This is a genomic window from Halopseudomonas xinjiangensis, from assembly GCF_900104945.1.
GTDB lineage: Bacteria > Pseudomonadota > Gammaproteobacteria > Pseudomonadales > Pseudomonadaceae > Halopseudomonas > Halopseudomonas xinjiangensis.
On record NZ_LT629736.1, the window covers coordinates 2,004,699 to 2,061,352 of the forward strand.

At 61.6% G+C, this 56,654-nt stretch carries 52 protein-coding genes and 2 pseudogenes (2 of these 54 cut by a window edge); 28 read left to right on the plus strand and 26 right to left on the minus strand.

Annotated elements, in window-relative coordinates; all coding sequences use genetic code 11:
• Positions 1-837, minus strand: partial view of an S-methyl-5-thioribose-1-phosphate isomerase gene (mtnA, locus tag BLT85_RS09165; RefSeq protein ID WP_093393584.1) — the 5' portion only. It extends 243 nt beyond the left edge of the window; only the first 837 of its 1,080 coding nucleotides appear in the window; its start codon is at positions 835-837; its stop codon lies beyond the left edge, outside the window.
• Positions 838-957: 120 nt separating this feature from the next.
• Here mtnA and BLT85_RS09170 point away from each other — a divergent pair, with 120 nt between their 5' ends.
• The 5 genes from BLT85_RS09170 to BLT85_RS09190 all read left to right on the plus strand — a co-directional run bounded on the left by BLT85_RS09170 (position 958) and on the right by BLT85_RS09190 (position 5,526).
• On the plus strand, positions 958-2,298 hold the full coding sequence (locus BLT85_RS09170) for a TRZ/ATZ family hydrolase (RefSeq protein WP_093393586.1): 1,341 nt from the start codon (positions 958-960) through the stop codon (positions 2,296-2,298).
• Complete coding sequence (ubiG, locus tag BLT85_RS09175; protein WP_093393588.1) at positions 2,288-2,989, plus strand: bifunctional 2-polyprenyl-6-hydroxyphenol methylase/3-demethylubiquinol 3-O-methyltransferase UbiG; 702 nt, start codon at positions 2,288-2,290, stop codon at positions 2,987-2,989. Before BLT85_RS09170 ends, ubiG begins: the two co-directional genes overlap by 11 nt.
• 2 nt (positions 2,990-2,991) lie before the next feature.
• Entirely contained in the window at positions 2,992-3,660 is a 669-nt protein-coding gene (locus BLT85_RS09180) for an HAD-IA family hydrolase (protein ID WP_093393590.1), read from the plus strand.
• A gap of 3 nt (positions 3,661-3,663) precedes the next feature.
• Positions 3,664-4,416, plus strand: a complete 753-nt coding sequence (locus tag BLT85_RS09185) for a YciK family oxidoreductase (RefSeq protein ID WP_093393592.1) — start codon at positions 3,664-3,666, stop codon at positions 4,414-4,416.
• 180 nt (positions 4,417-4,596) lie between these two features.
• Entirely contained in the window at positions 4,597-5,526 is a 930-nt protein-coding gene (locus tag BLT85_RS09190; protein ID WP_093393594.1) for a GGDEF domain-containing protein, read from the plus strand.
• Between the two features lie 79 nt (positions 5,527-5,605).
• Here the strand turns inward: BLT85_RS09190 and rluB are convergent.
• From rluB to BLT85_RS09220, 6 genes and pseudogenes are all read right to left on the minus strand, one after another.
• Positions 5,606-6,478 (minus strand): annotated as a pseudogene (rluB, locus tag BLT85_RS09195) (23S rRNA pseudouridine(2605) synthase RluB); the annotation flags it as partial.
• Between the two features lie 79 nt (positions 6,479-6,557).
• On the minus strand, positions 6,558-7,343 hold the full coding sequence (scpB, locus tag BLT85_RS09200; protein WP_093393600.1) for an SMC-Scp complex subunit ScpB: 786 nt from the start codon (positions 7,341-7,343) through the stop codon (positions 6,558-6,560).
• Entirely contained in the window at positions 7,318-8,094 is a 777-nt protein-coding gene (locus BLT85_RS09205) for a segregation and condensation protein A (RefSeq protein ID WP_231701591.1), read from the minus strand. Before BLT85_RS09205 ends, scpB begins: the two co-directional genes overlap by 26 nt.
• A 124-nt stretch (positions 8,095-8,218) precedes the next feature.
• On the minus strand, positions 8,219-9,397 hold the full coding sequence (locus BLT85_RS09210) for a tryptophan--tRNA ligase (RefSeq protein WP_231701592.1): 1,179 nt from the start codon (positions 9,395-9,397) through the stop codon (positions 8,219-8,221).
• A gap of 138 nt (positions 9,398-9,535) precedes the next feature.
• Positions 9,536-10,180 carry an L-threonylcarbamoyladenylate synthase gene (locus BLT85_RS09215; RefSeq protein ID WP_093393607.1) on the minus strand — a complete coding sequence of 215 codons (645 nt, stop codon included), beginning with the start codon at positions 10,178-10,180 and terminating at the stop codon, positions 9,536-9,538.
• Positions 10,181-10,198: 18 nt separating this feature from the next.
• A complete protein-coding gene (locus BLT85_RS09220) occupies positions 10,199-11,062 on the minus strand; it encodes a PHP domain-containing protein (protein WP_093397587.1) in 864 nt (287 codons plus the stop codon).
• A 119-nt stretch (positions 11,063-11,181) separates the two neighbouring features.
• Between BLT85_RS09220 and BLT85_RS09225 the strand changes: the two genes are divergently transcribed.
• The 5 genes from BLT85_RS09225 (at position 11,182) to BLT85_RS09245 (ending at position 14,401) form a co-directional block, all read left to right on the plus strand.
• Positions 11,182-11,484, plus strand: a complete 303-nt coding sequence (locus BLT85_RS09225) for a YciI family protein (RefSeq protein ID WP_093393610.1) — start codon at positions 11,182-11,184, stop codon at positions 11,482-11,484.
• 15 nt (positions 11,485-11,499) lie between these two features.
• Positions 11,500-11,937, plus strand: coding sequence for a hypothetical protein (locus tag BLT85_RS09230; RefSeq protein WP_093393613.1), 438 nt, complete (start codon positions 11,500-11,502; stop codon positions 11,935-11,937).
• Complete coding sequence (locus tag BLT85_RS09235; RefSeq protein WP_093393616.1) at positions 11,934-12,614, plus strand: response regulator transcription factor; 681 nt, start codon at positions 11,934-11,936, stop codon at positions 12,612-12,614. Before BLT85_RS09230 ends, BLT85_RS09235 begins: the two co-directional genes overlap by 4 nt.
• A gap of 111 nt (positions 12,615-12,725) precedes the next feature.
• Positions 12,726-13,061, plus strand: a complete 336-nt coding sequence (locus tag BLT85_RS09240) for a Spy/CpxP family protein refolding chaperone (RefSeq protein WP_093393619.1) — start codon at positions 12,726-12,728, stop codon at positions 13,059-13,061.
• A gap of 5 nt (positions 13,062-13,066) precedes the next feature.
• Positions 13,067-14,401 carry a HAMP domain-containing sensor histidine kinase gene (locus BLT85_RS09245; RefSeq protein ID WP_093393622.1) on the plus strand — a complete coding sequence of 445 codons (1,335 nt, stop codon included), beginning with the start codon at positions 13,067-13,069 and terminating at the stop codon, positions 14,399-14,401.
• Here BLT85_RS09245 and BLT85_RS09250 read toward each other — a convergent pair.
• Both BLT85_RS09250 and BLT85_RS09255 read right to left on the minus strand, forming a co-directional pair.
• Positions 14,347-14,934: a nitroreductase family protein gene (locus BLT85_RS09250; protein ID WP_093397590.1), complete on the minus strand. Its 588-nt coding sequence runs from the start codon at positions 14,932-14,934 to the stop codon at positions 14,347-14,349. The genes BLT85_RS09245 and BLT85_RS09250 overlap by 55 nt on opposite strands.
• Entirely contained in the window at positions 14,934-15,977 is a 1,044-nt protein-coding gene (locus BLT85_RS09255) for an AraC family transcriptional regulator (RefSeq protein ID WP_093393630.1), read from the minus strand. Before BLT85_RS09255 ends, BLT85_RS09250 begins: the two co-directional genes overlap by 1 nt.
• 186 nt (positions 15,978-16,163) lie before the next feature.
• Between BLT85_RS09255 and BLT85_RS09260 the strand changes: the two genes are divergently transcribed.
• The 4 genes from BLT85_RS09260 (at position 16,164) to BLT85_RS09275 (ending at position 21,008) form a co-directional block, all read left to right on the plus strand.
• Positions 16,164-16,499 (plus strand): Mpo1-like protein, encoded by a 336-nt coding sequence (locus BLT85_RS09260; RefSeq protein WP_407920143.1) that lies wholly within the window; start codon positions 16,164-16,166, stop codon positions 16,497-16,499.
• Between the two features lie 82 nt (positions 16,500-16,581).
• Positions 16,582-17,181: an HD domain-containing protein gene (locus tag BLT85_RS09265; protein ID WP_093393637.1), complete on the plus strand. Its 600-nt coding sequence runs from the start codon at positions 16,582-16,584 to the stop codon at positions 17,179-17,181.
• 152 nt (positions 17,182-17,333) lie between these two features.
• Positions 17,334-18,713: an adenylate/guanylate cyclase domain-containing protein gene (locus tag BLT85_RS09270; RefSeq protein WP_093393640.1), complete on the plus strand. Its 1,380-nt coding sequence runs from the start codon at positions 17,334-17,336 to the stop codon at positions 18,711-18,713.
• Positions 18,714-18,830: 117 nt separating this feature from the next.
• A complete protein-coding gene (locus tag BLT85_RS09275; protein WP_093397593.1) occupies positions 18,831-21,008 on the plus strand; it encodes a patatin-like phospholipase family protein in 2,178 nt (725 codons plus the stop codon).
• Here BLT85_RS09275 and recQ read toward each other — a convergent pair.
• Entirely contained in the window at positions 21,005-23,131 is a 2,127-nt protein-coding gene (recQ, locus tag BLT85_RS09280; RefSeq protein WP_093393644.1) for a DNA helicase RecQ, read from the minus strand. The two genes, BLT85_RS09275 and recQ, sit on opposite strands and share 4 nt — an antisense overlap.
• A gap of 160 nt (positions 23,132-23,291) precedes the next feature.
• On the opposite strand from recQ, the gene BLT85_RS09285 reads away from it, so the two are divergent.
• From BLT85_RS09285 to BLT85_RS09295, 3 genes are all read left to right on the plus strand, one after another.
• Positions 23,292-23,882, plus strand: coding sequence for a UPF0149 family protein (locus BLT85_RS09285; protein ID WP_093393647.1), 591 nt, complete (start codon positions 23,292-23,294; stop codon positions 23,880-23,882).
• A gap of 138 nt (positions 23,883-24,020) precedes the next feature.
• The gene (locus tag BLT85_RS09290; protein ID WP_231701456.1) at positions 24,021-24,653 is read left to right on the plus strand and encodes a transglutaminase-like cysteine peptidase; all 633 of its coding nucleotides are present in this window, start codon (positions 24,021-24,023) and stop codon (positions 24,651-24,653) included.
• 17 nt (positions 24,654-24,670) lie between these two features.
• Positions 24,671-26,620: an EAL domain-containing protein gene (locus BLT85_RS09295; protein WP_093393650.1), complete on the plus strand. Its 1,950-nt coding sequence runs from the start codon at positions 24,671-24,673 to the stop codon at positions 26,618-26,620.
• 7 nt (positions 26,621-26,627) lie between these two features.
• Here BLT85_RS09295 and BLT85_RS09300 read toward each other — a convergent pair whose 3' ends face one another.
• The 4 genes from BLT85_RS09300 to BLT85_RS09315 form a co-directional block, all read right to left on the minus strand.
• Positions 26,628-26,960: a DUF6122 family protein gene (locus BLT85_RS09300; RefSeq protein ID WP_231701457.1), complete on the minus strand. Its 333-nt coding sequence runs from the start codon at positions 26,958-26,960 to the stop codon at positions 26,628-26,630.
• Entirely contained in the window at positions 26,957-27,595 is a 639-nt protein-coding gene (locus tag BLT85_RS09305) for a DsbA family protein (protein ID WP_093393653.1), read from the minus strand. The genes BLT85_RS09300 and BLT85_RS09305 overlap by 4 nt, the downstream gene beginning before the upstream one ends.
• 11 nt (positions 27,596-27,606) lie before the next feature.
• Positions 27,607-28,551, minus strand: coding sequence for an oxygen-dependent tRNA uridine(34) hydroxylase TrhO (trhO, locus tag BLT85_RS09310; protein ID WP_093393656.1), 945 nt, complete (start codon positions 28,549-28,551; stop codon positions 27,607-27,609).
• Positions 28,552-28,637: 86 nt separating this feature from the next.
• The gene (locus BLT85_RS09315; RefSeq protein WP_093393658.1) at positions 28,638-28,955 is read right to left on the minus strand and encodes a BolA family protein; all 318 of its coding nucleotides are present in this window, start codon (positions 28,953-28,955) and stop codon (positions 28,638-28,640) included.
• Between the two features lie 209 nt (positions 28,956-29,164).
• Here BLT85_RS09315 and fumC point away from each other — a divergent pair, with 209 nt between their 5' ends.
• The gene (gene fumC / locus BLT85_RS09320) at positions 29,165-30,544 is read left to right on the plus strand and encodes a class II fumarate hydratase (RefSeq protein WP_093393660.1); all 1,380 of its coding nucleotides are present in this window, start codon (positions 29,165-29,167) and stop codon (positions 30,542-30,544) included.
• A gap of 86 nt (positions 30,545-30,630) precedes the next feature.
• On the opposite strand, the gene BLT85_RS09325 is transcribed toward fumC, so the two are convergent.
• Both BLT85_RS09325 and BLT85_RS09330 read right to left on the minus strand, forming a co-directional pair.
• Positions 30,631-31,044, minus strand: a complete 414-nt coding sequence (locus BLT85_RS09325; protein WP_093393663.1) for a hypothetical protein — start codon at positions 31,042-31,044, stop codon at positions 30,631-30,633.
• Positions 31,045-31,114: 70 nt separating this feature from the next.
• Positions 31,115-31,510: a GFA family protein gene (locus BLT85_RS09330; RefSeq protein ID WP_093393666.1), complete on the minus strand. Its 396-nt coding sequence runs from the start codon at positions 31,508-31,510 to the stop codon at positions 31,115-31,117.
• 276 nt (positions 31,511-31,786) lie between these two features.
• Between BLT85_RS09330 and BLT85_RS09335 the strand changes: the two genes are divergently transcribed.
• Positions 31,787-33,241 (plus strand): catalase, encoded by a 1,455-nt coding sequence (locus BLT85_RS09335; protein WP_093393668.1) that lies wholly within the window; start codon positions 31,787-31,789, stop codon positions 33,239-33,241.
• 85 nt (positions 33,242-33,326) lie between these two features.
• On the opposite strand, the gene BLT85_RS09340 is transcribed toward BLT85_RS09335, so the two are convergent.
• The 3 genes from BLT85_RS09340 to BLT85_RS09355 all read right to left on the minus strand — a co-directional run bounded on the left by BLT85_RS09340 (position 33,327) and on the right by BLT85_RS09355 (position 36,923).
• A complete protein-coding gene (locus BLT85_RS09340; protein ID WP_093393671.1) occupies positions 33,327-33,953 on the minus strand; it encodes a LysE family translocator in 627 nt (208 codons plus the stop codon).
• Between the two features lie 807 nt (positions 33,954-34,760).
• Positions 34,761-35,741, minus strand: a complete 981-nt coding sequence (locus BLT85_RS09350) for a DMT family transporter (protein WP_093393673.1) — start codon at positions 35,739-35,741, stop codon at positions 34,761-34,763.
• Between the two features lie 219 nt (positions 35,742-35,960).
• Positions 35,961-36,923: an HPP family protein gene (locus BLT85_RS09355; protein ID WP_157718159.1), complete on the minus strand. Its 963-nt coding sequence runs from the start codon at positions 36,921-36,923 to the stop codon at positions 35,961-35,963.
• A gap of 109 nt (positions 36,924-37,032) precedes the next feature.
• Between BLT85_RS09355 and BLT85_RS09360 the strand changes: the two genes are divergently transcribed.
• Positions 37,033-37,374, plus strand: a complete 342-nt coding sequence (locus tag BLT85_RS09360) for a 4a-hydroxytetrahydrobiopterin dehydratase (protein ID WP_093393679.1) — start codon at positions 37,033-37,035, stop codon at positions 37,372-37,374.
• A 496-nt stretch (positions 37,375-37,870) separates the two neighbouring features.
• Positions 37,871-39,862, plus strand: a complete 1,992-nt coding sequence (gene mnmC / locus BLT85_RS09365; protein ID WP_093393682.1) for a bifunctional tRNA (5-methylaminomethyl-2-thiouridine)(34)-methyltransferase MnmD/FAD-dependent 5-carboxymethylaminomethyl-2-thiouridine(34) oxidoreductase MnmC — start codon at positions 37,871-37,873, stop codon at positions 39,860-39,862.
• On the opposite strand, the gene BLT85_RS09370 is transcribed toward mnmC, so the two are convergent.
• A complete protein-coding gene (locus tag BLT85_RS09370) occupies positions 39,863-40,621 on the minus strand; it encodes a sulfite exporter TauE/SafE family protein (RefSeq protein WP_093393685.1) in 759 nt (252 codons plus the stop codon).
• Positions 40,622-40,705: 84 nt separating this feature from the next.
• Here BLT85_RS09370 and BLT85_RS09375 point away from each other — a divergent pair, with 84 nt between their 5' ends.
• A complete protein-coding gene (locus BLT85_RS09375) occupies positions 40,706-40,960 on the plus strand; it encodes a YheU family protein (protein ID WP_093393688.1) in 255 nt (84 codons plus the stop codon).
• A gap of 4 nt (positions 40,961-40,964) precedes the next feature.
• Here BLT85_RS09375 and BLT85_RS09380 read toward each other — a convergent pair whose 3' ends face one another.
• The gene (locus BLT85_RS09380) at positions 40,965-42,236 is read right to left on the minus strand and encodes a serine hydrolase domain-containing protein (RefSeq protein WP_093393691.1); all 1,272 of its coding nucleotides are present in this window, start codon (positions 42,234-42,236) and stop codon (positions 40,965-40,967) included.
• A gap of 189 nt (positions 42,237-42,425) precedes the next feature.
• Here BLT85_RS09380 and BLT85_RS16880 point away from each other — a divergent pair.
• Together BLT85_RS16880 and BLT85_RS09390 are read left to right on the plus strand one after the other, a co-directional pair.
• Positions 42,426-42,755, plus strand: a pseudogene (locus BLT85_RS16880) (response regulator); the annotation flags it as partial.
• Positions 42,756-42,769: 14 nt separating this feature from the next.
• Positions 42,770-43,477: an ROK family protein gene (locus tag BLT85_RS09390; RefSeq protein ID WP_093393694.1), complete on the plus strand. Its 708-nt coding sequence runs from the start codon at positions 42,770-42,772 to the stop codon at positions 43,475-43,477.
• 8 nt (positions 43,478-43,485) lie between these two features.
• Here the strand turns inward: BLT85_RS09390 and BLT85_RS09395 are convergent, their stop codons facing one another.
• The 4 genes from BLT85_RS09395 to BLT85_RS09410 form a co-directional block, all read right to left on the minus strand.
• Entirely contained in the window at positions 43,486-45,027 is a 1,542-nt protein-coding gene (locus tag BLT85_RS09395; protein ID WP_093393697.1) for a catalase, read from the minus strand.
• A gap of 76 nt (positions 45,028-45,103) precedes the next feature.
• Positions 45,104-46,690 carry a sensor domain-containing diguanylate cyclase gene (locus BLT85_RS09400; protein ID WP_093393700.1) on the minus strand — a complete coding sequence of 529 codons (1,587 nt, stop codon included), beginning with the start codon at positions 46,688-46,690 and terminating at the stop codon, positions 45,104-45,106.
• Positions 46,687-47,121, minus strand: coding sequence for a hypothetical protein (locus tag BLT85_RS09405; RefSeq protein ID WP_093393703.1), 435 nt, complete (start codon positions 47,119-47,121; stop codon positions 46,687-46,689). The genes BLT85_RS09400 and BLT85_RS09405 overlap by 4 nt, the downstream gene beginning before the upstream one ends.
• An 8-nt stretch (positions 47,122-47,129) precedes the next feature.
• Complete coding sequence (locus tag BLT85_RS09410) at positions 47,130-48,317, minus strand: porin (RefSeq protein ID WP_093393706.1); 1,188 nt, start codon at positions 48,315-48,317, stop codon at positions 47,130-47,132.
• 340 nt (positions 48,318-48,657) lie between these two features.
• On the opposite strand from BLT85_RS09410, the gene BLT85_RS09415 reads away from it, so the two are divergent.
• A complete protein-coding gene (locus tag BLT85_RS09415) occupies positions 48,658-51,624 on the plus strand; it encodes a PAS domain-containing protein (protein ID WP_093393709.1) in 2,967 nt (988 codons plus the stop codon).
• Between the two features lie 123 nt (positions 51,625-51,747).
• Here BLT85_RS09415 and BLT85_RS09420 read toward each other — a convergent pair whose 3' ends face one another.
• A complete protein-coding gene (locus BLT85_RS09420; RefSeq protein ID WP_093393712.1) occupies positions 51,748-53,973 on the minus strand; it encodes a glucodextranase DOMON-like domain-containing protein in 2,226 nt (741 codons plus the stop codon).
• Between the two features lie 261 nt (positions 53,974-54,234).
• Between BLT85_RS09420 and BLT85_RS09425 the strand changes: the two genes are divergently transcribed.
• The 3 genes from BLT85_RS09425 to coxB form a co-directional block, all read left to right on the plus strand.
• Positions 54,235-55,068 carry an alpha/beta fold hydrolase gene (locus tag BLT85_RS09425; protein ID WP_093393715.1) on the plus strand — a complete coding sequence of 278 codons (834 nt, stop codon included), beginning with the start codon at positions 54,235-54,237 and terminating at the stop codon, positions 55,066-55,068.
• 63 nt (positions 55,069-55,131) lie between these two features.
• On the plus strand, positions 55,132-56,268 hold the full coding sequence (locus tag BLT85_RS09430) for a DUF1615 domain-containing protein (protein ID WP_157718200.1): 1,137 nt from the start codon (positions 55,132-55,134) through the stop codon (positions 56,266-56,268).
• Positions 56,269-56,337: 69 nt separating this feature from the next.
• Positions 56,338-56,654: the start of a cytochrome c oxidase subunit II gene (gene coxB, locus BLT85_RS09435; protein WP_093393721.1), read on the plus strand. 682 nt of this gene lie beyond the right edge of the window; 317 of the gene's 999 nt are visible here — the first part of the coding sequence; its start codon is at positions 56,338-56,340; its stop codon lies off the right edge, out of view.

The following is a 56,654-nucleotide window of genomic DNA, read 5'->3' on the forward strand; positions in this document are numbered from 1 at the left end:
CGCCACGACCATGAAGCGCAATCCATGATGCATGGCGAGAATCGAGAGCGCGTAGGTACCCATCCGCGAAATAACGTCGCCGTTGGCGGCAATGCGCTCGGCTCCGACGATGACCCAGGTGATGTCCATGGTCTTCATCAGATGCCCTGCGGCGGAATCGACGTTGAGTACCGCCGGGATACCTTCCCGAGCGAGCTCCCACGCAGTCAGGCGCGCGCCCTGCAGCCCCGGGCGGGTCTCGTCGATATAGACACGCTCCACCAGTCCGGCGTCATGGGCTGCCCGCACGACGCCGAGCGCCGTGCCGTAACCGCTGGAAGCGAGGGCACCAGCGTTGCAGTGGGTCAGCAAGCGTTGCCGCGTCTTGTGATGTCGACGGATCAGCTGCATGCCCAGCTTGCCCATGGTGCGGTTGGCTTCCAGGTCACTCTCGTGGATGGATATCGCCGCCCGGGCCAGTTCCTCGACCACATCCGCGCCAGCCTGCAGACGCTGCAAGCGCTCACGCATCATGCGCAGCGCCCAGGCAAGATTCATCGCCGTCGGACGGGTCGCTTCGAGCAGGGCGAAATCCGCCTCGAGCGCCTTGACCCAGTCATCTGACTGGCCCAGACGCCGAGCCGAAAGCGCAATGCCGTAGGCTGCCGAGATACCAATCGCCGGCGCGCCGTGCACAGCCATGCTGCGGATCGCCTGGGCGACCTCGCCAGCGTCGGAGCAGTCGATATAGCTTTCCTCACCCGGGAGCAGACGTTGATCGAGCAGGCGCAGACTGTCGCCACGCCATTCGATGGCCCGTACCTGAGGTTCCGCGACGGGCTGTTGTTGAGGCTGCATACCGAACTCCAAAAGCAAACCGCCAGTATACCGATCCTGACCGCCGCCGTAATGAAATGTCACTGCATGCCAGCTGGGCCGGGGTTATACTGGCCGGCTATGAAACAGAGCGAATTGCCGATGACACCGCTACCCGACCGGATCGATCTGCTGATCGAGGCACGCTGGATCGTGCCAGTCGTGCCTTCCGGAATCATCCTTGAAGACCATTGCCTGGCGATCCATCAGGGTCGCATCGTAGCGCTGCTCAGCCAAGCCAACGCCGCTGACGTCCAAGCGCGCGAACGCGTGCAGCTGGGCGAGCAGGTACTGATCCCCGGTTTGGTAAACGCGCATACCCATGCCGCCATGTCGCTGTTTCGTGGTCTGGCTGATGATCTGCCGCTGATGAGCTGGCTGAACGACCATATCTGGCCAGCCGAAGCGCGTTGGGTAAATGAAGCATTCGTGCGCTGCGGCACGTCACTGGCGATTGCCGAGATGCTGCGCGGCGGGACGACCTGCTTCGCGGATATGTACTTCTATCCGGAAGTGACCGCGCGCGTGGCCATGGAATCCGGCATCCGCGCCCAGGTGGCTTTCCCGATCATCGACAACCCCATTCCCGGAGCGAAGGACAGCGCCGAAGCGATCAGTAAAGGGCTGCGGTTGCACGACGAGGTAAAACACAACCCCTTGGTACAGGTGGCCTTCGGACCGCATGCGCCTTATACCGTCGGCGACGAGGTTCTCAACCGCATCCGTACTCTGGCCGACGAGCTGGATCTGCCGATTCAGATGCACATCCATGAGACGGCCTTCGAGGTCGAAGAAGCAGTTCGCCAGACTGGGCTGCGGCCGTTGCAGCGTCTAGACCAGCTCAATCTGGTTACGCCGCGCCTGCAAGCGGTCCACATGACCCAGGTCAACGATCTCGATCGGACCATGCTGGGAGAATTGGGCGTTAGCGTGATTCATTGCCCGGAGTCTAACCTGAAACTCGGCAGCGGCTTCTGTCCCGTGCAGGATTTGCTGGACGCCGGCGTGAACGTCGCCCTCGGCACCGATGGCGCAGCCAGCAACAATGATCTGGACATGTTTGGAGAAATGCGTACCGCGGCGTTACTCGCCAAAGGCCTCACCGGCAAGCCTACCGCGGTGGATGCCCACACCGCGCTGCACATGGCTACGCTGGGCGGAGCTCGCGCTCTGTGTCTGGGCGACGAAATCGGTTCACTGGAGCCGGGAAAGTCGGCCGATCTAGTGGCGGTCGACTTGTCTGGCGTCGCTCAACAACCGGTGTACAACCCGCTATCGCAGATTCTCTACAGCACCTCGGCAGCTCAGGTGTCACATGTATGGGTGGCCGGCAAGGCCAGGGTCAGGAACAGTCAACTGCTCGGCATGGATTTGCCGGGCATTCTCGCCGAGGCCCGCGCATGGGCGCGAGACATCAAGCAAGGGGATCAGCATGACGATTAACGTCGACCGGGCGGAGATAGCCAAGTTCGAGGCATTGGCCAGCCGCTGGTGGGACCGCAACAGCGAATTCAAACCGTTGCACGAGATCAACCCTCTACGCACGAACTGGATCGACCAGCGTGCCCCTCTGGCCGGCAAGGAGGTCCTGGACATCGGCTGTGGCGGCGGCATTCTGGCCGAAGCGATGGCACTGCGTGGCGCAAAGGTTACCGGGATAGACATGGGCGAAGCGCCGCTTGCGGTCGCCCGGCTGCATCAGCTGGAATCCGGAGTTGACGTCGAATACATACAGACTACCGCCGAAGCCTTTGCCGCCCTGCATCCTGCGCGATATGACGTGGTCACCTGCCTGGAAATGCTCGAGCATGTTCCCGATCCCTCATCGGTCATCGCTGCCTGCGCCAAGCTGGTCAAACCGGGCGGACACGTCTTCTTCTCCACGATCAACCGCAATCCCAAGGCGTTTCTCTTCGCCATCGTCGGTGCCGAATATGTCCTGCGCATGCTACCGCGCGGCACCCACGAGTTCGCCAAATTCATCCGCCCGGCCGAACTCGGCGCCTGGAGTCGTGATGCAGGCCTGGCACTGCAGGACGTCACGGGACTGACGTACAACCCGCTGACCCGTCAGTACAAGCTGGGCCCCGACGTGGACGTGAACTACATGATCCACTGCCAGCGCGGAGCCTGAGCATGCTGACAAGCGTCCTGTTTGACCTGGACGGCACCCTGCTCGACACCGCTGGCGATTTCATGGAAATCATCCAGGCGATGCGTGCCGACCGCGGCCTCGCTGCAGTCGACCCTGACCGTGTCAGGCCGACCGTCTCCAACGGCTCGGTCGGCATGATCTGCGCAGCATTCGATATGCGCCCGGACCAGCCTGGTTTCGACGAACTGCGCGAGGATTTTCTCGCTCGTTATGATCAGCACCTGGCAGTGTTCACCCGGCCTTTTCCCGGCATCTCGCCCTTGCTCGACTGGCTTGACGAGCAACAGCTGCCCTGGGGCGTGGTCACCAACAAGCTCAGCCGATTCAGCATTCCATTGATGGAAGCAATGGAACTCGCCGGCCGTTGCCGGAGCCTGGTCTGCCCTGACCAGGTGACGCACAGCAAACCTCATCCCGAGCCGCTGTTGAAAGCCTGTTCGGACATGGGAGTCGAGCCGCGTCATTCCGTATTCGTCGGCGATCACCTGCGTGATATCCAGGCCGGACGAAGCGCCGGAATGGCCACCGTCGCAGCTCTCTACGGTTATCTGCCCGTTGGAGATGATCCGGCGACCTGGGAGGCAACTCACAGCATCAACACCGCCACCGACCTGCGTCCGTGGCTTGAACAGCGTATCCAGGAGAAGTGACCGATGTTCGAATACTCAGCGTCCGCTGATCTGCTCCAGGGTCGGGTGATCCTGATAACCGGCGCCGGAGACGGCATTGGCCGGGCCTGCGCGCTGAGCTGCGCGGCTCACGGCGCTACCGTCGTGCTACTCGGCAAGACGCTGGCGAAGCTGGAGGAAGTGTACGATCAGATCGAGGCCGCCGGACATCCGCAACCGGCGATCTGTCCGCTTAACCTCGAGACCGCCGTGGAGAAGGATTACGACGATCTGGCCGATCAGCTGTTCGATACCTTCGGCAAGCTGGACGGGCTGGTCCACAACGCCGCCCTGCTCGGCCCGCGCACGCTGCTCGACAGCGTCAAGACCGGGGCTTGGCTGCAACTGATGCAGGTCAACGTGAATGCGCCTTTCATGCTGACCAAGGCCATGATGCCGCTGCTGCGCGCCGCGCCCGAGGCATCCATCGTGTGCGCTTCCTCAAGTGTCGGTCGCAAGGGACGCGCCTATTGGGGCCCCTACGCGGTGAGCAAGTTCGCACTGGAAGGGTTCATGCAGGTGCTGGCCGATGAGCAGGACGGCACCAGCGCCATTCGCGTCAACAGCGTCAACCCCGGTGCGACGCGTACTGCGATGCGAGCCAAGGCCTACCCCGGCGAGCCGCCGGAAAAGAATCCCGAGCCGCAGGCAATCATGCCTGTGTTCCTCTACTTGCTCGGCCCCGACAGCGAACGGGTAAACGGCCAGGCACTCGACGCGCAGCAGGGCTGTCCATAATCTGACGGGCTTCCCCTCAGCGTTTTCCCCACACCCCCGCTGGGCGGCAATTTTTTGCCGCCCAGCGCCGGCCCGGCCTTCCGATCCACGCCAAATCCTTGATTTATATGACGCACCAAGTGATGGCACATAACATGCATTAGCTTGGGTATTCGCTGCTTCACGTCAAGGATATCCGTGATGTCATCCACCCACGGCAACACTATCGACTTTGATTCTGCCAAGCTCAAACTGAGCCAGGGCACTACCAGGTCAGCTCCGGCCAAACCCGCCGCGGGTCGGCCGACGCCGGTTGCCGCCGTATTACAACGGCTCTCGCACCTGTTGCAGACCAGCTTGGAGCTGGAGCGCGTACTCGAAATGTTCTTTCAGGAACTCGCGCATAATCTGGCTGTGGATGGCATGGAATACCGCAACGACGGCAGACGTTTCCAGACGAAATTCGGCCAGAGCGCCACGCACCGATGCAGCTACCGCATCACCCACGGCGGGGAATATCTGGGTGACTTGCAGTTCAGCCGGCAGAAACGTTTCAGCGAAGCGCAACTAGAGGCTCTGGAGACCTTCATCGGCAGCCTGCTCTACCCGCTGCGCAACGCGATTCTCTACCACGAAGCGGTCAGCAGCGCCCTCAATGATTCACTGACCAATACAGGGAACCGGCTGGCCTTCAATCAGGCGCTCGACCGCGAGGTCCAGCTATCCATCCGACACCGCACCCCATTATCGCTGTTGGTGGTGGACATCGACCACTTCAAGCAGATCAACGACCGTTTCGGTCATGCCTACGGCGACGAAGCACTCAAGGCCATGGCGAGCTGTACGCACCATTGCCTGCGCTCGGTAGATAGTCTGTTTCGATTGGGCGGCGAAGAGTTCGTCGTACTGTTGAACAATACCGACCTGACGGCAGCGCAGATTGTCGCCGAGCGTATCCGCCGGGCAATCGAGGAGATGCAGTTCGAGGTCGATGGCCAACCGATCAGCATGACCGTCAGCCTGGGCGCAGTGATGCGCCATCCGGAGGAAACCAGCCGCGACCTCATCGACCGCTGCGACAAGCTGATGTATCAGGCGAAGCAAGCCGGGCGAAATCAGGTGATGCTGTAGCGGTGAATAGAAAGGAGCCGGTAGCCGGCACCTTTCTCGAACGGCTCGTTAGGCTGCCAGCTCAGCGGGGAGTAAGCGGCACCTTGGTACGCCGCACGGTCCGCGCCTGATGCATCGAGGGCTTACGAGCTTGCCGCTTGTGTTTTTCCTTGTCGTTGACGGTCATGACCGGCAGCGCGATCGGCTCGAGACCGACCTCGGCACTCAGCGTATCGATCTCGTTCTGCTTCATCTCACGATACCGACCGACCGGCACTTCCGCGCCAAGGAACACCGGCCCGAAGCGGACACGCTTGAGGCGGTTCACTCGTACGCCCTGCGACTCCCAGAGACGCCGTACTTCGCGATTGCGGCCTTCCATCAGGCACACGTGATACCAGCGATTGATGCCTTCGCCGCCTGACGAGACGACATCGGTGAAGCGAGCAGGACCGTCGTCGAGCATGACGCCTTCCTTCAAACGCTCAAGCATTTCCTCATCGACTTCGCCCATCACCCGAACCGCGTATTCACGGTCCATCTGGTAGGAAGGATGCATAAGTCGATTGGCCAGCTCACCGTCGGTGGTGAAGAGCAACAGACCGCTGGTATTGATATCCAGCCGGCCGATGTTGATCCAGCGCCCCTGCTTGAGACGCGGAAGCTGGGCGAACACTGTCGGGCGACCTTCAGGGTCGTCGCGTGTACAGACTTCGCCCTCGGGTTTGTTGTAGATCAGCACACGGCGGGTGACTTCACTGGCCAGATCGCGGCGCAGTGGACGACCGTCGACGCTGACCTGATCGAGACTGTCTATGCGACAGCCGAGCGTTGCTGGCTCGCCGTTGACGCTGACGCGTCCAGCCTGAATCCAGGATTCGACTTCGCGGCGGGAGCCCAGCCCCATGCGGGCCAGCACTTTTTGAAGCTTTTCCCCGGTTACGGGAACCATTGATTCATCAGAGTCTGTCATTGCAAGCACCTCCCGGCGTAATTGATGTGGGACAGAGGGCGGCAGGATAGCACCGGCCCCGAACCAGCTCCAGCAGAGTTCAGGCCCGGTCGTCGTCCGACTCGAAGTCGTCCTCGTCCAGGCCGTCATCAGGCGTATCCGGCTCCAGGTCTTCGAAATCAGTCTTGAGGTTGGCCTCCATCGAATTGAGCTCGGCCAGCAGGGTATGGAAGCTGCTCTCGCCGCCGGCTCTGTCCAGCGGCGCCAGCGGCTCCACCGGCATCCATGGGGTATCCCGGTCCTGTGCAGCGTCGACGCCTTCGTCCTGCAACTCGAGTTCCGGCTCCAGCTGATCCAGATCGCGGATATCGGCCAGAGGAGGCAGCTCGTTGAGACTCCGCAGGTTGAAGTAGTCGAGGAACTGTCGGGTCGTCGCGTACATGGCCGGGCGCCCCGGCACGTCGCGGTGACCGACCACGCGCACCCACTCCCGATCGAGCAGCGTTTTGACGATGTGACTGCTGACAGCGACACCGCGGATGTCTTCGATTTCGCCGCGGGTAATCGGTTGGCGGTAGGCGATCAGTGCCAGCGTTTCCAGAAGAGCGCGCGAATAGCGTTGCGGACGTTCTTCCCAGAGCCGAGCGACCCAGGGAGCCATGGACTCGCGAACCTGCAGACGCCAGCCACTGGCGGTCTCTTTCAGCTCGAAGGCGCGGTCAGCATAGGTATCGGCCAGACGCGCCAGTGCCGTGCGCAGGGTATCGTTGGAGGGAGCGCGCTCTTCCTCGAAGAGTTCGCGGAACTTGTCCAACGACAGGGGCTTGCCCGCCGCGAGCATTGCAGCTTCGAGAATGTGTTCAAGCGACGGTTGGTTCATCCTCACCCCTCACCTTCACGTGGATAGGTGCGAAGGACTCGTTCTGCACCAGGTCCACCAGTTGTTCCTTCACCAATTCGAGCACCGCCATGAAGGTGACCACCACGCCCAGCCGCCCTTCGCTGACATTAAAGAGACTGACGAAGGGTACGAAGTGACCACCTTTCAGCCTATCGAGTACCTCTGCCATGCGCTCGCGCGTGGATAGCAGCTCTCGGGTGACCTGATGACTTTCGAACATGTCAGCCCGGCGCAACACCTCGGACAGCGCCAGCAGAAGCTCTTGCATGTCGAGATCCGGATGTGCTCGCTGAGCGGGCAAGGCAGGGGCTTCGGCGCTAGCCAGATGAACATCGCGACCGACTCGGGATAGGCTATCGATGTCCTCCGCTGCCTGCTTGAAGCGCTCGTATTCCTGGAGCCGTCGGATGAGTTCGGCGCGCGGATCGTGCTCTTCGTCCTCATCTTCCTGATGGCGCGGCAAAAGCAGACGTGACTTGATCTCGGCGAGCATCGCAGCCATGACCAGATACTCGGCGGCGAGCTCCAGCCGCACCACCTTCATCAGCTCGACATAACCCATGTATTGCCGGGTGATCTCTGCGACCGGGATGTCGAGGATATCGATGTTCTGCTTGCGGATCAGATACAACAAGAGATCGAGCGGCCCTTCGAAGGCCTCCAGGAAGACCTCCAGAGCTTCCGGCGGGATATACAGGTCCTGCGGTATTTCGGTTACGGCCTGGCCGTACACCATCGCGAACGGCAGCTCCTGCTGGCGGCCTGGCTGCGACAGAGCGGAAGCAGCCGCCGGGGGCACCACCTGATCATCGGTGGCAGGGGCCTCGGGCTGGTCCTGCTCTGGCTCGCTCATGTTTCGATTATCGGCCGTACTGCAGGCCCATGGCCTGGCGTACTTCGATCAGCGTGTCGCGCGCCGCGTCGCGCGCACGTTCGGTGCCCTCGTTAAGGATGACGTGAACCGCGTCCGGGTTGGCTTCGTATTCGCGGGCGCGCTGCTGCATCGGTGCCAGTTCGGCGGCAATCGCATCGATAACCGGTTTTTTGCAGTCGAGACACCCTATCCCTGCCGTGCGGCATCCCTGCTTCACCCAGTCATGGGTCGCCTCGTCGGTGTAGACCTTATGCAGTTGGAACACTGGGCAGATCTCTGGCTCACCCGGATCGGTGCGGCGCACGCGCGCAGGGTCGGTCGGCATGCGACGGACCTTTTCGCTGACTTCATCGGTCGTGTCACGCAGCGTGATGGTATTGCCATAGGACTTGGACATCTTCTGTCCGTCCAGACCCGGCATTTTAGAGTCAGGCGTGAGCAGGGCCTGGGGCTCGGGCAGGATCACCTTGCCGCCGCCCTCGAGGTAGCCGAACAGCCGCTCCTTGTCGCCAAGCGTAATGTTCTGCTGTTCCTTGAGTAGCGCCCGGGCTGTTTCCAGAGCCTCGGCGTCGCCCTGCTCCTGGTATGCGCGGCGAAGGTTTGCGTACATCTTGGCAGCCTTCTTGCCCATCTTGTGCATCGCTGCTTCGGCTTTGTCTTCGAAGCCGATTTCCTTGCCATAGAGGTGGTTGAAGCGACGCGCAACCTCCCGCGTAATCTCGACATGCGCGACCTGGTCGGCACCGACCGGCACCAGGCCGGCGCGGTAGATCAGGATGTCTGCGCTTTGCAGCAAGGGGTACCCGAGAAAGCCGTAGGTTGCCAGGTCCATGTCCTTGAGCTTTTCCTGCTGGTCCTTGTAGGTCGGGACCCGTTCGAGCCAGCTGACCGGGGTGACCATCGACAGCAGCAGATGCAGCTCAGCGTGCTCCGGTACCTGAGACTGGATGAACAGCGTCGCCGATCCGCCACTGACCCCCGCCGCCAGCCAGTCGATCAGCATGTCCCAGACGGCCTGTTCGATGCCCTGGGGGTTTTCGTAGTGAGTGGTCAGCGCGTGCCAGTCGGCGGCGAAGAAGAAACACTCGTACTCATGCTGCAGCTTGACCCAGTTCTTCAGTACGCCGTGGTAATGACCAAGGTGCAGACGCCCGGTAGGACGCATGCCGGATACAACACGACGCTGGGATTCAACGGAACTCAAGGGTAACTCCTGCTCAGGGTTGGACGAGGCAACATACCAGTCATAAGGGAGCGATTATACCCGTATTGATCCGGTCGTCAGCCGCTTGGTCCGTCCTGTTCAGAATTGCTCGTTATCCCGTGTCCCACCAAATGGCTCAGGGTCGCCGAGACCGACCCTGAGGACCTCGACCTCGTCATTTTCCAGGCTGACCACAGTGGTCGGCTCGAGGTTGCAGGCACCACCATCGATGACCAGATCCAGCTGTTTGCCGAGACGCTCGTTGATCTCCTGCGGATCGTTGAGCGGCAGATCCTCGCCGGGCATCATCAAGGTCACACTCATCAACGGCTCGCCCAACGCTTCGAGCAGCGCCAGCGTGATGTTGTGATCAGGGATCCGCAGGCCAATGGTCCGGCGCTTCGGATGCAGCAGTCTGCGCGGCACCTCGGAGGTGGCATTGAGGATGAAGGTGTACGGGCCGGGCGTATTGGCCTTGAGCAGGCGAAACATGACGTTGTCGACCTTGGCGTAGACGCCCAGCTCGGACAGATCCCGGCAGACCAGAGTGAAGTTGTGCTTGTCATCGAGCTGACGAAGCCTGCGGATGCGCTCGAGCGCATTCTTGTCGCCTAGATGGCAGCCAAGCGCATAGGCCGAATCAGTCGGGTAGGCAATCACACCGCCGGCGCGGATGATATCTACCGCCTGGCGTATCAGTCGCGCTTGCGGATTGTCCGGATGAATGCTGAAAAACTGGCTCACGTCGAATAGTCCTGTCGGTTACGCCATCGGCGCTGCGAAACGCGGATGGTCCCAGAGTGGCGTACAGTCTGGCGGCATTGCGGTCATTCGACCAAGCGCCATCCAGGGCGAGTCCGGATTGTGAAAGTCACTGCCGCAGCTGGCCAGGAAGCCGAACTCATTGGAGAGCTTGCCGAGATAGGCGACCTGATCAACTGGCTGCTGCCCGTTGACCACCTCGATGCCCTGTCCTCCGGCCTGGGCGAAATCGCGTAACAACCGCCGCAGCCGCTGTCGGGTAAAACCGTAGTGCCAAGGGTGCGCCAGCACGGCGACCCCGCCCGCCCCGCGCAAGGTCGTGACTACTTCGGGCAGCTCGGGCCAGTGCTGTTTGATATCACCGAGCTTTCCGGAGCCCAGCCACTTGCGGAAGGCTTCGGCACGATCCTGCACATGGCCAGCCTGAACCATCCAGTCGGCAAAATGCGGTCGCGCTGGCGGGCTCGACAGATCAGCACCTGCCGCGCGCTGAAGGTCCAGCGCGCCTTCCAGAGCGCCCGGCATGCGCTTGCCGGCCAGCTTCTGCGAAATTTGTTCAGCACGCTTCCAGCGCCCCAGGCGAACGGCTTCGATGGCCTCGAGAAGCTGCGCACACTCGCTATCGAACCCATACCCCAGCACGTGAAGCGTGTGCCCTTGCCACTGCGCAGACAGTTCCACGCCGTTGAGCCAACGCATTCCGCGTGCCTCAGCCTCGCGCCGCGCCGGAGCCTGCCCGTCAAGACAATCGTGATCGGTGAGCGAAACAAGCTCTATCCCCGCTTCTGCGGCGCGCGTCATCAGCTCAGCCGGGTGAAGTACTCCATCCGAAGCGGTACTGTGCATGTGCAGATCAGCAAGCAAATTGGACTCCAGGGCATTGTTACGCATGAAAATTATTTCACCATTATGGGCTGCGAACGCTGACAACGCCTAATCGAATGGCATAACTTATCGACAGGAACTCATAAGAAGGATTCGACATGTTCTACGCCATCATGGCCAGCGATGTCCCAGACAGCCTCGAGAAACGATCGTCCGCCCGCCCAGCCCACCTCGAACGTCTGCAAGCGCTGCAGGCGCAGGGGCGATTGCTTCTGGCCGGCCCGCATCCCGCTTTAGATGCCAATGATCCCGGCTCCGCTGGCTTCACCGGCAGCCTGGTCGTTGCCGAGTTCGACTCACTGGAGGCCGCTCAAAGCTGGGCCGACGCCGACCCGTATGTCAGCGCCGGCGTCTATGAGCAGGTCACCGTCAAACCATTCAAGCGCGTTTTCCCGGCCTGACAAGGAGTCCCGTCGATGCCGAAATACATTTCATCTGCCTGGTTGTTGTGTCTGGCCATCGCTGGCGCCAGTGCGTTCGCGCAGCCAGCCGGCAACGATGGTATGCCTGCCGAGGCGATGCTGCCGACGGGGACTGAGCGGGTCGAAGCGAATAACGATCAACAGGATCTCGGTGTGCTCCAGGAGGAGCTGGCCCGGGTCGAGGCCGAGCGCCAGCGCCTGGCCGATGAGCTGGCTGGCGGCAATACCGATCAGCTGCAGACCGTGCAGGAAGAAAACCAGCGCCTTCGCGAGCAGCTGCAGGAAACCGACCTTCTCGCCGCCGCCCAGCGCGAAGAGCAACGACAGCGCTGGTTCATGATTGGTGGAGGCACCGTCGCCGGCAGTCTGCTGGTCGGCTTCATCGTCGGCAGGTCTGGCAGGAGGGGGCAGCGCAGAGAGTGGCTGAATTGAGCGAGCACCCGCTGCTGATAATCGATGACGACCTGGAGCTATGTGAACTGCTGACAGACTGGTTGGCAGCCGAGGGCTTCGCGCTGCGCTGTGCTCATGACGGGCCCAGCGGACTCGAGGCGGCGCGCACCGGACAATTCGAAGCGATCATTCTCGATGTGATGCTGCCGGGCATGAACGGCCTGGAGGTGCTGCGCACACTTCGCCAGAGCTGCAATACCCCCTTACTCATGCTCAGCGCCCGGGGCGAGCCTATCGATCGGATTCTCGGCCTGGAGCTGGGGGCCGATGATTATCTGCCCAAACCCTGCGATCCGCGCGAGCTAGTCGCCCGTCTGCGCGCCCTGTTGCGTCGAAGCCAGGGCCAGTCAGCGGCCAATGCGTCGCTCCAGGTCGGTGATCTGCGCCTGGACCCGGAATCGCTGCTTGCCTGGCTAGGTGATCAGCCGCTACAACTGACCCAGACCGAAGCACTGATCCTGCGCACACTCCTGGAGCGCCCGGGGCAGTTGATCGACCGACAGGCGCTATCACGCCAGGCGCTTGGTAAGCCGCTGGGGCCGTACGATCGCAGCCTCGACATGCACATGAGCAATCTGCGCCGCAAGCTCGGGCTGCACAGCGATGGACGCAATCGAATACAGTCCATACGTGGGCGCGGCTACCTCTACAGCTGACAGGCTTTACACAGTCTTTACCCAGTACACGCCTTCGTTGACGTTGCGATGTCTAGAATCTGTAGGCAACGACCGGATACGCCGGTCAGTATCGCAACAGGAGATACACCCATGAAGAAAATTCTCATCGCAAGCGCATTCGCCCTGGCAACCGCCATCTCCGCTCCCTCGATGGCCAACACCGGCATGGACAAGGAACATGGTGAGCGCCACATGCAGCGCCTGACCGAAAAGCTGGACCTGACCTCCGAACAGCAGGAGCAAGTACGCAACATCTATCAGGAGCAGATGCAGAAGCACAAGGAAATCAAGGAGCAGGGCAAACAGCGCATGAGCGAAGTGCTCAACGACGAGCAGGAGAAGAAGCTCGAAGAGATGCACAAGGAACGCCAGGAAAGGATGAAGAAGAAGTACGGCGAAGAGCACCGTTCGCACGATAGCAACTAATCCGCATGCGGCTGTTCTGGAAAGTCTTTGCCGTCCTCTGGCTTGCCACACTGCTGGTGGGCGGCTCGGGCTTTCTGGTCAGCCGCGCCCTGCAACAGGACTGGTTGCTACTGCAGTTCCACCCGCAACTGCGAGACTTCGCAGAAGATGTAGTCACGCGGTACGAACGTGACGGAGCGGCTGCTACGCAGCAATGGCTGGAGGAGCAACGGTCCGAACATCGCCTCCGAGCCCAGTTGTACGGCATTGACAACGAACCATTACTCGACGGTACCTTGCCGTCGAGCGAACGATTCAGCACTCAGCGCGGAGAACCCGATCCGGCGCCACGCCACGGTCGATTGTTCCAGCTGGCCTGGAACTCTGACGGCGCAGACTACCAGCTCATGGTCTACGTCCCCCCGCCTACGCTATCGCGCTGGCAGCGTACCCCATTTGCCCTGATAGCCAATATCATCCTCGCCATGGCCGTGCTGGCGGTGCTGAGTCTGTTGCTCAGTCGCTACCTGACGCGCCCACTGCAACAGCTCGGGCAGGCTGCCCAATCCCTTGGTCACGGTCAGTTCGATCAAAAGTCGCTGGCCGGCGTGGTTCAGCGCCGCGACGAAATCGGCGATCTGTCGCGCAGCTTTCAGACCATGGCCGACCGCGTGCAAAGCCTGCTCAACAGCCAGCAACAGTTGATGCGCGACATTTCCCACGAGCTGCGCTCGCCACTCGCGCGCCTGCGCATCGGGCTGGCAATAGGCAGCAAGCAGCATCTGGCCAGTGCCGACCCGCTTTGGCAGCGGCTGGATCGCGAATGCACCCGGCTCGATCACCTGATCGACGACATCCTAGCCCTGAGCCGACTCGACACTCAGGACTCTCCCGCAGAGATATTCGAATTGGATCCGCTACTGACGAGTGTGGTCGAGGACGCCCGCTTCGCAGCGAACCAGCAGCGCTTCACACTTCAAGGAGAAACCCGCTGTGCCGTTGCGGGCTGGCCAGAACAGATCGCCAGCGCGCTGGACAACCTGTTACGCAACGCGTTGCGCTTCTCGCCAGAGGACGGGGAAGTGAAGGTAAGTCTCTCTCGGAGCATTGAAGGTTGCGAGATCGTCATCGAAGACCAGGGCCCGGGCGTGCCGGAGGAATGGATAGCGCGGCTCGGCGAACCATTCGCCCGAGTGCCAGGCCAACCCCCGGACAGCGGGCATGGTCTGGGCCTGGCTATTGCGCGACGAGCCATCACCCGGCATAGCGGTACCCTGCATTTTGCCCATACCCCAGAGGGCGGGCTTCAGGTGCGCGTGGCGCTGCCCTGCACCGGGGGCCATTTGGCGAAGAAGTCCTGAGGGTCAAGCTCCGGTACGCGTTTGAGTTCGCCGGCCGGGTGCCCTACGTAGAGGAAAGCCGCGATCGTTTCGTGGGAGCTAAGGCCAAGACCTTCCCGGATCAGCGGATCGTACGCCAGATCGCCCGTGCGCCAGACGCACCCTAGCCCTTGCGCATGCGCCGCCACCAGCATGTTGCTCACCGCCGCGGCGCAGGCCATGTCCTGCTCGATGGGGGGCACCTTGGGATGCTCGCTATGCGAACAGATAGCCACGATCAATAGCGGCGCGCGCAGTGGTAGTCCCTGGTACCGCGCCAGTACGTCCGCCGACAGATCCCCGTCCGCCTGAACCAGCGCAGCGCGGCCGAACAACTCCCCAAGCGCCTCCAGACCTTCACCCTCGATAACCAGAAATCGCCAGGGTCGCAGATAGGCGTGGTCCGGCGCCCGCAATGCCGCGCGATACATCGCCTCACGCTGCACGGCGGTTGGTGCCGGACCGACAAGACGCGGGACCGATACCCGTTGGTGTAGCGCCTCGAGCGCATCCATCATGTCACCTCGTCGATTTTGGGCGCGGTACCGGCCTTCAACTGTTCCCGATACTGCCCTGGGGGCATACCAAACCAGCGCTTGAACGCCCGAAAGAAGTTGCTGGGATCGGCGAAGCCGAGCAAATAGGCCACTTCGAGCAGTGTCAGCTGCGGCTGACCCAGGTATTGCAAGGCGAGTTCCCGACGTGTCTCATCGAGCAATTGCTGAAAACTGTTGCCCTCTTCCTGCAAGCGACGCTGCAGGGTACGTGTGCTCATGCGCAATGCGCCTGCCACGGCCAGCCGCTTCGGCTCGCCCTGCGGCAACAGCCGGCACAAAACCTGACGCGCCTGATGTGTCACGCGGGAATGCTCGAAGCGAGCCAGATATTCACCGGCGAGCCGGTCATGTGCTTGCGCGAGCGCCGCGTTGCCGGTAGCTAGCGGCGCCTCCATCACGTCACGGGAAAAGGTCAGGCTATAGCGCGGGGCGCCGAAGAGCAGGGGGCAGCCGAACAGCGCTGCATACGCCGAGGTGTCAGCCGGTTGCGGGTAGGTGAAGCTCGCTTCCAGCGGGATCAGTTGCTGTCCGGTCATCCAGCGGCAGAAGGCAATGGCATAGGCCATGACCGCGTCATGACTCTGCGCTGCGGCGGGAAGCGTATCGCCGTGTATTGCCAGTTCGAGCCGGTAGCGGTCAGGTAACGGCTGCAAGGCAATATCCGCGGCCTCCCCTATGATTCGCTGATAGCGCACGATGCGCATGAATCCTTCGCGCAGGCTACTGCTGGACATCAAGGAAAACGCCACCACATTGAAATGCGCCGGGCGGATCACCCTGGCCATGTTCAACCCGATTGCCGGATTGCCCGATTGGACCACCGCACGCTGCCAGAGGCGAGTCATCTGGTCCTGGGGGATCCGCGCATCCGGGTCCTTCAACAGCAGGGGATCGAGCTGCAACTCACTGAACAGTTGACGCCCATCGAGCCCCTCGAGCTCCAGCGCCTGAATGATGGCATTGGCCCAGCTCGACGATGTGGTGCGTTCGGTGTTCGACATGGCAATCCTGGCGCGCAAACGAAGCTGCGGCACAAATTATCGTTATTTCAATGGCCTGGATGATAGGCCGGCGATCGCTCCGCACACAAGGGTAACGCTTTGGCCGCGCTGGTCATGGCAACCCGACCTGCCTCCACTATAGTTGAAGGAACTACCGTACAGAACCGTACAAGAGGAGGCACTGCCATGCAGGAATCACCAATGCTCGACCAACCAGCGCAGAAGACCTTCGCATCTTTCGCCGAGTTTTACCCGTTCTATCTGGCGGAACACGCCAACGATACCAGCCGCCGCCTGCACTACATGGGCAGCATTCTCGTGCTGGTGATTCTCGGCTACGCGCTGCTCACGCAAAGCTGGAGTTGGCTGCTGGTGCTGCCGCTGGCCGGCTACGGGTTCGCCTGGGTTGGGCACTTCTTCTTCGAAAAGAACAAGCCAGCCACATTCAAATATCCGCTGTACAGCTTCATGGGCGACTGGGTGATGCTGCGCGATGCGCTGACCGGCCGTATCCGTTTCTGAAGCGATTGTCAGCACTGCGACAGTCGCAGGCCTGCCTACGCTCTATTATCCAGTGATAAAGCCGAACAAGAGGAGATGAGCCATGAGTGACGAACGCGCTAAATTTCGCGCCATGCAGGAAGGCACTGCCGAAGACTGGAACATCATTTCCGGCCACTTCAAATCGTTTTCAACAGGCCTGCCCGACCGCATCATGGCGCATCTGAAGCTGCTGGACGGCGATTACGGCGGATTCCCGATCGACCGCCTTGAGCACTCGCTGCAGACCGCCACCCGCGCGCACCGAGACGGTCGCGATGAGGAATACGTGGTCTGCGCTCTGTTGCACGATATCGGCGATACGCTGGGCTCGTTCAACCACCCGGACATCGCTGCAGCCATCCTCAAGCCCTTCGTTTCCGAAGAAAACCTGTGGATGGTCGAGAAGCACGGGGTTTTCCAGGGCTACTATTTCTTCCATCATCTGGGCATGGATCGTCACCTGCGTGACCAGTTCGACGGCCATCCGCTGTATCAGTACTGCGCCGAGTTCTGCGCCAAATACGACGCAACGGCGTTCGACCCTGACTATAAGTCCGAGCCGCTGGAGTTCTTCGAACCCATGTTGCGTCGGGTCTTCGCTCGTCCCCGCCGGTCGATCTACAAGGCGGTACAGGACAACCCGGTTCAGGAAGCCTCCTGATCACAGCGAGGCTTTCCCCCTGAGGTGACAAGCATTATGATCGGTCGGGATTCTCACCTGACCGATCAGGTTCTCGCGCTCCGCTGTCCCGAGCTCGCCAACAAGAAATACTGATCGGTCGTGGCCGCCTTCTGGCCAAGGAACCGCTGATCATGAGCCTCAACACCCGTCTAAAGCCCGTCCGCCCGCCTCTGGAAGGCTATTACTCGCGCGTTATGGCCTACCTTTGCGTAGCCATCACTTTCCTTGCGTTGTGCTATGAGCAGGGCCCGACGTTACTCAATCTTGGTGTTATCGCCTATGCGCTGGTCTACCCGCACCTGACCCGCTTCGCCGCGGAAAACCTTGCGCCGCTGCAAGGGCTACCCAGCCGCCTCGCGTTGCTGGTGCTCGATGGGCTGCATACCGGTGTGTTCATCACTCTGGTCGGGTTCAGCCTGGTACCCACTCTGGTCTTTCTCCTGTTGATCAGCTTCGCCAGCATCATCATCGGCGGGCCACTCTACATGCTCGCCGGATGGCTGATCACGCTCGCCGGACTGTCGCTTGCCTCGGTACTGATAGTCCCCGACCCGGTTCTGTTCACCTCCCCCCTGGTCGCGTTTGCCAGTCTGCTTAGCGGTGCCGCCTTCACCGTCGTGGTGGCGGCGTTCGTCTACCGGCAGGGACGCAGCCTGGAGACAGCGCAAAAGGAGATCCGCGCCGAGCAGGAAAAGACCAGCCGTCTGGCGAGCAATCTGTCCAAATACCTGTCTCCGCAGGTTTGGGAATCAATCTTTTCCGGCCAACAGACGGTGACGCTGGAGACGCGGCGCAAGAAGCTCACCGTGTTCTTCTCCGACATTCGCGGCTTCACTGAGCTCGCCGAGGAGATGGAAGCCGAAGCGCTGACCGATCTGCTCAACAATTATCTCAACGAGATGTCGCGCATCGCCCTGCAATACGGCGGCACCATCGACAAGTTTATCGGCGATAGCGTGATGATCTTCTTCGGCGATCCGGTCAGCCAGGGCGCCAAGCAGGACGCCGAGGCGGCGGTGTCGATGGCCATTGCGATGCGCAAACACATGAAAGTGCTGCGCCAACAATGGCGCAGCCAGGGAATCACCCGTCCGCTGGAAATTCGCATGGGCCTGAGCACCGGTTACTGCACCGTTGGCAACTTCGGCGCGGACAACCGCATGGACTACACCATCATCGGCCGGGAAGTGAACCTGGCCAGCCGGCTGGAATCGGCGGCAGAAGCCGGTGAAATCCTCATACCCCACGAGACCTACTCGCTGATCAAGGATCTGATCATGTGCCGCGACAAAGGTCAGATTGCAGTAAAAGGCTTTTCCAAGCCCGTGCAGATCTATCAGGTCGTCGGGCTGCGGCGGGATCTGGGCGCGGCGCCGACCTTCGTCGAGCACGAGCTACCAGGTTTCTCCATGTACCTGGATACCACCCACATCCGCAATTACGACAAGGACGAGGTGGTCAAGGCGCTCGAGCAGGCGGCCCGCAAGCTACGCGACAAGGTCATCATCTAGTCTGCGTCATCGCTTGATACCTTGACCTCGGTGCAACACGCACAAGGTCATCCCCACCAGCGAGGCGCTCGTATACAATCGCACGATTCGCTGGTCAGCCTCTCCGGATTCATCATGTTGAAACGTCTTTTCACCGTCCTGTTGCTGGTGCTGGCGCCGCTGGCGCACGCCGATGAGCTTCGCACCGGGCTGGTATTGTCCGGCGGCGGCGCTCGCGGCTTGGCGCATATCGGCGTGCTCAAGCAACTCGAGACGCAGAACGTCCCTATTCACGCCATCGCCGGGACCAGTCTGGGTGCGGTAATCGGTGGCCTCTATGCGGCCGGCTACAGCGCGGCAGAACTGGAAAAAATCGCCCTCGATCTTGATTGGCAGGACGCACTCAGCGATAACCCGTCCCGCGAGGATGTGCCGTTCCGTCGCAAGCAGGATGATCGGGACTTTCTGGTCAAGCAGCGTCTGAGCTTCGATCGCGGACGCCTGGCCTTTCCGCTGGGCATCCTCCAGGGGCAGAACCTGGGCCTGGTGCTGGAGACCTTGCTGGTACACACCAACGATATCGACGACTTTGACAACCTGCCGATCCCCTTTCGCGCAGTAGCGACCGATATCGCAACCGGCGAAGCAGTAGTGTTCGACAAAGGCCACCTGCCACTGGCGATTCGCGCCAGCATCGCGCTTCCGGGTTTCTTCGCACCGGTCAAGGTCGACGACCGGTTGCTGGTCGATGGTGTGTTGTCCAACAACCTGCCGGTGGACGTGGCGCGGCAAATGGGCGTCGACCGGGTCATCGTGGTCGACATCGGCACCCCGCTGAAATCCGCCGACCAGCTCAAGTCGATCATCGACGTAATGGACCAGACAACCGGCCTGCTCACACGTCGGAATACCGAAGAGCAGCTTGCCACGCTCGGCCCGCAGGATCTGCTGGTCCAGCCCGAACTGGGCGACATAGGTTTCAGCAGCTTCGCCGAGGTACGCGATGCGATCGCCGCTGGCGAGCGCAGCCTGGAAGGCTCGGCTCAGCTGCAAGCGTTCAGTGCCCCAGCCGAGCAATCCGTGGTCGGCGGCAATCTCGCCCGGGCACGACCACAGCGCCAGCCCATGATCGACGCCATCGAGGTGGAGAATACCGGCAAGGTGGCTGACGAGGTGGTACGCAGCATGATTCGCCAGCCGATCGGCGAGCCTTTGCATCTGGGCCGGCTGGAGACCGACATGGGCACCATCTATGGCACCGACTACTTCAGCCGGGTGAACTATGAGGTGGTGCATGGGGAAGACGGCAACACGCTGTTGGTGCGTACCCGCGGCCGTGAGACCGGAACCGATTACCTGCGGCTCGGCCTGAATCTGGTTGACGACTTTCGCGGTGGCAGCCAGTTCAACATAGGTGCGAGCTTCAGGGTCAACGGGGTCAACCCGCTCGGAGCGGAATGGCTGACCCGCGCGCAGCTCGGCGAACATCAGTTGCTCTACACCGAGTTCTACCAGCCGCTGGACCATGGCTCGCGCTACTTCGTCGCACCGTTTCTCGATGCCGAGTCACGCAATGTCGAGGTGATCATCGACAATGAGCCGGTGGTGGATTACCGCCAGCAACGTTATGGCACCGGTTTGAACGTCGGCCGGCAGATCGCCAACAGTGGTGAGGTGCGCCTGGGCCTGTCTCGTTACTGGGGTGAAGCCGACGTGCGGGTTGGAGACCCCAATTCCCCGTCGTTCAGCTTCGAGGAAGCCTTCTACTCAGTCCAGCTCGACCGCGACACGCTGGACGATGTGAATTTCCCGCGGTCGGGGGATGAAGCACGCTTGCTATGGCGACAATCCGAGCCGGATCTGGGTGCGGACGAGCGTTATCAGCAGTTCGAGCTACGAGCCAACAAGGCTTTCGCCTACGGCTCGGACAGCTTCCAGATTGGTGCTTTCCTCGGCCGTACCAACGATGACGTCGAGGTTGCGCAAAGCGCCTTTACACTCGGCGGGCCTGGCAACTTTTCCGGCTTCCGCCAGAACGGTCTGGCCGGCCAGAACTACAACCTGCTGCGCGGGGTGTATTACCGCCGGCTGAATCCGGGACGCTACGTCCCGGTGAGCATGCCGGTTTACTTGGGCGGAACACTGGAATACGGCCGGGTTTATAACCGCGAAGACGCCGGCTTCGATACCGGCTATATCACTGCGGGGAGCGTGCTGATCGGCCTGGATACCTTCCTCGGCCCGCTGATGCTGGGTCTGGGCGGTAACGAAGAAGGCGAAAGCGCACTGTATCTGAAGCTCGGGCAGACCTTCTAACCGCTGATTTCGAACATCAACGCCGCCCGAATGCAGTGCAGTATCCCTTCGTCCACCGGCTCGTCGAGCTGTCTGGCCAGGGTACGCACTCCGGGCAGGTCCTCCTCGGCCTCGTTGAGGAAGGCATCCTGGATCCGCTGTAGCTGCGCCGGGGGCAGGTCGATCGCATGATGCAATTCGATCTGCCCGGCACTGATGGCCTGCGCCAACTGCATATAGACCTGCTTGAGCGGCTGATTCACCTGGCGGGCGATCTGCTCGGCCTCCATTCCCGCCAGAGCGAGGCTTTGTACTTCCTGCGCCTGGTTGAGATCGGCGCCACGCTCACCTTGCTCGCCCAGCAGCACCTGCAGGAAGTCCGCACCGTAGCGCTCCAGCTTGTGCGAGCCGACGCCGCTGACCAGGGCCATGTCCTGCAGCGTGGCGGGCTTCTGACGCAGCATGTCGACCAGCGTCGAGTCCGGGAAGATCACGTACGGCGGTACGCCATGGGACTCGGCCAGACGCTTGCGCAAGGCACGCAGCGACTCCCACATGGGCCGATCTGCCTCGGCGATGACCGGCTTGTCGGCGTGGCGGCCAGGCGTCGAGGCTGGCTTCGACACATCCTTGCGCAGATCGAGCCCCTCCTCCCCACGCAATAGCGGTCTGCAGGCGTCGGTAAGGCGCAGGCTGCCGAAGCCATCAAGGTCTATCTCCACCAGGTTGCGGGCGATCAGTTGACGGAATACCGAGCGCCATTCCTGCTCGCCCAGCTGCTTTCCGATGCCGTAGGTGGACAGATGCTGGTGACCGGCAGTGCGGATCTTCTCGTTATCCCGCCCGAGCAGAATATCCACCAGATGGCCGACACCGTAACGCTGACCGCTGCGATAGACGGTCGAGAGTGCCATCCGTGCCGCCTCACTGCCATCCCAGGTCGATACCGGGTCCTGACAGTTGTCGCAGTAGCCACACTGCTCCTCGAGTACGTCACCGAAATAGGCCAGCAGCGAACGCCGCCGACAGGTCGTGATCTCGCACAGCGCCAGCATCGCGTCGAGCTTGTGCCGCTCGATCCGCTTGTGTCGCTCGTCACCTTCGGAGTTGGCCATGATCTGGTTGAGCATCAACACATCCTGCAGACCGTAGGCCATCCAGGCATCTGCCGGCAGTCCGTCACGCCCGGCCCGGCCGGTTTCCTGGTAGTACGCTTCGATGCTCTTGGGCAGATCCAGGTGCGCCACGAAGCGCACGTTGGATTTGTCGATACCCATGCCGAAGGCGATGGTCGCGACCATGATCAGGCCTTCCTCGTTGAGGAACCTGCGCTGATGACTGGCCCGCAACTCTGAAGCCAATCCCGCGTGATAGGGCAGCGCCGGGTGGCCCTGCTGCATCAGCCAGGCGGCGACGTCCTCGACCTTCTTGCGCGACAGGCAATAGACGATACCGGCATTGCCCTTGTGCTGGGCGAGGAATGAGAGCAGCTGCTGCCGCGGTTTGTCCTTGGGCACGATGCGATAAAAGATGTTCGGCCGGTCGAAACCGGAAATGAAGCAGGCAGCGTGCTCGAGTTTCAGACGCTGAATGATTTCCTGACGGGTTCGCTCGTCGGCCGTCGCGGTCAAGGCCATGCGCGGCACGTCCGGAAACAGTTCGGCCAGTTGGCCAAGCTGTAGGTACTCCGGTCGGAAGTCATGACCCCACTGCGACACGCAGTGCGCCTCGTCGATGGCGAACAGAGCGATATTCAATGTTTGCAAGAACTGCAACGTGCGCGGCTTGAGTAAGCGTTCCGGCGCCATATACAGAAAATCCAGTTCACCGCTGCGCATGCTGGCGGCTATCTCGCGCTGGCCTTGCTCGTCCACCGTGGAGTTGAGCGCAGCAGCGCGCAAGCCAAGCTCCTTCAACGTCGCGACCTGGTCATCCATCAGCGCGATCAGCGGCGAGACCACCACCGTGAGGCCCGGGCGCAACAATCCGGGGACCTGATAACACAGCGATTTGCCGCCGCCGGTCGGCATCAGCACCAGCGCGTCACCACCGCCAGCCACCTGCTCGATGATGTCCGCCTGGTTGCCGCGAAACGCGTTGTATCCGAAGACGTCCCGCAGTCGCTGCAATGCCTGCTCGCGCATGGTTCCCCTTGCCTTCTCGAGGCCGGCTCACACCGGCAAAACGGCGATTATACCAGTGCCGGCCGGCAGGTTCGTGTCACCGGCCACAATCACTCATCGCTTTGGCAATAATCCGGGTTCGTGCGTACAATCTGCCCATTAACCAATGAGAGGTGTGCCCATGTCCTTTGCCGACCGACTCGACCGCCTGCAGGAGTTCCTCGATGCGGACGACCTGCACGACGAAGCGCTCGATTTCCTTGCCGGCCATGGCTATCTGACCGCGCTGTGCATCAGCCCGGTCGATGTGCCCGAGGACGAATGGATGCCGGAACTGTTCGCCGAAGAGCCGAACTATTCCAGCGAAGAGCAGAAAGCCGAGATCGAGAGCACGCTCATCGAGCTCAAGGCGCACATCGCTCGTGAACTGGCCAGCGACGAAGAGTTCGAGCCGCCGTGTGACCTCACGCTGGGCGATGAGCCGGATTATTCGGACCTGCGCAGCTGGTGCGTCGGCTTTCTCGAAGGTGTGTTCCTGCGCGAGGAAGCCTGGTTCAGCCAGGACGAGGAAACTGTCAGCGAGCTGCTGTTGCCGATCATGGTCGGCTCAGGGCTGTTCGAAGACCAGCCGGAGTTCATCGAGATCTCCAAGGACCAGGATGTGGTCGAAGACATGATGGACCACATCCCCGATGTCCTGACCCAGCTGTTCCTGCTCTTCCACGCCCCGGAAGACAAGCCGAAGCCGGCTTTGCTTGCCCCCCGCCACTAAGCTTCAGAGAGGCTGGCCTTGCAACGCACCGCGCCAGGGTCAGCCTTAATCTTCCCTCGCTTAGCTCGTCCTCCGTTCAGCCGCGCGCGCGGCAGGCTCCGCAACACCCTGTTTCTACTGTTCTGGCTCGGAGGTGCCTTGCTTACAGGCGTCGGAGCAAGCGCCAGCGTCTGGGACCTGTCGCACCTGATGCAAAGGGTAGGCGAGCTGTACCAACCCGATCACCGGGGCCGCGTACGCCTGGCGCAGTGGCAGACCCTGATGGAAGAGCATGCCTCGGTCGACGTTGGTCAACAGCTTGATGCGGTCAACCGCTTCTTCAACGACCGGTTGCGATTCGAGCAGGACTCGACGATCTGGGACCAGACCGATTATTGGGCCAGCCCCGTCCAATCTCTGATAGCGGGCGCGGCGGATTGCGAGGACTTCACCATTGCCAAATACTTCACACTGCGTCAACTTGGTATCGATGAGGCACAGCTGAGGCTGACGTACGTAAAAGCGACCGAACGCAACCAGGCGCACATGGTGTTGGCGTATTATGCGACGCCGACCAGTGCACCATTGATTCTGGACAACCTGATTGACCCGATACTGACTGCGTCACAGCGTGACGACCTGGTGCCGGTGTACAGTTTCAACGCCAGCGGTTTATGGCTGGGCAGTGCCCGCTTCGACAGCCGCGCAGCGACGACCACCCCCTTGCCGAGATGGCAGGAATTAACACGGAAGATGAGTGACGAGGGCTTCTTCGGCCCGTTGTCACCCTAAGTAGAGAGGACACGAGCATGTCGCTGGTTAAACAACTGAGCCTGGCCATCTGCTTCGTATTGGCCGTCGCCTTCGCCGGCAGTTTCATGATCAACCTGCAGCATTCGCGCGTTCAGCTGGCGGCGCAATTGCAGTCGCACGCCGACGATGCCGCCAGTGCCCTCGCCCTTTCACTGTCGCCCCATCTGGCAGACCCGCCAATGATCGAGCTGATGGTCAGCTCGATGTTCGACAGCGGCTACTTCAGCAATATCAGCATCCGCTCGGCTGCCAGCGGCCGGACACTCTTCGAGCGCGAGCGGGTATCGAGTGAGCTTCCCGCACCGTTGTGGTTCTCCCGCCTGGCAGATTTGGAACCAAAGCAAGGCCAGGCCCTGCTCATGCAGGGTTGGCAGCAGTTCGGGGAAGTCCAGGTCACCAGCGATCCGCATCTTGCGATTGAAAGCCTGTGGCGCGCCGCAACTCAGACGCTCGTATGGCTGCTGGTCTGCGCTTCGCTCACCTCGATACTTGGTGTCGCCCTGCTTCGCCGTCAGCTGCGGCCCCTCGATACCATGTCCAGGCAGGCCGAGGCTGCCAGTCGCCGCGAATACTACCAACTCGATCCCCTGCCGCGCACCCGCGAGCTGCGGCAGATCGGCGCCACACTCAATCTTATGAGCAGCCGGCTCAAGCGACTCTTTGCCGAGGAAAGCGCACTGGCGGAGCAGCTACGCCGCCAGGCGTTCGAAGATCCGCTGACGGCGCTCCCCAATCGCCTCGCCTTCGAGCGTGCGCTGGCCAGCGCATTGGATGATGACGCTCCAGCAGGCGCGGTCCTGGCCCTGCGCCTCAACGGCCTCGACGAACAGAATCAGCGTATCGGCGCGCTTGCGGTGGACGAACAGCTGCATCGTCTCGCAGCTCCGTTGCGCGTACTGGGCGAGGAATACCCGCACTGGCTCTGTTGCCGTTCCCGCGGCGGCGAATTTCTGATATTGGTTCCCGGCAGCCGGCCTGCCGAACTGGAAGCGATCGCTGATCGACTTGGCGCACTGGCTCTCAAGCTGGATTGGGCAAACGTCGCGAACGCGATACCGGTGAGCCTGGGCATCGCCGGTTACCGGGCCGGCGATCAGCGCGGTGCGGTGCTGGAACGGATCGATCAGGCTCTGGCCAGATCCCAAGCGACAGCGAATGGCCTGCAACCCGGCATGATCGAGGCAGATACGCTGGACGTGCTGGGCAAGCTCAGCGCAGACGCCTGGCGGACAATGCTCAGCGAGGCGTGCGAGCGCGGCGGCTTCGTGCTGCATTTCCAGCCGATGAAATCACTGTCGGATGGGTCGACCCTCCGCCACAAACTGCTGACGCGGCTCCCGCTGGGTGACGATCGACTGCTGCCAGCCGGAGAGTTCTTGCACAGGCTGGAAAAGCTCGGCCTGGCGAACGCCTTCGATCGCTGCGTTCTGACCATGGCATTGGCCCAGATCGAGCGACAGCCGGCCCCTATCGCGGTGAGCCTCACCGCGCGAACGCTGCTCGAGCGAGATGCGCTGAGCGGCATACATAGCATGCTCGCCATGCGCTCCGCCCTGTGTCGCTGGTTGACCATCGAGATCGACATCCGCCGCGTGTCGCCTGGCCCGGAGTTGATTGCACAATTGCAGCGCCTGCGCGCCCTGGGTTGTACGCTGGCCGTCCAGCATTGCGGGCGTGACCTCTCCTCGCTGGCTAACTGGGCGGTACTGGAACTGACCTACATGAAGGTGGACGCGGACTACATCCGCGACCTGGACAGCGAACCGTCGCGCCGCCTTTACCTGCACGCAATGATCGGAATGGCCCGGCAATTGGAGCTGCCCTGCGTAGCTGAACAGGTACAGACCGACGCGGAGCTAGCCACGCTGACCGAACTCGGCTTTCAGGCCGCTCAGGGCAACGCCGTATCCGTTCCGTCAGCATGGCCCGCCCTGACGCCCGCTTGATGAGCGTTCAAGGCCAGGCGAAGCCTGACATGCGCCAGCAGTCACTCGCATCGACCACCATATGAATCAGCAGGCCGAGCCCGATCAGACGTGTCGGCGGCCAGAGGGACATCAACAGGTAGGCACCGATTGCGGTGTAGCTGTGTAGCGGGTGGAAACCTATCGAGCAGCGATTGGCGTCGAACAGTGGGTCTGCGAGCAGATGATCGAGATCCACCAGCATGGTCGCGAGCATGATCAGCCAGGCCCGCTTCCAGCGGGCGCGGAAAAACGTCCAGGCTACAGCGAGTGGCAACAGTACATGCAGTGCAAGGTGAACCGTGGTCGACAAGCTGATCACGCTGAGGCGACACCTCTTCCTGCCGCGAGCCAGCGCTCGAACAGCGGGATGACCACCTCCTGCGGCTGGTACCCGTTGGCCAGCAAAGCCAGTTGGCCGTCACGCTCGGCCAGCAATGTGGGGAAACCCGATATCCCCAGATCCCGCGTCCAGGAAAAGTCCGCCGCGATCGCCGCGCGCGCCAGCTCCGAGCTGTAGGCCTCAGCGAATTGGCTGCGATCGTAGCCAGCCTGCACCGCTAGCTCCATCAGCACCCGCGCATCGCTCAGATCCATCGCCTCGACGTAGAAGGCGTGCTGCATCAGCCGGACGAACGGCCAGGCTCGCGCTGCGTCCAGGCCGCGGCCGACCAGCAGCGCCCGACAGGCAGGCTCGGTATCGTAGATAAAAGAATCGGGTAATTGAGACGGCGATACGAACGACTGCCCCGACGCAGCCTGCACTGCCTGCCAATGCTCGGCCAGTGCCGAGCGGGTCCGTTCGTCCAATGGCTCGCCATGACCGGGACGCAACCCGCCAGCGACCAAGTGCAACGGCAGCTCGGGGGCAAGCTGGATCATCGCATCGACCACCGGAGCGAAGCCCCAGCACCAGGAACACATCGGGTCCATTACGTACAGCAAGCGCTGGGACATCGGTTACTCCGTCACGATTTGGCGTTCGGCGAAGCCAGTTCCTGCGGCAGGCCGATCGGGTGCGGCTGGTTACGCCGGCGTGCCAGCTCGATCTGCTTCTGGCGTTCCTCTGCGCGGCGCCGGGACTTCTCCGGCAGGCTGTCGTAACAGTGCGGACAGCTTATGCCCTGCTGGTACTTCGGCGAAGCCAGATCTTCGCCCGAGATCGGGTGACGGCAAGCGTGGCACTGGTCGAACGAGCCGGGAGCAAGGTCGTGGCGCACGGTGACCCGATTATCGAACACGAAGCACTCACCATCCCACTTGCTCTGTTCGGCAGGCACGTCCTCGAAGTACTTCAGCACGCCACCCTTGAGGTGATACACCTCGTCGAAACCCTGCTGCAGCATATAGCTTGAGGCCTTCTCGCATCGGATGCCGCCGGTACAGAACATGGCAACTTTCCTGTGCTTCTGCGGATCGAAATGCTGCTTGATGTACTCGGGAAACTCACGAAAGGTCTTGGTTTTCGGATCGACTGCACCTTCGAAGGTTCCGATGGACACCTCGTAGTCGTTGCGCGTGTCGATGAGCAGCACCTCGGGATCGCTGATCAGCGCATTCCAATCCCTCGGCTCAACGTAGGTACCGACCTTCTCATTCGGGCTCACGCCCGGCACGCCGAGGGTGACGATCTCTTTCTTCAGCTTGACCTTGGTGCGGTAGAACGGCATTTCGTCGCAGAGCGACTCCTTCCAGTCCAGATCGGCCAGGCGCGGATCCTGGCGCAACCAGGCAAGCACCTGATCCATACCGTCACGCGGCCCGGCGATGGTGCCGTTGATGCCTTCCAGCGCCAGAAGCAGGGTGCCCTTCACGCCATTGACAATCAGCGTATCGAGCAGGGGTTGGCGCAGCTCTTGATAATCTTCAAGCGTGACGAACTTGTACAGCGCCACGACGACGATGCGGGACATGACTTACCTCGTGTTCAGTAATCGCCCACGTAAAGGGCGCACCATTGAAAGCGCGGGAGTCTAGCAAGTTTGCCGCCGGCGGTGAATCAGTGCCGGTCGGCCTTGCTCCCGCCGAGGCAGTTGGGCGAGTCCGGCGCCTGCATGCGCGCGGCCCATTCGTCGGGGGTATAGGTGTGCAGAGCCAGCGCATGAATACGCGACATCAGATCACCCAGTGTGAGGTATACCGCCTGGTGACGCTTGACTGCATTCAGCCCGGCGAACTCACCACTGACGATCACCGCCTTGAAGTGCGACTCCGATCCGGGCGGTACGCTGTGCATGTGGCTTTCATTGACCAGCTCGAGATGGCTGGGAGTCAGGCCTTGCAGCGCCTGTTCGAGGTCGGATTGGGTCGGGCCCATGGCGATTCTCCGGATTGGGTTCAGCTGTGTACGAACGATGCGCTAGTGTATCCCACGTGTGGCCACGGTGCAGTCGCTGCAATGCGGATCGGCGGTCACTCACCCAGCCCAAACACCGGCAACCAAACCATCGCGACGGTGTCGACTTCATTCGACATGTCGCTTTCTATACTGACAGCACAGCCAACGGCAAACACAGCGGAGAGATCATGAGCACACGCACCGAATCCGACAGCATGGGCCCGATCGAGGTACCGTCCGACCGTTACTGGGGCGCCCAGACGCAGCGCTCGCTCCATCACTTTGCCATTGGCGAAGAACCCATTCCGCTGGCAGTGGTACGTGCGCTGGCATTGGTGAAGAAGGCGGCGGCGCGCACCAATCGCAAGCTCGGCAACCTCGACGAGCGGGTCGCCTCGCTCATCGAACAGGCTGCGGATGAAATACTCTCGGGGCGGCTCGACGATCATTTTCCGCTGTCCGTCTGGCAGACCGGCAGCGGCACCCAGAGCAACATGAACGTCAACGAGGTGATCGCCAACCGTGCCAACGAGTTGGCCGGCGAGCCGCTGGGCGTGAAATCGCCGGTGCACCCTAACGATCACGTGAACAAGTCGCAAAGCTCCAACGACACCTTTCCCAGCGCCATGCACGTTGCGGCGGTGCAGGAAACCGGTGACCGACTGGTGCCAGCTGTACGTGCTCTACGCGACGCACTGGATGCCCAGGCCACGCAGCATGCCGAGCTTATCAAGATCGGTCGCACGCACATGATGGACGCCACCCCGGTGACCTTCGGCCAGGAACTGTCCGCCTTCGTCGCGCAACTGGACATGGGGCTGGCCGCAGTCGAGCAGGCTCTGCCGCTGGTGTGCGAGCTGGCCCAGGGCGGAACCGCCGTCGGTACCGGCCTCAACGCCCCGCAAGGCTTCGCTGAAGGGCTTGCCGAAGAAGTCGCATCGCTGGCTGGCCTCCCCTTCACCAGCGCACCAAACAAGTTCGCCGCGCTCAGCGGGCACGAACCGCTGGTGCAATTGCACTCTGCTTTCAAGCAGCTTGCCGTCACTCTGATGAAACTCGGCAACGATCTGCGCCTGCTCGGCAGCGGCCCCCGCGCAGGCTTCGCCGAAGTGCGTCTGCCGGCCAACGAGCCGGGCAGCTCGATCATGCCCGGCAAGGTCAACCCGACACAGTGCGAAGCGCTGACCATGATCTCCTGTCAGATCATCGGTAACGACACCACGCTCACCATTGCCGCCAGCAACGGGCAGCTGCAGCTCAACGTGTTCAAGCCGGTGATCATTCACAACTTCCTGCAGAGCGTTCGCCTACTCGCAGACGGCTGCAACAGCTTCCGTGAACATTGCGTCGAAGGGCTAGAGCCGGATGCGAGACGCATGCGCGAGCATTTGGACAACTCATTGATGCTGGTCACTGCGCTCAACCCGGTCATTGGCTATGACAAGGCGGCGGACATCGCCAAGAAGGCGTATCAGGAAGGCACGACGCTCAAGCAGGCAGCGTTGGAGCTGGGGTATCTGGATGAGAAAGGGTTCGATGAGGCAGTGAAGCCCGAGAAGATGCTCTAGCGAGGCGGGGCGCGAAGAGGCAACCAAGGCCACGGCCTGGGACCGCCGGGCCAGCGGGCAGCCCTGTCAATAAGGCGGATTGAGCACTAAGGGATATCGGGCCGGAGCCGGCAGTGAACAGCCGGCACGACCCACATCGACAATATACTGATCACAAAATAAGCCAGGGGCCAGGCGACGAAATTGAACGGAACACCGTAAGGCCACCATTTCACAGAAATACTCAATGCAGCCGCAAACGTTCCGGAGATGACCGCGGCGGCGAGCGCTGATGTTGCCGGGACGCGGTGAAGCCGCGTTATGAAAAACGCCAGCACGAACGGAAGCACGAAAAGCACGGCGTAGGTCGCGCCATAGACGATAGCGAACCACACCACTCCGAAGCATCCGAACTTCGGATCACACTTCCCATCCAGGATCTGATAGCCAGCGCTGTATAGTCCCCAAGCAAGTAATTGCACTACCACAGCGACCAGAGTCAATTTCAGAAAGCTCGGCATAGTCGTTCGCCCTTTGCGCCGCAGCGCACCGTAACGCAACGCTGATAAGCCCGCGCCATTACCTCGATTTTTAGCTGACAACTGGCTCGTCGTCGTGCAGCGTCACCCAGGGCGCCTTATCGGGCGTATAGACCTGAATCTGCGGAGCGAGCGCCTGGGTATAGTCATCGATTGCGCCAAGGGGCAATACAAAATGACCTGGGAAATGTTTCCCGTTAACCAGGAATGATGCCGAGCCGCAAAAGGAACAAAAGGATTTGCTGGATACGTCATTCGCGTTGTAGCTGGAAATATGTTCCAAACCTTCAGCGATCTGGAACTGCGATCGCGGTACCACCACCCAGCTGCTGTAGTCGCCGCCTTGCAGCTTTCTGCAGTTGTTGTAGTGACATTTGAGCACCGCCGTTGCGGGCAGAGTCCCCTTCCACCGCACAGAACCACAATGGCAACTGCCTGCAAAATCCATATTGCCCTCCTTTGCTGCGTCTTAGGTTGCCGGGACCTGATGTGCCAACGCACCGAAGCGTTTGCTGTCGTTCCACCACGCCCTGACTTTACGGCCACAAGCAATCAATCAGCGCGATAGATATATTCGATCAGCTCTGGCTGGTTAGATTACTTTTCCTCATCTATACCGAAGACACAGGTCAGCTGCTGTAAAGGTTGGTGATCCCCCGGACCGAGCTGCTGGCAACTTACGGGCACTGCCGTTCGGTCCACAACATACGAATGGAAATCCGATATGTCTGATGAAACGCGCAAACCAACGACCAACGATGCGGGCATTCCTGTTTCAAGCGATGAGCACTCGCTGACAATTGGTCCGGACGGCCCAATTGTTCTGCATGACCATTACCTGATTGAGCAGATGGCTCAGTTCAACCGCGAGCGCATCCCCGAGCGCCAGCCCCATGCCAAGGGCGGTGGTGCATTTGGCCATTTCGAAGTGACGCACGATGTCAGCGCGTTCACCAAGGCGGCCGTGTTCCAGCCGGGCACTAAGACGGATGTACTTATGCGCTTCTCCACCGTCGCCGGCGAGCGCGGCAGCCCTGATACCTGGCGCGACCCGCGCGGGTTCTCGGTGAAGTTCTATACCAGCCAGGGCAACTACGACATGGTCGGCAATAACACGCCGGTGTTCTTCGTTCGTGACCCGCTGAAATTCCAGCACTTCATTCGTTCGCAGAAGCGTCGTGCCGATACCAACCTGCGCGACCATGACATGCAATGGGACTTCTGGTCACTCTCCCCCGAGTCCGCCCACCAGGTAACCTGGCTGATGGGCGACCGCGGTATTCCCAAGACCTGGCGGCACATGAACGGCTACAGCAGCCACACCTACATGTGGGTGAACGCCCAGGGCGAAAAATTCTGGGTAAAATACCACTTCAAGACCGATCAGGGCATCGAATGTCTCACGCAGGAAGAAGCGGACAAGCTGGCGGGCGAAGACGCTGATTACCACACCCGCGATCTCTATGAAGCACTCAAGCGTGGCGAACACCCGAGCTGGACGCTGCACATGCAGATCATGCCGTTCGCTGATGCCGACCAGTATCGCTTCAACCCGTTCGACCTCACCAAGGTCTGGCCGCATGGTGACTACCCGTTGATTCCGGTCGGCAAGCTGACGCTCGACCGCAACCCGACCGACTACCACACCGAGATCGAACAGGCCGCCTTCGAGCCGAGCAACCTGGTGCCCGGTATCGGGCTCAGCCCCGACAAGATGCTGCTGGGCCGTGTGTTCGCCTACGCCGACGCACACCGCGCGCGGCTGGGGGTGAACTACAAGCAGATCCCGGTCAACCGCCCGCAGAGCCCGGTGCACAGTTACAGCAAGGACGGCGCCATGCGCATGGATAACGTCACCGACCCTGTCTATGCCCCCAACTCGAAGGGCGGCCCCGCTGCGGACCCCACCCTCAACCCGCCGGTGGACGTGTGGAGTGCGAGCGGCAACATGGTACGGCAGGCCTACACGCTGCACCCCGGAGACGACGACTTCGGTCAGGCCGGCACCATGGTGCGCGAAGTCTTTGACGATGCCGCGCGGGATCGCCTGGTCAGCAACGTTGTCGGCCACCTTATGGATGGCGTAGAGGAGCCGGTGTTATCACGTGCAATCGACTACTGGCGCAAGATTGACCAGAACGTTGGCGATCGCATTGCGATGGGCGTAAGAGCCGGCTGAATCTGGCTTTTCCGGTGAGAGAGAGTCGTCTCGGCGGGTCTCTCTCACCTACCACATCAAAGCAGCGCCTTGTATGGCTACTCGGTTATGCGTCCGCACGCTTGCTGTTTGCCAGCAAGCCGGCGGCCAACACAAAGACCACGCCTGTAGTCCTGTTGAACAACCTGGCACGGCGTGGCTGCTGGAGCCAGCTTTTGGCCTTAGCCGCGAACAGCGTATAGACGCCCAACCAGAACAGCTCGAGGAACACGAAGGTCACCCCCAGCAACACGAATTGCGGAAGATGCGGCTGACCGGGCACGATAAACTGCGGGAACAGCGCACCGAAGAACAGTAATGCCTTGGGATTACTCGCGCCCACCAGCAAGCCCCTAACAAACAATCCTTTGCTCGTCGTCTGCGTGGTCTCGGGAACCGTTATGTCTCGGTCAGCCGAGATAATCGACGCGACACCGAGGTAGAGCAGATAACCTGCGCCAACCCACTTCAGCACCGTGAACAGTGTTTCCGACGCCGCAAGGGTTGCTCCCAGACCTAGGGCAGACAGCCCCATGATGCAAACAATCGCCGCCGTGCTCCCGAACGCAGTGATTAACGCGCTCCGCGCGCCCAGGTTGATGGAAGTCGACACGCAGACCAGTACGCTTGGCCCTGGCGTGACGGTGAGCACTAGTACGGCGAGCGCGTAGACGAGCCAAGCAGAGAGCGTCATCGCGAGCTCCTAAGTGAAGGCGCGCTCCGTTGGCGACCGAGCCGAACGAATGGTTCAATACAAGGCATCTTGGTCCCTTATCTGATCACCTGGCCGGCGTGATGCGCCAGGAAAGTTTCACGCTTGGACGGCTCCGGCCAGCCGAGTGCACGCGCAGCTGGCAAGAGAATCTGATCAACGAACCGGTCAAAATTCGTCCTGAGTCTCCCACACATCCACGATGCGCCATCCTCCCGGAACCTCTCCACATGAATGGAATATGATTCCCCCGGGCACCTCGCCTGACGCGAGACTTGCTCCGAGCGCCTCGTATGTCTGCTTTCTAACCTCTGGAAACTCGATCATGGTAAGGACAGGCATACCTCTTCCTTTGCATTGATAGTTTTCAGACGAGTGATGCTAGCGACGATGAGTGATGGATAGCCAGCCAATAGGGCAGGCTGAAAAAAGCCCCGGCATCGAACATTGAGGCGAAGCCGCACTAAATAGGCCACATACACTGCTCGGTCACTCCGATGTCCTTACCACGCAGATCTACACCCATGTGCTTGGCCAGGCCTTTGCCGGTGTGCAGAGCCCGCCCGGATGAGTGCTTCAGGCATGCTACAGCCCTACCCTGCGCTGACGGGCAAAGCGGCACTTCAGACGACTTGGCTTGAGGAGGAGACGGCTGTCCGTGCCGTGAGGCGGGTGAGTCGAGGCGTCCCTTGCCTGATTCCGAGCATATTACAGCCATCCCGGTTTTCCAATTGGCAGCCAGGTCACACGTTTGGGTGATCGCGACCGGCGTGGGAATGCGTCTTGAAGTCAGCTCGCCGGTGGCGGCGGGGTTTCCGCAATGCGCTTCACACGCCGATTACGCAGATTCTGGATCAGGCTGGGCGCCAGTGCGATCAGCGCAGAACCGGTAACGACCAGTAGCGCCCCGAGATACGCCAAGCTGTTGAGCAGCTCCGGTTTGACTACGCCCGGCCAGATCATTGAACCCAGCGCCACCATGCTGAATGTGAACAAGGGCGTGGTGGCGACGGTGGCGCTGACGCGGGAGGCTTCCCAGTGGGCCAGTGCTTCGGCGAAGGCGCCATAGGCCACCAGAGTGTTCAGGCAACAACCGGCCAGGAACCAGCCCTGCAATGGGGTGAGTTCGAGCACCTGCAACGGCGAGGCCAGGGGGAACAGCAGTATCGAGCAGGCCAGATAGATCACCATCATCACCGGGACGGAGGACCAGATGCTCAGCAGCTGCTTCTGCGCCAGGCCATACAGCGCCCAGGTGAAGGCGGCGGCCAAGGTGATGAGGATGCCGAGTGTGTAGTCGGTGACTTGGGTGAACAGCTCTTCCAGCCGCTGGTTGAAGAACAGCCCGAAGCCGACCAGCAGCGTGAGCAGACCGATCAGTTGGCCGATGCCGAAACGTTCACGGAATACCAGCATGCTGCCGAGCATGAGCATGATCGGCGCCGTCTGGATCATCAGCTGCATGGTGCCGGGCGTCAGGCGGTTCAGTGCCATCAGATACAGCACGTAATTGCAGGCCAGACCGAGGATGGCGACAACGAGCAGCCAGCGGTTGGTCGTCGACAGGGCACGGATCGAAGGTAGCTTGCCGCGCGATGCAAGCCAGATGAACAACACCACACCCGCCGTGAACAGGCGGTACCAGGTGACCGTGTACGGGTCCATGCCGCTGAGCACTTCCTTGAGCATGATCGGGAGCACACCCCAGAGCATGGTAGTGGTCAGTGCCAACAGGAAACCGTAGACCCAACGGCCGGAGGTGATGTGCATGGAGAGCTCGAGGCAAAGGAGATGGACCGCACCATTGTAGGGCTCGGGTTGAAGTGTCGATAGTTACAGATGAGGTGGCTGTGTGAGGGGCAACTGTATTGGTGGGTGTGGGTAGGTTTTTGCGGCCCCAAGGGGTTCGGTTCAAGGAGAAACCTTGCATTCTTCTTCGCGGCGATAGCCGCTCCTACACGGGGTAGCACCCTCGAAGGCAAGACTTGGTTAAGCCTTGGTTGAAGCCTGCCCGGCCGGAGCGGTCTGGTTGATGCGATGCCAGCCGTCGTCGGTCTTTTCCACCTGATAGCGCGCCCACCGGAGGAATTCGCTGGTCTTGGCGATGCCGTTGCCGCCTTCTCCTTTGCCCTTGACGATACGATAACGGACGCGCCCCGCGCGCCCAGGCCGGGTATGAACGATCTGCGTCAGCTGACGTACCGACCAGTTCTCGCCCGGCAGGCCGTTGCTGTAGAAGGCGTCTTCGAAAAGATCACGTTCATCCAACGAGTCGGCGCGGGCATGTTTGCTAGCCAGCTCCATGACTTTGAGCAAGTCGTCAAATTCGATGTCCTTGAACGAATTCATTTGCTTGAGGGCGTAATGAAAGTCCTCCGGCGCAATGCCGGGAGTGCGGGTGACCTGAAAACTGGCCAGACCCAGGGGGTAGCGTCGCCATGCGAACAGGCCGTTGAACAACATTGCGGCGGCAATGATGACGACCGAGTCGAGCAGGATCGGATACAACACGAAGCTGAACCCGTCCGAGACGATCGCGGGCCCGCCCAACACGGCGATCATCGCTGTTGCGCCGCCCGGCGGGTGAAGACAACGGGCATACATCATCAGCGCGATGCTGCCGCCCACGGCAAGCGCCGCGACCCATGGGCCCGGTGGCATCCAGATCAGACAGGCCACGCCAAAAGCGGCTGAGATGGTCTGACCGCCGATGACTGACCATGGCTGCGACAGCACCCCGTGCGGCATGGCGAACACCAGTACTGCGCTGGCACCCATCGAGCCTGTCACCCACAGAGCGCCTTCGCCGGCGAGACCAAGATGCGTGACCCAGTACACCAGCAGCAGCGAGAGCGTGGCGCCGAGGGCTGAGATGAGCTTTTCCTGGTGCGTGGTGTTGTCGGGGCGCCAGCCCATAAACCGCAACGCCCGGCCCCACCATCTACGCGCCATGTGTCCTCCGCCGGCCAAAAGCCGTAATGATACCGCCGAAACGCACCGCAACAGTACCCGCATAACCAGCTGCTACGCTCAGTAGACCTTCAGAACCGGAGTTTTTGCCATGCGCCTCGCGGACCAACCCCTCTCTACCCACTCTCGGCAACTGCTTACCCGCACCGAGATCGACCCGCTGCTGGCCGACTTGCCCGCTTGGCAACTGGTCGAGATCGATGACGTACCGCGGCTGACCAAGTCGTACGCATTCTCGAATTTCGCCGAGGCGCTGGCATTCACAACCCAGGTCGGTCAGCTGGCCGAGGCGGAGAATCACCATCCAGCCCTGTTGACCGAATGGGGGAAGGTGACCGTCTCCTGGTGGACTCACTCGCTGGGCGGCGTGCAGCGCAACGATCTGATCATGGCGTCCCGCACTGATCGGCTGCTCGAGACTGCCGGCCACTGACTGTTAATGAGCCCATACCAGCCTTTTGCCAGCGATAGCTTTGTCCCGGGCCTTGCACGATAATGCCGCCATTGCTGGGCTGCAGACGTCATCGCTTCGTCATAGACGATGGCGACAATAGTCGTCCCGGTTGTAGCCAATTCATCTAATAGATCATCGGATTGGCATCTAGGATGATGGAACGGATGTGCGGCAGCTACCATCCCACGCTGTAACGGACGTTAAGTGTTACCTGCATTGAGAGGCGCCGGATTGGTGCTCGCAGGATGATTTGCCGGAATGGATGTGCCGGCGGCCGACAAGAGCCGCCCCAAACAAGAACAATAAGGTACGGTATGAAACGATTCCCGAAAGCCAAATGGTCGACGGTTGCGCTGGTATTTCTCGCCACCTGGCTGCTGTTGATTCTCCCGAACATGAGCTGACAGCCAGCGCGGTACGATGACGCCATGAGTTGGCGTTACAATGAGCGCCGATCGATTTCGGCGGAGCCGCTGTGACCTCTTCCCCGCACCAAGCAGACCTGACCTGGACAGACGACGGGCAACCGTTTTCGGCTGCGTTCGGCGATGTGTATTTCTCTCGCGAATCGGGGCTCGAAGAGACGCGCCACGTGTTCCTCCACCACAACGCTCTGGCGGAGCGCTGGGCATCTCTGGCCTCTGAAGATACGTTCTGCATCGCCGAGACCGGCTTCGGCACTGGCCTCAACTTCCTCTGCGCCTGGCAGCTGTGGGACCAGTGCGCTCCAGCCGGTTGCCGGCTGCACTTCGTCAGCACCGAGAAGTTCCCGCTTGGCCTGACCGACTTGCAGCGCGCTCTGGCGCTTTGGCCGGAGCTCCAACACTGGGCTGCGCAGTTGCTGGCACAGTACGAGGATCCGGCTGGTGGCTGGCAACGGTTTCGCTTCGAGGACGGGCGAGTGACGTTGACGCTGCTGATCGGCGATCTGCTCGAGACCCTGCCGCAGCTCGATGCATCGGTCGATGCCTGGTTCCTGGACGGGTTCGCGCCAGCCAAAAATCCGGACATGTGGCAGCCGCAGTTGTACCAAACGATGGCCCGCCTGTCGGCCGAACACGCCACGGTCGCCACCTTCACCAGCGTGGGTGACGTGCGCCGCGGCTCGCAGGCCGCCGGTTTCGCCATGCAAAAGGTCAAGGGATACGGGCGCAAGCGGGAGATGCTCGCAGGCCGACTGCAGCCACGAACGGCGTCACCGTGGAGCCCACCATGGTACGACCGTCCCGCACCTTCGCGGGCAGAGCGTACCGCGCTGGTCATCGGCGCTGGGCTCGCCGGGTGCAGCACAGCGTTCGCCCTGGCGCAGCGCGGGTGGGCCGTGACGGTCATCGAGCGTCATCCTGGCGAAGCGCAGGAAGCGTCCGGCAACCCGCAGGGCATTCTCTACTGCAAGCTCTCGGCCCACCCTACTCCGCTGTCCCGCTTCGTGCAGGCCAGCTATGCCTATTGCCTGCGGGTACTGCGCCAATGCCTGCCCATGGACGGAGTCAGCTGGGACCCCTGCGGCATCCTGCAGCTCGCAGCGGATGAGAAGGACGAAACACGTCTGCGGGCGATCGCCGCAAACGGCTACCCCGCCGCGTTCCTGCATTGGGTGGATGCCAGCGAAGCGAGCGAGCTGGCTGGTATACGGGTCGATCGTAGCGGTCTGAATTTCCCCGGCGGCGGCTGGGTGCATCCGCCTGCGCTGTGCCGCGCGTTACTGGAACACCCGAACATCACGCTGCTGACGTGTCACCATGCGATGCGGCTGCAACGGGACTCAGGCAGACGCTGGACAGCGTTCGATAGCGCAGGCGATACGTTGGCCAGCGCCGCAGTGGCGGTCGTCTGCGCCGCGGCCGACAGCCTGCGATTCGCGCAAACTGCTCACCTGCCGCTCAAGGCGATACGCGGTCAGATAACCCACCTGCCAGCCACCGAGACCAGCCAGAAGCTGCGTACAGTGCTCTGTGCCGAAGGCTACGTGTCGCCGGCACGCGGTGGAGAGCATCACGTCGGCGCCAGCTTTCGGTTCGACCGCATCGACTGCGAGCCCAGCGTCGAAGAAAGCCGCGATAATCTGAATCTGTTGCCGAGCCTCTCGGCTGATTTTGCCGAGGCAGTGACTGCGCAGTCGCTGGACCCGGCGCAGCTCAAGGCACGTGCGGCGCTGCGCTGCACCACGCCCGATTATCTGCCGGTTATCGGCCCGGTAGTCAATGCACGGGCGTTCAGCGAGAACTACGCGGTGCTGCGCAAGGACGCTGCGCGCAAGCTCGAAACGCCCGCACCCTGGCTGGACGGCTTGTACGTGAATGCGGCGCACGGCTCGCGCGGCCTGCTCAGCGCGCCGCTCAGCGGTGAACTGATTGCCGCCTGGCTCGAAGGCGAGCCCCTGCCGTTGCCGAGACCCGTAGCCGAAGCCGTGCACCCCTCGCGGTTTTTGCTCAGGGAGCTGATCCGCGGCGGCAAGCGCAACTGATCAGCCGGTCATCAGTGCCTGCACGCCTTCGTACAGCAACTTGCCGCCGGTGAAGAACAGGAAGATGTAGCACAGCTTGTAGATCACTTGCTCGTTGGTCTTCTGCAGCATCCAGAAGCCCATGCGCACGCCGATCGGCGCCAGCGGCAGCAGCACCAGCGAGGTAAGCAGGTTGCTGGTAGTGAACTGCCCGAGATAGATGTAGCCGGGCACCTTGGCCAGGTTCACCACCATGAAGAACACGGCGATGGTGCCCATCAGCACGGTCTTTTCCATACGCTGCGGCAGCAGGTAGATATTGATCGGCGGACCGCCGGCGTGAATACCGAAACTGGTAAAGCCCGATACCATACCCCAGAAGCTGCCCCGAACCGGGCTCACGCCCTTGGGCGGCGGGTTGTCGCGGCGCAGCCAGATGCTCAGCACGAACAACAGCGCGATCGCACCGATCATCACCTGGATATGCGCTTCGTTGAGCACCCGAAACGTCAGCGCGCCGAGCACCACGCCGACCAGCGATGCCGGGACAATGATGCGCAAATTGGCTTTGTCCCAGCGGCCACGGAACGTACGCAGCGCGATCAGATCCATTGCACAGAGAATAGGCAGCAGGATCGCCGCGGCTATCTGCGGAGAGATGACCAGCGACATCAGCGGGACGGAAAGAATCGCGATATTGCCACCGAACCCGCCCTTGGCGATGCCATACAGCAGCACGGCGGGGATGGCGCACAGATAGAACAGCGGATCGGTGATCATGACGGCCTGGTTCAACTCGACAGGCCCGGCAGTGTAGCATTGGCCGGGCCCTCACATCGTACTGGTCATCCGGGAAGTAGACCCATGTTGATACCCTACCAATTGCTCGATTCCGAGACGCTGCGGCGTCTGCTGGAAGACTTCGTCACTCGCGACGGGACCGACAACGGTTACGAGGCGACGCTCGAGCAGCGCGTCGAGCGCCTGCGTCGCCAGATCGACCGGCGCGAGGTGGTCATCGTCTACCATCCCGATACCGGCGATACCAGCCTGGCCCACCGGCGCGACGTCCCGCGCGAGATGCTCGACGAGCTCGAACGGGACGACGAACCCGGCTAGCCCGTTACCTCAACATATCCGCCAGCGCCTCGAGCGCCGGCAGCGTCATCGGGAAGGTTTGTCCGGTTGTCGCCACCGGGTGCGACGACAACCGCACCACCACCAGCCCTGCTTTCGGATTGACGTGAAGCATCTGGCCGTGCACACCGAGCGCCTCGTACGCGCCGTCATCGTTGTGACTGATCCACCACTGATTCCGGTAGGAGTAGCCGGGCTGATAGTCGCGGCCGGAAGCCTTGAATGCTTCGCGGTCGGCACCTTCGCGGATGCTGCGTACGACCGATTGATCAATGATGCGCTGGCCATTGAACTCCCCTTCGAGACGCATCATTTCACCGAAGCGTGCCAGGTCACGCAAGGTGGCATCCATGCCGGCTCCGGCCCATTCGGTACCGTGGCGGTCGAGCAGCATATAGGCATCGTGCTCGGCACCGATCTTGCGCCAGATACGCTCGCCGATCAGCTCGGCCATGTGCTTGCCGGTAGCCCGGCGCAGTACCCAGCCGAGCACTTCGGTGTGTACCGTGCGGTAGCGGAAGTAGCGACCGTGTTCATCAGCCGGGCCGATGCTTGGCAGGTAGCTGTACAGATCGCGGTGCCCGGCGTAGTCCACCGGAGCGGGCCTCATGCCGGCGGCCAGGGCGTACTTGACCACGTCCGATTCGGCATTGGCGTAGATCTCGCTGTAGTCGATGTCCGCCGTCATGTTCAGCAGCTGCTGCAGCGTGGCGCCCTTCCAGCCGCTCTCGGCCAGCTCCGGCAGGTAATCGGTGATCTGCGCCCCGGCGTTGAGCACGCCCTCTTCGATCAGCTGCGTAGCCAGGATGCCGGCGAAGGATTTGGTCATCGACCACATGATGTGCGGATGATCGTCGGGCATGCCTTCGTGGTAGGCCTCGTAAACGATTTTGCCGTCCTTGAGAATGATGGTTGCATCGGCATAGGTCTTGTTCAGGTACTCGGCGAAGGTCATTTCGCCCTCGGGGCCCTGAAAGCGCATGCCTCCAATCGCTTCGCTCAGATCCTCATCGCGAGGCAACTCGGCCACGCCGCCATTGCCGCGCGGAATCGCCCGGGTCGGCAGCAGTTCGCGCATATGGTGGAAAGCCCAGCGAATCTGCGGGTATTGGGTGAGGAAGGTCGCTGCGGTCACCTGCTTGTCCGCGGGCGGCGGGAAGCCCTGCATCAAGCGCAACTGATCGAGACGTACCGACTCCGGCGGAGGCAGCGACGGCTGGGCCTGGGCCTGCGTGGCGGTGAGCGTAGGGCGGGGCATCGGCGATCCTCGTTGGCGTTGTTTGGCTCCCAGCGTAGCTGCGCTGCCAGTGCCGGCCAAGGTCAGATCGGCCAAAAGCGAAGACGCGAACGCCAAGCCGGGATCGGTGATTGCACACCATAACCGCACGGGATACGAAATACTGCGGTTCGCCTGGCAGTAGTCGTCGGCCGCAGTGGCGCGGTGATGGTCAGGATGGTGCTCGAAGACTGCGGGAGAGTCGGAAATCGCGCTCAACGCGCGCGAAGCGCCGGCGATTCTCGACCAGGGCAGGCATTTCGATTTGCTGTTCGCTGACCTGACCGTGCAGGCGGCATGAACGGAATCATGCTGGCGCGCGAGGTGCGCAAGCGCAAGCCAGGGATGAAAGTCCTGCTCACCACAGGCTATGCTGAGAGCTCGCTCGAGCGAACCGACCTGGGCGGCTCGGAGTTCGACGTCATTCCCAAACCGTACATGCCGGGCGACCTGGCCAGGAAGGTGCGCATGGTTCTGGTCGGACCAACCGGCGTCAGCTAATCAACGGAGCAACCATGCCCGCAGGAATTCTCGCGATCGATATTGGTGGTACGTCAGTGAAGGCGGCGGTGCTGGACAACTCCGGCACGCCGCAGTGCGAGAGAGTCCGCGTCCCGACGCCACGCCCCTGCCCACCGGAAATCATGCTCGAGCTGGTCAGCGGCCTCGTAACCCCCCTTCCCGCCTATGACCGCATAGCGGTCGGGTTCCCCGGTGCTGTGCGCGACGGACGCGTGCTGACCGCAGCGAACCTGGGCAATGCGCCCTGGGTCGACTTCCCGCTCGAACAACAGATCTTCGAGCTTCTAGGCTGCCCCACCCATCTGCTCAACGACGCCGACATGCAGGGCTTCGCTCTGATCGATGGGGTGGGACTGGAACTGGTGATCACGCTTGGCACCGGCTTCGGCACGGCCTGGTTCCGGCACGGCGAATTGATGCCGCACCTGGAAATAGCCCACCATCCTATTCGCAGCAACCTCACCTATGATCAATATCTGGGTACGGATGCCCTGACACGCATCGGCAAGACCCGCTGGAACCAGCGGCTCGAATACGCGCTGGAAGTGCTGGACCGCATGCTGCGGCCTGATCGGGTGATTCTGGCGGGCGGCAATGCCCGGCTGGTGGACATCGCATTATCCGAACGGATGGTCATCAAACCGGACGCCACCGGTATCAGCGGCGGCGCGGCGTTGTGGCGCAGTACACAGTCGGACTGAGTCTCCGATCAGCGCTGGTTGGCCAGGTTCTCGTTGGGCGCTGCACGCCCCTTCAGCGGCGGGAGCCGCTTGGCCTTGTCCAGATCGATGCCGGCGCCTTCAGCGACACGACGACCGTACTCCTCGTCGCAGTGCCAGAAGTGCCAAATCATACGCAGCTGGATGTCTTCCGGACATTGCTTCATGTCCTCGACCAGGTTAGCAATCAGATCCTCACGTTCCCAGTCTTCGAAGGTCCGGTAACGTTCACCCGTCTGACGGTAGTCGGCTTCGGATTTGGTCGTCTGGTAACGTCCAAGACGGCCTTCGACCCACGGCTGGTACTCGGTGCCTGGATACGCGGACTCTTCCAATCCGTTTTGCGAGCTGGGCTCGTAGTTCACGTGCGGGTTTTCACCGCCGCGGTCGACGTAGTGCGCCATCGCGCCATCGCGCTGGTTGGTCGCTGTCGGGCACTTGGGAGCATTGATCGGCAGCTGCAGATAATTGGCGCCGACGCGGTAACGTTGGGTGTCGGAATACGATAGCGTGCGTCCCTGGAGCATCTTGTCGTCGGAGAAGTCGATACCGTCGACCAATACGCCGGTACCGAAGGCCGACTGCTCGGTTTCGGCATGGAAGTTGTCCGGGTTGCGGTCGAGGACCAACCGGCCGACCGGCAATAGCGGGAACTGATCTTCCGGCCAGCGCTTGGTGTCGTCCAGCGGATCGAAGTCGAGCTCGGGATGCTCGCCATCGGCCATGACCTGCACGCACATTTCCCACTCCGGGTAATCGCCGCGCTCGATAGCGTCATACAGATCGCGCGTCGCGTGCCCGACATCCTTCGCCTGGATCTCTGCGGCCTGCGCCGAGGTGAGGTTCTTCACACCCTGCTTGGGCTCGAAGGAGAACTTGCAGAGCACGGCCTGACCATCCGGGTTGACCAGCTTGTAAGTGTTTACACTGGAGCCCTCCATGTGCCGGTAATCGGCCGGGATGCCCCAGGGACTTTTGACCCAGGTGACCATGTGCAGCGATTCAGGATGATGCTGGACAAAGTCATAGAAGCGCCACGCTTCCTGACGGTTGGAGATCGGGTCCGGCTTGAACGCATGGATCATGTCCGGAAACTTGATGGCATCACGGATGAAGAAAATCTTCAGGTTGTTGCCGACGAGATCCCAGTTGCCTTCCACGGTGTAGAACTTGATGGCGAAGCCGCGCGGATCCCGGGCTGTCTCCGGTGATTCCTTGCCGCCGATGACGGTAGAAAAACGCAGGAACACGGGGGTCTTGCTGCCGGCTTCGGTGAGCACCTTGGCGCGTGTATATTTCGTCGCCGGCTCGTCGCCGATCTTCCCGTAAGCCTCGAACCAGCCATGCGCGGCGGTTCCTCGGGCATGCACCACGCGTTCCGGAATGCGCTCTCTATCGAAATGGGTGATTTTCTCGATGAACTGATAGTTTTCCAGCGTTGCCGGTCCTCGTTCACCGACACTGCGCAAACTCTGGTTATCGTGGACCGGGTGGCCCTGGCGATTGGTGAGGCTGTGCTGCTTGTCTGTCATGGGTACTCTCCAGGCTGCTCGGTGCACCCCTTTGGAGACGTTACCAGCGAGACAGTTCGCCGGGTTCGACGAATGGCTAACCCTCCCCGTCGGCATAGAAGCGATAGCAATTGCGCCCTGCGCGCTTTGCCTGGTACATCGCCTCGTCAGCATGACTCAACAGAGTTTCCGGCGTGTGGGCATCCTCGCCAAGCGTGGCGATGCCCAGGCTGGCGCCGACCTGCGCCGAACGATCGGCGTCCAAGGGTATGGGCAGATTGACCAGCTCGAGGAAGCGCGACAGGATGCGTTCCAGCGACTCACGCCGGACCGGTCCGTTGAGCAGCACGACGAATTCGTCGCCGCCAAGCCGCGCGACGAAATCATCTTCGCGTACCAGCTCAGCCCACAGCCGCGCGACGTGCTGCAGGATGCGGTCACCCATGGCGTGACCGAAGGTGTCGTTGGCCTGCTTGAAACGATCCAGGTCAAGCATGATCAGCACTGGGCGCTGTGCCGGATCAAGCTCCAACTCGCGGGCCGCCTGCTCCAGGCGTCGTGACAGGCCGCGGCGATTGCCGAGGCCGGTAAGCGCGTCGGTCAGTGCCATCTGCTCCGCGGCCTGGGTAGCCAGATGTCTGTCCGTCACGTCGTTCGCCACACCCTGATAACGGTCTCGCCCATAAACGTTGAACAGCATCGCTATCCAGCGCGGGTGCGCCGCACTACCGAGCCGCACCTCGAGTTGCTGGGCGGGCCGATCTCCCTCGCAGGCAACTAGCACCGCGTCGATGTCATCCATTGGCAACTCGCACAGATCGCAAAGTCGCAGCGTGCCGGCCGACAGATCGGTCGCAGCGTCCAGCCCGAACATACGCTTGAAAGCCGGATTCGCCGAAAACACCCGACCGCTTCCGTCGACCTCAAAAATACCGGTTTCAACATTGTCAAAAATGGTACGAAAACGACGTTCCTCGATCTCGCGCTGAACTCGGAGCTCCCGCTCCCCGCGCAGCGACGAAACCAGCCGGTCAATCATGGCGTTGACGCTCATGACCAGCCGCCCGAGCTCGTCGCGTTCGTTACCAGGCGGAATGCTGAGCTTTTCTCCGCTTTCGCCATCGAGGTGGCGTAGCCGCCGCGAGACATCCCTGATTGGTCGCGTCACCAGCCGCACGATGACCCAGACCACCGCAGCGCCGATCCCGATCAGCTGTAGCGTGAGCAGGATGGCAATGAACAGCGATGCCTCGAACACTGACCGGCGGATCTGCTCGACGTTGGGCGTGAGAACGATCCGGCACACTTCCTCGTCGTCGACGAAGGGAGAAACGACAGACCGCTCCAACGCGACTGCCCGCCGCCGGTCGCTATCACCCATTTCCAGGAGGACCGAGCCGGCCTGCACGATCTGAACCCGGCCGACGATGCCGTTGCTGAGCAAGCCGCTGGCGACCTCCGCAGCCAGATCGCGGTTATCCAGGAAACAGGCGATCTGCACCGTACGCTCGACAGTGTCCAGCAATTCTTCCAGGCGATGGTGCTGCTCGTTGCGCTCGCGCCGTTCGCTGATCAGCATTGCGCCGATCAATGACACCGCACCGAGCAAGCCCACCGCAACCAGCGTCAGCGCTGCGCTACGCAGGGCCAGCCGGGTGCGGAACAGGCGAGCGAATGATTTCACTGTGGCGGCCGGTCAGGGAACGCCAGTACCACCACCATATCCTCGGGTACGTTCGCTCTGTCGATAAAACCGATCGCGCCGGGATTGCGACGCAGGTAAGCGAGCATTTCCGCCTCCTCGGCAATCTGCAAGGGTGGCGAGGCCTGACCGGAGAACACCAGACGGGCCCAGTACGAGTTAATTTCGGCAAGGTCCTTGTTGACCAACTGGCGATAGAAGCGCTCTCTGAGCGGCCCAAGGTCCACAGGCAACGCCGCGACGCCGGAAGGCAGCTTACGATAGCGTCCCATGAAAATGTTGATCAGATCGCTGCGGCTCAACTGGGTGATCTTCGCACTCGGGTGAGCAACCGCCACCAGTTCGGCTCGAAGCGATGCGGGCGTTGACAGTGACAGGATCAGCAGGGCGAGTAGAAGCGGATATCTCTTCATATGGCCCCCTAGAAGACAAAGTCGAGAGCGAGACTGAACACTGCCGTGTCCTGGTCCCAGTCAGGCTGTACATGGCGCCACATGAGCCCCACCTGATCGACATTGATGAAGTCCACCTGACCCTTGAGCGCAATGTTTCGAGCCACGTCGTAACGCCCACCCAGAGAAAGGGTCTGCTGGGTGAGACCTGCCTTCTCATTCGAAGGGATACCAAACTCGCTCAGCGCAAAGCCCCGGGTACGAGCGCCCGAAAGCGACACGAAAGGCGTTACCGGCTCGAGGCGGTAGCCTGCAGTAATGAACGCAGTAGTAAGGTCTATTTCGTCACCGGATCGGTTGAGCTGACCAAGCATCGCCTGGATCTGCAACGGTCCGCGGTCATAGGCAACCCCAAGCGAACTCATCTGGATGGTGGTGGGCGAGACCGCATCGCGTAGCCCTTCGGCCAGCCGCGGCTGAAAGAACGCAAGCAGATCGAGCTGATTCAGGAATTCATCAGGCGCCTCAAGACGGTAATCGATTTCACCCAGACCGAGCTGCCAGCGCCAGCGGCCGACTTCGTAATTGATGTGGCCGCCATAAACGCGGCTACCGGTTGCGTCGAGTACAACGCCGGCGAGATCGGAATTCACCTTCTCGTCCGCCAGCCCTGCGTACAGCTTGCCCCAAAGCAGCCCGTCCCCAAGCGGGCGGCGCAGCACGATATCGCCCCCGTCGATATGCGACAGGTGCCGCGTACCGTAATAATCCACCGGTGGCCGCACCCAGAGATACGAGTAACCGACATCGCGCGAGTCGGCGAGCATGTAGCTATCCAGGGCTACCCGGCCCAGACGCAGCGTCACCGCCGGATCCGGGTTATAGCGCAGAAACGCCCAGGTCAGCTTGGGCTCGTAGCTACCGTTATGATCATAGCGCGACACGCCCTGCACCATCGCGTCGAGCGTTTCGGTCAGGTCGGCGCGCAGCTGCAAGCCGAAGCGGCTATCGACATCACCATCCCAGTCACCGGCGGTGCCGTCCTGCTGGCTGATGTCACGAATGAACTCGGCATTGGAATCGGTGCTTCGCGCCACGCCTAGCGTGCCGAAACCATTGACGGCCAGTTTGCCGTTGAGCAGTTCGATTGCGTTGGCGCCGCCGGGGGTGAGTAAAAGCAGCGACAGCCCCAAGTGCAGGAGCCTGGATATCGACATGAATGGGTCTCTATTGGTGTTGACGACTTTGTTGTTATTCGACGACGAGCCTTGGGGGGGCCCGGGACCGAACCGGAGTGGATTCGCAGGTCCGGTCGCACACGTGTGGCCTAATTTAAAGCAAATTCAAGGTAGCTGCCATCGGCAGAACGTGCCATGCGTGTGGCGGCAACGCCCCTCGCCGGGCGGCGTTTTGTGATGCGGGGCCTTCCAACAGACATATCGGCAGGAAACGCCGGGGCTTTAACAACGATTCGCTCGGCGACAGCCCCGCTTCGCTTTGTTCAATCCCACTGATGTGACTTATGCTTGCGACATCATCTATCGGAAAAAAAAATAAATGACGAGCGCCGACTCAAACGCCTCCAACCACCCGCGCCCCTCTTCATTCCTGCGCGGTGGAGGCGATACGGGCGAACTCATTCGTCGACATGACTGGTCGGCTACCCCTCTTGGCCCGCTGGAATCCTGGCCGCAGAGCCTGCGGACGGTCACCAGCATGTTGTTGCTTTCGCCGGTGCCGATGGTCCTCTTGTGGGGTCGTGAAGGTGTGATGATCTATAACGACCCTTATTCCCGCTTCGCCGGTGCGCGTCATCCTCAACTGCTCGGCTGCGATGTTCGCCAGGGCTGGCCCGAGGTTGCCGAGTTCAACGATCACGTCATGCGTGCGGGTCTGGCAGGCGAAACGCTCACCTACCACGATCAGGAATTCACCCTGCTGCGCCACGGACGACCCGAGCAAGTGTGGGTGAATCTGGATTACTCTCCGGTGCTCGACGAAAGCGGAGCGCCGGCGGGGGTCATCGCGGTAGTGGTCGAAACCAGCAAAAGCGTACGCGCGAAAAATCGCCTGCAGGCTGAGCGAACGCGGCTGGCGCGACTTTTCGAGCAGGCGCCGAGCCTGATGGCCATGCTAGAGGGGCCGGAGCATATCTATCAAATGGCCAACCCGGCCTACCGGCAACTTGTCGGCGAGCGGCCGCTGCTGGGCCTGCCGGTGCGCGAGGCCTTGCCTGAACTGGTTCGCCAGGGCTTCATTGAATTGCTCGACAAGGTCTACCGCACCGGCGAAGCCTACGCCAGCACCTCGGCCGTAGAGCTCCGCCGGGGTCTGAACGAAAACGAAGAAAAGCGCTTCGTGGATTTCGTCTTTCAACCGATCACTGATGGCGACAACAAGGTCAGCGGCATATTCATCACCGGTTACGACGTCACCGAGCGCGCCCAGGCCGAAGACCGTGCACGATTTCTCGACAGCCTGGGCAAGGCTACGTCGACTCGCTCCGATTCCGACTCGGTGCTGGACATCACCACAGCGATGCTTGGCGCCTATCTCGGCGTCGCGGTGTGTGCTTACGCCGATATGGACGCGGACGAGGACGGCTTCAATATTCGCGGAAACTGGTCTAAGCCTGGCGCGTCGGGGATCATTGGCCATCATCACCTTGCCGATTTTGGCCAGCTCGCGGTCGCCAATCTGAGTGCCGGTCGCCCGCTGATTCTGCACGACACCCGCCAGCAGTTACCTGCCAACGAAGCCGAGACGTTTCTGGCACTAGGGCTCGCCGCCACCATATGCCTGCCGCTGGTCAAGGGAGGCCGCTTGACCGCCTTGATGGCAGTACATCACGACCAGCCACGCAACTGGACCAGCGACGAAATAGCGCTGATGACAGAGGTTACCGACCGGTCCTGGGCACATATCGAGCGAGTCCGGGCGGAGGCCGAGGTACGCCTGGCCGAGCAGCGCTTCCGTGAAGCGCTAGAAGTCGAGGTGGCAGAGCGGACCGCTGCGCTGGCGCAAAGCCAGGCGCATATCCGCGCGGTATCCGAAACCACGCATATGTACCAAGGGTTGATAGCGCCCACTGGCAGGCTGCTATACATGAACGCCACCGCACTTGCCGGCATCGGTGCCAGCGCGGAAGACGTAACCGGCATGCTTTTCTGGGAGACGCCCTGGTTCAGCGGTACGCCAGGGGCGCCTGAGCAGCTTCGCGAAGCCGTCGAGCGGGTCGCCGCGGGCAGCCCGGTTGCGCTGGATATCACAGTGAATCTGCCAACCGGCGTTCGTTCGTTCGACTTTGCCATGCGGCCGGTACGTAACGAAAATGGCGACGTCGTGGCGATCGTGCCTGAAGCGGTGGAGGTCACTGCTCGCAAACAGGCCGAGCAGGCTTTGCAACAGGCGCAAAAGATGGAGGCGCTGGGCAACCTGACCGGCGGTATCGCTCATGACTTCAACAACCTGCTGATGGCGATCCAGGGCAGTCTGGAGCTGCTCGGCAAACGCATGCCGGACGATCCCGCGCTGGTGCGGCTGGTAAATAATGCTCGGGCGGGCGTCGAACGCGGCGCAGCCTTGACCTCGCGCATGCTCAGCTTCGCTCGTAAACAGGAACTTCGCTCCGAGCAGGTCGATCTGCGCTCGCTGGTCATCGGTATGACCGAACTGCTGGAGCGGTCGCTCGGCGCAATGGTGACCATCGAGACCAGCTTTGCAGACCGCTTGCCGTTCGTGGAGACCGATCCCAACCAGCTCGAAGCAGCCCTGCTCAACCTGGCGTTGAATGCACGGGACGCGATGGGCGGCAAAGGGCATATCCACATCGAGGCGGCCGAGGCCGTGTTACAGGAGCCAGACCAGGGCCTGCCCGCTGGTCGCTATGTACGTCTCGATGTGCGGGACGAGGGTGAAGGCATGGACGCGCCGACACTCAAGCGCGCCACCGAGCCCTTCTTCACCACCAAGGGCGTCGGCAAGGGCACCGGCCTCGGATTGTCGATGGTGCATGGCTTCGCCGAGCAATCCCGAGGAAAGCTGCTGCTTAGCAGTCAGCCGGGCAAAGGGACGGTAGCGTCAGTCTGGCTGCCGGCGCTGAACATCGAGGCCGAATATCGCCCCCGTCCGGTGAAGGCTGCCGAGCCGACTCCCCAGATGCCTCCCCTCACGGTGTTGACTGTCGACGACGATCACCTGGTGCTGATGAACACGGCGGACATGCTGCGTGAATACGATCATCAGGTACTCATGGCACGCTCCGCCCGCGAAGCGCTGGTTCTGCTCAAGCACATACGGGTCGATCTGGTGATAACCGACCATGCCATGCCGCAAATGACCGGCTCCCAACTGATCGCCGAAATCCAGCAAGACTACCCGGCGATAGCCATCATTCTCGCCTCGGGCTACGCCGAGCTGCCCGCCGGACTCGATCCGGGGCTGACGCGGCTTGCCAAACCCTTCACCCAGGCTGATCTGGCACGCGCCATCTGGCGGGCGACACAACCCTCTCAACCGCACTGATCCCAACGAAACCTGCCTTGGCGCACCGGGTGTACTCAGGCAGTGGTGGCGCTTCTCGATGAGCTGATTCGCTCTGAAGGAACCGTATCGCAACCGGCGACAGGTGCGATACGGTCCAGGCGTTTAGCGGAACGACTCCTGTCTTGCGCAGCCTTCAAGGGTAACGGTCACCGGTCCGTCGGTATCGACATCAAGCTGTACGTCGCAACCGACCTTTGCCCGATCGATATGTACGGTCATCGTCGCCAGGTTGCGAGCCGTGATGCTCAGTCGGTTTGCGGCAGGCCGCAGCGGAGCCGTACCCCACGTCTTGTACTGGCTGGTATAGAGCATGGGTCCGAGCGCGCCCCCTTCCAGCACACCCAAGCCGCTGCGAGTCGCGCTGGCCGCTGGATCACCAAGACCGAAGCCATGCGAGATGACATCGACCTTCGCTCGCCCGGTCTGAGCATAGGGATCCCGTACGGTCATCTCGGACAGCCAGTACGCGTGGTCCCCGACCACCCCCACGTTGGCAAAATCCATCGCCGGATTGACGACGTAGCTCACGTGATGCGGGTTGCGATCGACCGTAGCGTCGCCAAGAAACTCCGCCGACGGGCCGTACTCATCGTTGACCGCGAGCAACAGGTGATCCGATGTCGCAAACGTGTCGAAGCGGTAGCGATAGCCCAGTGCGTCGAAGCGTTGCGCCTGTGCGGTAGTGCCGGACAACGGCACCAGTTCGTCAGCGGAACCTATCCACATCATGTAGGGAATATTGCGGACGCTCTCCAACTGATCATAGGTGCTGCTTTCCTGCCCACCGGTGCTCTCCAACGGCGGTGCCCAGATACCTATCGACGGTGGCCCGACGACAGTGTGCGCCTTGGCGAACAAGTCGGGGAAGCGTGTTGTGAAACGGTAGGTGGCATAACCGCCCATGGAATAACCGGTGATGTTGGTCATCGCAGGATTCAGAGGGTAGTGTCGCGCTACGTCGGCCCAGACTTCGAACGTATCGGCGCCAGCATGCTCCACGTACCATCCATCCGGACCACGCCCGGCCGGCGTCATGACAATGTGGCCCTGGCCACGCTCGCCAAGCTGCGATTGGTGCTTGTTGCCCGAGTACTGGTTGTAGTTCTGGCCCAGTGAGTGCAGCAGTAAGGTCAGCCCGTAGCCACTTTCCGGCTCCGCTCCGACCGGCACATACACGGAATAGGGCTGGAGCTGCCCAAGCAGGCTGCCGACGCACCCGGTCGCTTCACCGCATTCGCTCGTCCAGTCAGCGCCCTGCCGGGTCTCCGAATGGCTGGCAAGGATTCGGTTCATCGCTCCGTGCTGGGGCACGCCTTTGGGCTGGCCGTGAAGGTTATCGGTGATGCCGCGCTTGAGCTTGGCGAAGTCGACCTGCACGAAGAGATCGCTCAGGTCGCCAGCGCTCAGCGCCTCGGCCTGTTTCCCGTCCCGCCAGTTGCCGGTTTCCTCGAAGCGGAAGGCAGCATTGAAGAAGGCCGCAGGCCTGGTAAGCAACCCCTTGCCGCCCGGTGTGGTCATTCCCGCAGTTTCCGCAGGAAGCGTATAGCGACCCGTCAGCGCGTTCCACAACCCGGCACCGCCAGCGAGTCGCACCACGCGCTCGCCCGGGTCCCAGGCCGACGCCGGAATGCGCACCTCTACCTGGCGACGCTCGGTGTCGACATTAACCAGCGGCGCGGGCGACAAGGCCTGGCCAGTCGCGGCGTTGATCAGCTCGGCTTGCGCACCATGCCAGGTCAAAAACAGCTCAGCGGGGGCGCTCACATTGGCACCGTGGGGAAATTCGACCGGCGTCGCTGACTCGCCAATAGCAAGGGTTACGCCCACTTTCTGGGGCGCAAGAAGCGTATTCAAGGTAAAGCGGAACACCGTGTCCTGGCCGTGCTTTTTGACCCTGAGTTCGACCAGATCCGCCGCATTACCCGCATAGTCTGGATGAGTCGGATAGCTGTAGCTGCCATTGCTGGAGGGATCGCGGGCCCCGGCGGTGGCGTCGGGGACGGTACCGTTGGCGCCGGTGTCATCATAGAGATAGTCCTGATACAGGAACTCACCTCGACGATAGGCGCTTGCACCGGAGATCAGGATTGGTTCGGCCTTCCATATGACCGTGTTTTCCAGTTGCGGCGCGCGTGGCGGCTTTTCATAAAGAATGTCGGGGCCTGGTCTGGGAGCTGGTCCGCTATATAAAGATTGCGCGGAATAATCGGCAGCCCCGGCGTGCTGGGCAAGTACGAGCGCGCCGAGCAGACCGAGCGAGCGGCGCAGCGGCGTGCCGCACAGGGAACGGTGGCCGCCGGGCCGGGCATTGGCTTTGGTAGGCTTCATGGTATCTCCGGTTTTTTATTGGTCTTTTTGGGGCGCAGCCAAACGCGTGGAGGTGCCGGTTCGGCCACGCATGTTGGAGAAAGCGAAACTGCAAGCCGTTCCCACCGCCCGCCGCAGATATATCGCTTGATTCATTTGATTGATGCGATGGAATACACCGAACTGATCCCCCGCACCGAAGCCAGCGATGCTATTGCGTTGAACACCCGCGTCCGCGCCGAGTCCACATAAACAGCCCAACAAACCAAGGGGAGTACAGCAATGCACAGCCAAACCGCGACCGTTCACGGGATAACCATGCGTTGGCTCGAGCAGGGCGAAGGCCTGCCGGTCGTGCTCCTGCACGGCATTCCGACCTCCCCTGCCCTCTGGCGCCATGTCATGCCCAAACTGGAAGGCGTGCGCTGCCTGGCCTTCGAAATGGTTGGCTATGGTGACTCGATCCCTGCCGGAGCCGGGCAGGATCTGTCGATATCCCATCAGGCCGAGTATCTCGCTCAGTGGATGGATCACCTGGGCATCGAACGCGCGGTGCTGGTCGGACATGACCTTGGCGGCGGCGTGGCGCAGATTGCCGCCGTCCGCCGTCCCGAGTTGTGCGCTGGCCTGCTGTTGACCAACGCGATCGGTTACGACTCCTGGCCGATACCCAGCGTCAAGGCCCTGAATGCTGGGGGGCCACTCATAAGCCATCTCCCTGGCGCCGCAGGTAAGCAGATCCTGCGAGTGTTGATGCATCGCGGCCATGACAACAAGGACATGGCTTCAGAGGCCCTGGAAGAGCACTGGCAGCCGTATGCCAGGCATGGCGGTGCCGCCAGCCTGATCCGACAGATCGAGGCACTCGATGTGCATGACACTCTGGCGATCCAGGACGCCCTTCCCGGCCTGGCGATTCCGGCGCGGATCGTCTGGGGTGCAGCCGACCCGTTCCAGAAAATCGAGTACGGCGAGCGCTTCGCCCGCGATCTCTCCGCGCCACTGCATCGTATCGAAGGCGGTCTGCATTTCACCCCGGAGGATCACCCGGGGATACTCGCGGAACAGATCCTGCGGCTGGTAGATGAAGTGCGCCACGCGGCAGCCCCGCTTTGACCACCCAGCCTGCCGGCACGTCCGCTTCAACGTCGACTGAAAGCCGAGAAAAATATGCTTGATATGTATTGGCCGCCGCGCCACACAGCCAGCCGGAGCACCCTTCGCAAAGGCCGCCTGTTTCATGGAATCTGGCTGGGACTGGTACTGCTCACTGTCGGCTGCAGCACACAGCCGATGCAAGACCCTGCGTACAAGCCGGACGAAGTCCGCGCCAGGATAGCCCGCCTGATCCCCGCCGAGATCCCGGACCGCCAGGGCTGGGCAGCGGATATCTACACTGCATTCTCGACGCTGGACATAGAGCCAACCACCCGAAACATCTGTTCGGTGCTGGCGGTAACCCAGCAGGAGTCGACCTTCCAGGTGGCACCGCCGGTGCCCGGCCTGGCGAAGATCGCTCGCGCCGAGATAGACAGGCGAGCTTCCCGGTTGTACGTACCCAAGTTCGTCGTGAACGCTGCGCTGAACATCGAGTCGCCGACCGGCAAAACCTATTCGCAGCGGCTCGCCACGGTGCGCACCGAGAAAGAACTCAACGCTATCTTCGATGACTTCATCGGCATGGTGCCCCTCGGCAGGCAGTTGTTCGGCGGGCTGAACCCGGTGCAGACCGGCGGCCCGATGCAGGTCAGCATCCCGTTCGCCGAGTCCTATCGCAGCAAGTATCCGTACGCGATCGACGAGTCGGTGCGCGAAGAGGTCTTCAGCCGCCGCGGCGGCATGTTCTTCGGCATTGCGCATCTGCTCGATTACCCGGTCAGTTACGATCGCCCCGTGTTCCGTTATGCCGATTTCAACGCCGGCTGGTATGCCAGCCGCAACGCTGCGTTTCAACATGCCGTCACGCATGCGACCGGCATCAAGCTGGCACTCGATGGCGATCTGATACGCCATGGCACCACCGAGCCGGGCGCGACCGAACGGGCGGTGCGTTCGATCGCCACGCAACTGGGCATGAGCGACCGAGCCATCCGCCGCGATCTGGAACGTGGCGATTCCCTGGATTTCGAAAAGACTCGCCTGTACGAACGCTTGTACGAATACGCCGATAAGGCAGAAGGCAAGCCGCTAGCGCGCGCGATGATCCCTGGCATCAAGCTTGAAAGCCCGAAGATCACCCGCGACCTGACCACCGCCTGGTTCGCCAATCGGGTGGATGAACGCCGCAAGCGCTGCGAAGCGCGTGCTGGCGGTTGAACATCATTTCAACTTTCGGACCGAGGCGCTGTCGAACGGCGAACGTGAAGCGAGCCGGAAGCCGTAGATGTGACAAAAGGATGCCGTAGCACCCTTCGATTCTCAGCACTCGTTCTGACGACCCTGGTGCTGGGTGCGTGTGACGGACGTCAGTCCGCGCTGCACCCCGCAGGGCGCGGTGCCGAGGATATTGCCGAGCTGTTCTGGTGGATGTGCATCGGCGGCATGCTGATATGGGTGGCAGTCCTTGCTCTGGCCTATTACGTCACCAAGGCGCGACCCGAAGCGCACAGCGAAACCTCTGCACGCTGGTTGATCCTCGGCGGCGGCGTTGCGTTTCCCATCGTGGTGCTCACTATCCTGTTGATGTATGGGCTGGCGATGAT

What these genes read in the sequence shown, in the direction of transcription:
- BLT85_RS09170 (WP_093393586.1), top strand. Translation starts at nt 958, where the DNA reads ATGACACCGCTACCCGACCGGATCGATCTGCTGATCGAGGCACGCTGG.
- ubiG (WP_093393588.1), top strand. Translation starts at nt 2,288, where the DNA reads ATGACGATTAACGTCGACCGGGCGGAGATAGCCAAGTTCGAGGCATTG.
- BLT85_RS09180 (WP_093393590.1), top strand. Translation starts at nt 2,992, where the DNA reads ATGCTGACAAGCGTCCTGTTTGACCTGGACGGCACCCTGCTCGACACC.
- BLT85_RS09185 (WP_093393592.1), top strand. Translation starts at nt 3,664, where the DNA reads ATGTTCGAATACTCAGCGTCCGCTGATCTGCTCCAGGGTCGGGTGATC.
- BLT85_RS09190 (WP_093393594.1), top strand. Translation starts at nt 4,597, where the DNA reads ATGTCATCCACCCACGGCAACACTATCGACTTTGATTCTGCCAAGCTC.
- BLT85_RS09205 (WP_231701591.1), bottom strand. Translation starts at nt 8,094, where the DNA reads ATGGTGTACGGCCAGGCCGTAACCGAAATACCGCAGGACCTGTATATC.
- BLT85_RS09210 (WP_231701592.1), bottom strand. Translation starts at nt 9,397, where the DNA reads ATGCGTCCTACCGGGCGTCTGCACCTTGGTCATTACCACGGCGTACTG.
- BLT85_RS09225 (WP_093393610.1), top strand. Translation starts at nt 11,182, where the DNA reads ATGTTCTACGCCATCATGGCCAGCGATGTCCCAGACAGCCTCGAGAAA.
- BLT85_RS09230 (WP_093393613.1), top strand. Translation starts at nt 11,500, where the DNA reads ATGCCGAAATACATTTCATCTGCCTGGTTGTTGTGTCTGGCCATCGCT.
- BLT85_RS09240 (WP_093393619.1), top strand. Translation starts at nt 12,726, where the DNA reads ATGAAGAAAATTCTCATCGCAAGCGCATTCGCCCTGGCAACCGCCATC.
- BLT85_RS09245 (WP_093393622.1), top strand. Translation starts at nt 13,067, where the DNA reads ATGCGGCTGTTCTGGAAAGTCTTTGCCGTCCTCTGGCTTGCCACACTG.
- BLT85_RS09250 (WP_093397590.1), bottom strand. Translation starts at nt 14,934, where the DNA reads ATGGATGCGCTCGAGGCGCTACACCAACGGGTATCGGTCCCGCGTCTT.
- BLT85_RS09255 (WP_093393630.1), bottom strand. Translation starts at nt 15,977, where the DNA reads ATGTCGAACACCGAACGCACCACATCGTCGAGCTGGGCCAATGCCATC.
- BLT85_RS09260 (WP_407920143.1), top strand. Translation starts at nt 16,164, where the DNA reads ATGCAGGAATCACCAATGCTCGACCAACCAGCGCAGAAGACCTTCGCA.
- BLT85_RS09265 (WP_093393637.1), top strand. Translation starts at nt 16,582, where the DNA reads ATGAGTGACGAACGCGCTAAATTTCGCGCCATGCAGGAAGGCACTGCC.
- BLT85_RS09270 (WP_093393640.1), top strand. Translation starts at nt 17,334, where the DNA reads ATGAGCCTCAACACCCGTCTAAAGCCCGTCCGCCCGCCTCTGGAAGGC.
- recQ (WP_093393644.1), bottom strand. Translation starts at nt 23,131, where the DNA reads ATGCGCGAGCAGGCATTGCAGCGACTGCGGGACGTCTTCGGATACAAC.
- BLT85_RS09285 (WP_093393647.1), top strand. Translation starts at nt 23,292, where the DNA reads ATGTCCTTTGCCGACCGACTCGACCGCCTGCAGGAGTTCCTCGATGCG.
- BLT85_RS09295 (WP_093393650.1), top strand. Translation starts at nt 24,671, where the DNA reads ATGTCGCTGGTTAAACAACTGAGCCTGGCCATCTGCTTCGTATTGGCC.
- BLT85_RS09305 (WP_093393653.1), bottom strand. Translation starts at nt 27,595, where the DNA reads ATGTCCCAGCGCTTGCTGTACGTAATGGACCCGATGTGTTCCTGGTGC.
- trhO (WP_093393656.1), bottom strand. Translation starts at nt 28,551, where the DNA reads ATGTCCCGCATCGTCGTCGTGGCGCTGTACAAGTTCGTCACGCTTGAA.
- BLT85_RS09315 (WP_093393658.1), bottom strand. Translation starts at nt 28,955, where the DNA reads ATGGGCCCGACCCAATCCGACCTCGAACAGGCGCTGCAAGGCCTGACT.
- fumC (WP_093393660.1), top strand. Translation starts at nt 29,165, where the DNA reads ATGAGCACACGCACCGAATCCGACAGCATGGGCCCGATCGAGGTACCG.
- BLT85_RS09325 (WP_093393663.1), bottom strand. Translation starts at nt 31,044, where the DNA reads ATGCCGAGCTTTCTGAAATTGACTCTGGTCGCTGTGGTAGTGCAATTA.
- BLT85_RS09330 (WP_093393666.1), bottom strand. Translation starts at nt 31,510, where the DNA reads ATGGATTTTGCAGGCAGTTGCCATTGTGGTTCTGTGCGGTGGAAGGGG.
- BLT85_RS09335 (WP_093393668.1), top strand. Translation starts at nt 31,787, where the DNA reads ATGTCTGATGAAACGCGCAAACCAACGACCAACGATGCGGGCATTCCT.
- BLT85_RS09340 (WP_093393671.1), bottom strand. Translation starts at nt 33,953, where the DNA reads ATGACGCTCTCTGCTTGGCTCGTCTACGCGCTCGCCGTACTAGTGCTC.
- BLT85_RS09350 (WP_093393673.1), bottom strand. Translation starts at nt 35,741, where the DNA reads ATGCACATCACCTCCGGCCGTTGGGTCTACGGTTTCCTGTTGGCACTG.
- BLT85_RS09355 (WP_157718159.1), bottom strand. Translation starts at nt 36,923, where the DNA reads ATGGCGCGTAGATGGTGGGGCCGGGCGTTGCGGTTTATGGGCTGGCGC.
- BLT85_RS09360 (WP_093393679.1), top strand. Translation starts at nt 37,033, where the DNA reads ATGCGCCTCGCGGACCAACCCCTCTCTACCCACTCTCGGCAACTGCTT.
- BLT85_RS09370 (WP_093393685.1), bottom strand. Translation starts at nt 40,621, where the DNA reads ATGATCACCGATCCGCTGTTCTATCTGTGCGCCATCCCCGCCGTGCTG.
- BLT85_RS09375 (WP_093393688.1), top strand. Translation starts at nt 40,706, where the DNA reads ATGTTGATACCCTACCAATTGCTCGATTCCGAGACGCTGCGGCGTCTG.
- BLT85_RS09380 (WP_093393691.1), bottom strand. Translation starts at nt 42,236, where the DNA reads ATGCCCCGCCCTACGCTCACCGCCACGCAGGCCCAGGCCCAGCCGTCG.
- BLT85_RS09390 (WP_093393694.1), top strand. Translation starts at nt 42,770, where the DNA reads ATGCCCGCAGGAATTCTCGCGATCGATATTGGTGGTACGTCAGTGAAG.
- BLT85_RS09395 (WP_093393697.1), bottom strand. Translation starts at nt 45,027, where the DNA reads ATGACAGACAAGCAGCACAGCCTCACCAATCGCCAGGGCCACCCGGTC.
- BLT85_RS09405 (WP_093393703.1), bottom strand. Translation starts at nt 47,121, where the DNA reads ATGAAGAGATATCCGCTTCTACTCGCCCTGCTGATCCTGTCACTGTCA.
- BLT85_RS09410 (WP_093393706.1), bottom strand. Translation starts at nt 48,317, where the DNA reads ATGTCGATATCCAGGCTCCTGCACTTGGGGCTGTCGCTGCTTTTACTC.
- BLT85_RS09415 (WP_093393709.1), top strand. Translation starts at nt 48,658, where the DNA reads ATGACGAGCGCCGACTCAAACGCCTCCAACCACCCGCGCCCCTCTTCA.
- BLT85_RS09420 (WP_093393712.1), bottom strand. Translation starts at nt 53,973, where the DNA reads ATGAAGCCTACCAAAGCCAATGCCCGGCCCGGCGGCCACCGTTCCCTG.
- BLT85_RS09425 (WP_093393715.1), top strand. Translation starts at nt 54,235, where the DNA reads ATGCACAGCCAAACCGCGACCGTTCACGGGATAACCATGCGTTGGCTC.
- BLT85_RS09430 (WP_157718200.1), top strand. Translation starts at nt 55,132, where the DNA reads ATGTATTGGCCGCCGCGCCACACAGCCAGCCGGAGCACCCTTCGCAAA.